Annotated in this window: 61 protein-coding genes and 2 tRNA genes (1 of these 63 running past the window's edge); 22 read left to right on the top strand and 41 right to left on the bottom strand. The window is 36.4% G+C overall.

Annotation, left to right across the window (positions count from 1 at the left end; translation table 11 throughout):
• The 4 genes from VJ786_RS09550 to VJ786_RS09535 all read left to right on the top strand — a co-directional run.
• A protein-coding gene (locus VJ786_RS09550) for an AraC family transcriptional regulator (RefSeq protein WP_134776500.1) crosses the window boundary here: on the top strand, positions 1-491 show its 3' portion. Its footprint begins 406 nt before the window's first position; only the last 491 of its 897 coding nucleotides appear in the window; the start codon falls outside the window, past its left edge; it ends in the stop codon at positions 489-491.
• A gap of 75 nt (positions 492-566) precedes the next feature.
• Entirely contained in the window at positions 567-1,247 is a 681-nt protein-coding gene (locus VJ786_RS09545) for a hypothetical protein (RefSeq protein ID WP_180268504.1), read from the top strand.
• Between the two features lie 199 nt (positions 1,248-1,446).
• Entirely contained in the window at positions 1,447-2,106 is a 660-nt protein-coding gene (locus VJ786_RS09540; RefSeq protein WP_134776501.1) for a YceH family protein, read from the top strand.
• A gap of 24 nt (positions 2,107-2,130) precedes the next feature.
• On the top strand, positions 2,131-3,141 hold the full coding sequence (locus tag VJ786_RS09535; RefSeq protein WP_134776502.1) for a WD40/YVTN/BNR-like repeat-containing protein: 1,011 nt from the start codon (positions 2,131-2,133) through the stop codon (positions 3,139-3,141).
• On the opposite strand, the gene VJ786_RS09530 is transcribed toward VJ786_RS09535, so the two are convergent.
• The 5 genes from VJ786_RS09530 to VJ786_RS09510 all read right to left on the bottom strand — a co-directional run bounded on the left by VJ786_RS09530 (position 3,131) and on the right by VJ786_RS09510 (position 5,903).
• On the bottom strand, positions 3,131-3,523 hold the full coding sequence (locus tag VJ786_RS09530) for a barstar family protein (RefSeq protein WP_134776503.1): 393 nt from the start codon (positions 3,521-3,523) through the stop codon (positions 3,131-3,133). The two genes, VJ786_RS09535 and VJ786_RS09530, sit on opposite strands and share 11 nt — an antisense overlap.
• Positions 3,524-3,556: 33 nt before the next feature.
• Positions 3,557-4,030, bottom strand: a complete 474-nt coding sequence (locus VJ786_RS09525) for a DinB family protein (protein ID WP_134776504.1) — start codon at positions 4,028-4,030, stop codon at positions 3,557-3,559.
• A gap of 37 nt (positions 4,031-4,067) precedes the next feature.
• Positions 4,068-4,610, bottom strand: coding sequence for a dihydrofolate reductase family protein (locus VJ786_RS09520; protein WP_134776505.1), 543 nt, complete (start codon positions 4,608-4,610; stop codon positions 4,068-4,070).
• Positions 4,611-4,717: 107 nt separating this feature from the next.
• Entirely contained in the window at positions 4,718-5,071 is a 354-nt protein-coding gene (locus VJ786_RS09515) for a bleomycin resistance protein (RefSeq protein ID WP_134776506.1), read from the bottom strand.
• 16 nt (positions 5,072-5,087) lie between these two features.
• On the bottom strand, positions 5,088-5,903 hold the full coding sequence (locus VJ786_RS09510; protein ID WP_167554225.1) for an alpha/beta hydrolase: 816 nt from the start codon (positions 5,901-5,903) through the stop codon (positions 5,088-5,090).
• Positions 5,904-6,378: 475 nt separating this feature from the next.
• Here VJ786_RS09510 and VJ786_RS09505 point away from each other — a divergent pair, with 475 nt between their 5' ends.
• From VJ786_RS09505 to VJ786_RS09495, 3 genes are all read left to right on the top strand, one after another.
• Positions 6,379-7,044 (top strand): helix-turn-helix domain-containing protein, encoded by a 666-nt coding sequence (locus VJ786_RS09505; protein WP_167554226.1) that lies wholly within the window; start codon positions 6,379-6,381, stop codon positions 7,042-7,044.
• Between the two features lie 76 nt (positions 7,045-7,120).
• Positions 7,121-8,161 carry a S41 family peptidase gene (locus tag VJ786_RS09500; protein WP_134776508.1) on the top strand — a complete coding sequence of 347 codons (1,041 nt, stop codon included), beginning with the start codon at positions 7,121-7,123 and terminating at the stop codon, positions 8,159-8,161.
• Positions 8,162-8,229: 68 nt separating this feature from the next.
• Positions 8,230-9,432 (top strand): hypothetical protein, encoded by a 1,203-nt coding sequence (locus VJ786_RS09495; RefSeq protein ID WP_134776509.1) that lies wholly within the window; start codon positions 8,230-8,232, stop codon positions 9,430-9,432.
• A 2-nt stretch (positions 9,433-9,434) separates the two neighbouring features.
• Here the strand turns inward: VJ786_RS09495 and VJ786_RS09490 are convergent, their stop codons facing one another.
• The 16 genes from VJ786_RS09490 to VJ786_RS09415 form a co-directional block, all read right to left on the bottom strand.
• Positions 9,435-9,875, bottom strand: a complete 441-nt coding sequence (locus tag VJ786_RS09490) for a DinB family protein (protein ID WP_336557652.1) — start codon at positions 9,873-9,875, stop codon at positions 9,435-9,437.
• Positions 9,876-9,927: 52 nt separating this feature from the next.
• Positions 9,928-10,611 carry a type 1 glutamine amidotransferase domain-containing protein gene (locus tag VJ786_RS09485; RefSeq protein ID WP_134776511.1) on the bottom strand — a complete coding sequence of 228 codons (684 nt, stop codon included), beginning with the start codon at positions 10,609-10,611 and terminating at the stop codon, positions 9,928-9,930.
• 65 nt (positions 10,612-10,676) lie between these two features.
• Entirely contained in the window at positions 10,677-11,258 is a 582-nt protein-coding gene (locus VJ786_RS09480; protein ID WP_134776512.1) for an ASCH domain-containing protein, read from the bottom strand.
• Between the two features lie 18 nt (positions 11,259-11,276).
• Positions 11,277-11,639 carry a VOC family protein gene (locus VJ786_RS09475; RefSeq protein ID WP_134776513.1) on the bottom strand — a complete coding sequence of 121 codons (363 nt, stop codon included), beginning with the start codon at positions 11,637-11,639 and terminating at the stop codon, positions 11,277-11,279.
• Between the two features lie 72 nt (positions 11,640-11,711).
• The gene (locus VJ786_RS09470; protein WP_134776514.1) at positions 11,712-12,494 is read right to left on the bottom strand and encodes a helix-turn-helix domain-containing protein; all 783 of its coding nucleotides are present in this window, start codon (positions 12,492-12,494) and stop codon (positions 11,712-11,714) included.
• A 108-nt stretch (positions 12,495-12,602) separates the two neighbouring features.
• Entirely contained in the window at positions 12,603-13,055 is a 453-nt protein-coding gene (locus VJ786_RS09465; RefSeq protein WP_209023101.1) for a GNAT family N-acetyltransferase, read from the bottom strand.
• A gap of 480 nt (positions 13,056-13,535) precedes the next feature.
• Positions 13,536-13,754 (bottom strand): hypothetical protein, encoded by a 219-nt coding sequence (locus tag VJ786_RS09460; RefSeq protein ID WP_245153280.1) that lies wholly within the window; start codon positions 13,752-13,754, stop codon positions 13,536-13,538.
• A gap of 32 nt (positions 13,755-13,786) precedes the next feature.
• Entirely contained in the window at positions 13,787-13,930 is a 144-nt protein-coding gene (locus VJ786_RS09455) for a nucleotidyl transferase AbiEii/AbiGii toxin family protein (protein WP_245153281.1), read from the bottom strand.
• Between the two features lie 2 nt (positions 13,931-13,932).
• Positions 13,933-14,436, bottom strand: a complete 504-nt coding sequence (locus tag VJ786_RS09450; protein WP_134776515.1) for a helix-turn-helix transcriptional regulator — start codon at positions 14,434-14,436, stop codon at positions 13,933-13,935.
• A 192-nt stretch (positions 14,437-14,628) separates the two neighbouring features.
• A complete protein-coding gene (locus VJ786_RS09445) occupies positions 14,629-15,546 on the bottom strand; it encodes a hypothetical protein (RefSeq protein ID WP_134776516.1) in 918 nt (305 codons plus the stop codon).
• Positions 15,533-18,703 (bottom strand): coiled-coil domain-containing protein, encoded by a 3,171-nt coding sequence (locus VJ786_RS09440; protein ID WP_134776517.1) that lies wholly within the window; start codon positions 18,701-18,703, stop codon positions 15,533-15,535. Before VJ786_RS09440 ends, VJ786_RS09445 begins: the two co-directional genes overlap by 14 nt.
• The gene (locus VJ786_RS09435) at positions 18,700-19,374 is read right to left on the bottom strand and encodes a condensin complex protein MksE (RefSeq protein ID WP_134776518.1); all 675 of its coding nucleotides are present in this window, start codon (positions 19,372-19,374) and stop codon (positions 18,700-18,702) included. The genes VJ786_RS09440 and VJ786_RS09435 overlap by 4 nt, the downstream gene beginning before the upstream one ends.
• Positions 19,350-20,708: a hypothetical protein gene (locus VJ786_RS09430; RefSeq protein ID WP_134776519.1), complete on the bottom strand. Its 1,359-nt coding sequence runs from the start codon at positions 20,706-20,708 to the stop codon at positions 19,350-19,352. Before VJ786_RS09430 ends, VJ786_RS09435 begins: the two co-directional genes overlap by 25 nt.
• A 21-nt stretch (positions 20,709-20,729) precedes the next feature.
• Positions 20,730-21,953: a carbon-nitrogen hydrolase family protein gene (locus tag VJ786_RS09425; protein ID WP_134776520.1), complete on the bottom strand. Its 1,224-nt coding sequence runs from the start codon at positions 21,951-21,953 to the stop codon at positions 20,730-20,732.
• Positions 21,953-24,061, bottom strand: coding sequence for an RNA-dependent RNA polymerase family protein (locus tag VJ786_RS09420; protein WP_134776521.1), 2,109 nt, complete (start codon positions 24,059-24,061; stop codon positions 21,953-21,955). Before VJ786_RS09420 ends, VJ786_RS09425 begins: the two co-directional genes overlap by 1 nt.
• Positions 24,062-24,067: 6 nt before the next feature.
• Complete coding sequence (locus VJ786_RS09415; protein ID WP_134776522.1) at positions 24,068-27,325, bottom strand: DEAD/DEAH box helicase; 3,258 nt, start codon at positions 27,323-27,325, stop codon at positions 24,068-24,070.
• Between the two features lie 154 nt (positions 27,326-27,479).
• On the opposite strand from VJ786_RS09415, the gene VJ786_RS09410 reads away from it, so the two are divergent.
• The gene (locus VJ786_RS09410; protein ID WP_167554202.1) at positions 27,480-27,641 is read left to right on the top strand and encodes a hypothetical protein; all 162 of its coding nucleotides are present in this window, start codon (positions 27,480-27,482) and stop codon (positions 27,639-27,641) included.
• A 191-nt stretch (positions 27,642-27,832) separates the two neighbouring features.
• Here the strand turns inward: VJ786_RS09410 and VJ786_RS09405 are convergent, their stop codons facing one another.
• From VJ786_RS09405 to VJ786_RS09395, 3 genes are all read right to left on the bottom strand, one after another.
• Positions 27,833-28,285: a nucleotidyl transferase AbiEii/AbiGii toxin family protein gene (locus tag VJ786_RS09405; RefSeq protein WP_245153282.1), complete on the bottom strand. Its 453-nt coding sequence runs from the start codon at positions 28,283-28,285 to the stop codon at positions 27,833-27,835.
• 2 nt (positions 28,286-28,287) lie between these two features.
• Positions 28,288-28,791, bottom strand: coding sequence for a helix-turn-helix transcriptional regulator (locus tag VJ786_RS09400; RefSeq protein WP_134776524.1), 504 nt, complete (start codon positions 28,789-28,791; stop codon positions 28,288-28,290).
• A 122-nt stretch (positions 28,792-28,913) separates the two neighbouring features.
• Positions 28,914-29,001: transfer RNA gene (locus VJ786_RS09395), tRNA-Ser, on the bottom strand.
• A 104-nt stretch (positions 29,002-29,105) separates the two neighbouring features.
• Between VJ786_RS09395 and VJ786_RS09390 the strand changes: the two genes are divergently transcribed.
• The 4 genes from VJ786_RS09390 (at position 29,106) to coaA (ending at position 32,146) form a co-directional block, all read left to right on the top strand.
• Positions 29,106-30,170 carry a patatin-like phospholipase family protein gene (locus VJ786_RS09390; RefSeq protein WP_134776525.1) on the top strand — a complete coding sequence of 355 codons (1,065 nt, stop codon included), beginning with the start codon at positions 29,106-29,108 and terminating at the stop codon, positions 30,168-30,170.
• A 43-nt stretch (positions 30,171-30,213) separates the two neighbouring features.
• The gene (locus VJ786_RS09385) at positions 30,214-30,582 is read left to right on the top strand and encodes a methylglyoxal synthase (RefSeq protein ID WP_099367531.1); all 369 of its coding nucleotides are present in this window, start codon (positions 30,214-30,216) and stop codon (positions 30,580-30,582) included.
• 76 nt (positions 30,583-30,658) lie between these two features.
• Positions 30,659-31,153: an OsmC family protein gene (locus tag VJ786_RS09380; RefSeq protein WP_099367530.1), complete on the top strand. Its 495-nt coding sequence runs from the start codon at positions 30,659-30,661 to the stop codon at positions 31,151-31,153.
• A 57-nt stretch (positions 31,154-31,210) separates the two neighbouring features.
• Positions 31,211-32,146, top strand: a complete 936-nt coding sequence (gene coaA / locus VJ786_RS09375) for a type I pantothenate kinase (RefSeq protein ID WP_134776526.1) — start codon at positions 31,211-31,213, stop codon at positions 32,144-32,146.
• Positions 32,147-32,195: 49 nt separating this feature from the next.
• Here coaA and VJ786_RS09370 read toward each other — a convergent pair whose 3' ends face one another.
• Positions 32,196-33,071, bottom strand: a complete 876-nt coding sequence (locus VJ786_RS09370) for a mechanosensitive ion channel family protein (protein WP_209023102.1) — start codon at positions 33,069-33,071, stop codon at positions 32,196-32,198.
• Between the two features lie 191 nt (positions 33,072-33,262).
• Here VJ786_RS09370 and VJ786_RS09365 point away from each other — a divergent pair, with 191 nt between their 5' ends.
• On the top strand, positions 33,263-34,216 hold the full coding sequence (locus tag VJ786_RS09365; RefSeq protein WP_134776527.1) for an acetyl-CoA carboxylase carboxyltransferase subunit alpha: 954 nt from the start codon (positions 33,263-33,265) through the stop codon (positions 34,214-34,216).
• A gap of 278 nt (positions 34,217-34,494) precedes the next feature.
• On the opposite strand, the gene VJ786_RS09360 is transcribed toward VJ786_RS09365, so the two are convergent.
• Positions 34,495-35,838 carry a PDZ domain-containing protein gene (locus VJ786_RS09360; protein ID WP_134776528.1) on the bottom strand — a complete coding sequence of 448 codons (1,344 nt, stop codon included), beginning with the start codon at positions 35,836-35,838 and terminating at the stop codon, positions 34,495-34,497.
• Between the two features lie 140 nt (positions 35,839-35,978).
• Between VJ786_RS09360 and VJ786_RS09355 the strand changes: the two genes are divergently transcribed.
• Entirely contained in the window at positions 35,979-36,506 is a 528-nt protein-coding gene (locus VJ786_RS09355) for a hypothetical protein (protein WP_134776529.1), read from the top strand.
• Positions 36,507-36,625: 119 nt separating this feature from the next.
• Here VJ786_RS09355 and VJ786_RS09350 read toward each other — a convergent pair whose 3' ends face one another.
• The 6 genes from VJ786_RS09350 to VJ786_RS09325 form a co-directional block, all read right to left on the bottom strand.
• Positions 36,626-38,839 carry an NADP-dependent isocitrate dehydrogenase gene (locus VJ786_RS09350; RefSeq protein ID WP_134776530.1) on the bottom strand — a complete coding sequence of 738 codons (2,214 nt, stop codon included), beginning with the start codon at positions 38,837-38,839 and terminating at the stop codon, positions 36,626-36,628.
• A 197-nt stretch (positions 38,840-39,036) separates the two neighbouring features.
• Positions 39,037-39,675 (bottom strand): NAD(P)H-binding protein, encoded by a 639-nt coding sequence (locus tag VJ786_RS09345; protein WP_134776531.1) that lies wholly within the window; start codon positions 39,673-39,675, stop codon positions 39,037-39,039.
• Positions 39,676-39,704: 29 nt separating this feature from the next.
• Complete coding sequence (locus tag VJ786_RS09340) at positions 39,705-39,986, bottom strand: GNAT family N-acetyltransferase (protein WP_099367524.1); 282 nt, start codon at positions 39,984-39,986, stop codon at positions 39,705-39,707.
• Between the two features lies 1 nt (position 39,987).
• Positions 39,988-40,494, bottom strand: coding sequence for a nuclear transport factor 2 family protein (locus VJ786_RS09335; RefSeq protein ID WP_134776532.1), 507 nt, complete (start codon positions 40,492-40,494; stop codon positions 39,988-39,990).
• A gap of 30 nt (positions 40,495-40,524) precedes the next feature.
• Positions 40,525-41,499 (bottom strand): cation diffusion facilitator family transporter, encoded by a 975-nt coding sequence (locus VJ786_RS09330; RefSeq protein ID WP_099367522.1) that lies wholly within the window; start codon positions 41,497-41,499, stop codon positions 40,525-40,527.
• Between the two features lie 45 nt (positions 41,500-41,544).
• A complete protein-coding gene (locus VJ786_RS09325; RefSeq protein ID WP_134776533.1) occupies positions 41,545-42,534 on the bottom strand; it encodes a bile acid:sodium symporter family protein in 990 nt (329 codons plus the stop codon).
• A gap of 133 nt (positions 42,535-42,667) precedes the next feature.
• Between VJ786_RS09325 and VJ786_RS09320 the strand changes: the two genes are divergently transcribed.
• The 4 genes from VJ786_RS09320 (at position 42,668) to rplI (ending at position 45,551) form a co-directional block, all read left to right on the top strand.
• Positions 42,668-43,873: a pyridoxal phosphate-dependent aminotransferase gene (locus tag VJ786_RS09320; protein WP_245153283.1), complete on the top strand. Its 1,206-nt coding sequence runs from the start codon at positions 42,668-42,670 to the stop codon at positions 43,871-43,873.
• Positions 43,874-44,462: 589 nt separating this feature from the next.
• Positions 44,463-44,831: a 30S ribosomal protein S6 gene (gene rpsF, locus VJ786_RS09315; protein WP_099367520.1), complete on the top strand. Its 369-nt coding sequence runs from the start codon at positions 44,463-44,465 to the stop codon at positions 44,829-44,831.
• Positions 44,831-45,094 (top strand): 30S ribosomal protein S18, encoded by a 264-nt coding sequence (rpsR, locus tag VJ786_RS09310; protein ID WP_099367519.1) that lies wholly within the window; start codon positions 44,831-44,833, stop codon positions 45,092-45,094. The genes rpsF and rpsR overlap by 1 nt, the downstream gene beginning before the upstream one ends.
• Before the next feature lie 13 nt (positions 45,095-45,107).
• Positions 45,108-45,551, top strand: coding sequence for a 50S ribosomal protein L9 (gene rplI, locus VJ786_RS09305; RefSeq protein ID WP_099367518.1), 444 nt, complete (start codon positions 45,108-45,110; stop codon positions 45,549-45,551).
• A gap of 67 nt (positions 45,552-45,618) precedes the next feature.
• Here rplI and VJ786_RS09300 read toward each other — a convergent pair whose 3' ends face one another.
• From VJ786_RS09300 to VJ786_RS09270, 7 genes are all read right to left on the bottom strand, one after another.
• On the bottom strand, positions 45,619-45,846 hold the full coding sequence (locus tag VJ786_RS09300; RefSeq protein WP_099367517.1) for a hypothetical protein: 228 nt from the start codon (positions 45,844-45,846) through the stop codon (positions 45,619-45,621).
• Positions 45,847-45,908: 62 nt separating this feature from the next.
• Positions 45,909-47,234 carry a hypothetical protein gene (locus VJ786_RS09295; protein WP_134776534.1) on the bottom strand — a complete coding sequence of 442 codons (1,326 nt, stop codon included), beginning with the start codon at positions 47,232-47,234 and terminating at the stop codon, positions 45,909-45,911.
• Between the two features lie 4 nt (positions 47,235-47,238).
• Positions 47,239-49,227 carry a hypothetical protein gene (locus VJ786_RS09290; RefSeq protein WP_336557651.1) on the bottom strand — a complete coding sequence of 663 codons (1,989 nt, stop codon included), beginning with the start codon at positions 49,225-49,227 and terminating at the stop codon, positions 47,239-47,241.
• 31 nt (positions 49,228-49,258) lie between these two features.
• Entirely contained in the window at positions 49,259-49,930 is a 672-nt protein-coding gene (locus VJ786_RS09285) for a hypothetical protein (RefSeq protein ID WP_134776536.1), read from the bottom strand.
• 237 nt (positions 49,931-50,167) lie between these two features.
• Entirely contained in the window at positions 50,168-50,536 is a 369-nt protein-coding gene (gene panD, locus VJ786_RS09280) for an aspartate 1-decarboxylase (protein WP_099367513.1), read from the bottom strand.
• A gap of 14 nt (positions 50,537-50,550) precedes the next feature.
• The gene (locus tag VJ786_RS09275; protein ID WP_099367512.1) at positions 50,551-51,597 is read right to left on the bottom strand and encodes a DUF6695 family protein; all 1,047 of its coding nucleotides are present in this window, start codon (positions 51,595-51,597) and stop codon (positions 50,551-50,553) included.
• The gene (locus VJ786_RS09270) at positions 51,581-52,573 is read right to left on the bottom strand and encodes a PLP-dependent cysteine synthase family protein (RefSeq protein WP_167554227.1); all 993 of its coding nucleotides are present in this window, start codon (positions 52,571-52,573) and stop codon (positions 51,581-51,583) included. Before VJ786_RS09270 ends, VJ786_RS09275 begins: the two co-directional genes overlap by 17 nt.
• Positions 52,574-52,776: 203 nt before the next feature.
• Here VJ786_RS09270 and VJ786_RS09265 point away from each other — a divergent pair, with 203 nt between their 5' ends.
• From VJ786_RS09265 to VJ786_RS09250, 4 genes are all read left to right on the top strand, one after another.
• A complete protein-coding gene (locus VJ786_RS09265; RefSeq protein ID WP_099367510.1) occupies positions 52,777-53,088 on the top strand; it encodes a hypothetical protein in 312 nt (103 codons plus the stop codon).
• Positions 53,089-53,551: 463 nt separating this feature from the next.
• Positions 53,552-53,624 (top strand) — tRNA-Lys (locus tag VJ786_RS09260).
• Positions 53,625-54,167: 543 nt separating this feature from the next.
• Positions 54,168-55,337: an RCC1 domain-containing protein gene (locus tag VJ786_RS09255; protein WP_134776538.1), complete on the top strand. Its 1,170-nt coding sequence runs from the start codon at positions 54,168-54,170 to the stop codon at positions 55,335-55,337.
• A 29-nt stretch (positions 55,338-55,366) separates the two neighbouring features.
• Positions 55,367-56,005: a DNA alkylation repair protein gene (locus VJ786_RS09250; protein WP_134776539.1), complete on the top strand. Its 639-nt coding sequence runs from the start codon at positions 55,367-55,369 to the stop codon at positions 56,003-56,005.
• A 17-nt stretch (positions 56,006-56,022) separates the two neighbouring features.
• On the opposite strand, the gene VJ786_RS09245 is transcribed toward VJ786_RS09250, so the two are convergent.
• Together VJ786_RS09245 and VJ786_RS09240 are read right to left on the bottom strand one after the other, a co-directional pair.
• Positions 56,023-56,646, bottom strand: coding sequence for a response regulator (locus tag VJ786_RS09245; RefSeq protein WP_134776540.1), 624 nt, complete (start codon positions 56,644-56,646; stop codon positions 56,023-56,025).
• A gap of 3 nt (positions 56,647-56,649) precedes the next feature.
• Positions 56,650-57,671 (bottom strand): sensor histidine kinase (locus VJ786_RS09240; RefSeq protein WP_336557650.1); only part of this gene is annotated, 1,022 nt, incomplete at its 5' end.

Here is a 57,671-nt window from a genome sequence, read left to right as displayed (position 1 = left end):
CCAATTTCCAAAGAGTAAATAAGCTCTTACAATCACTATGGGAGGTCAGTAGAGAAAAGAAAAATCAAACAGAGCAATCCAGATTACAAGCCTTTTATTTAGCGTGTATATTGGCTGAGATCAGCCTGCTGATCAAGGAAGAAAACCAGCAAAAGCCAAGTAAAGGAAACAAATTATACAAGGACTTTTTGAGTTTAGCGAAGACCAAAATCATGCACGGTTGGACCTTAAAACAATATGCTGATGCATTAAATATAACACCGAACCACCTCAACAAAACCATTAAAATGCTGAGTAACCGCTCAGCCAACGACTTATTGAATGAGCTAAAAATTCAAGAGGCAAAAGTCCTGTTGTTACAAACCCCTTCTACCCTTGCAGAAATAGCCTACTTACTCGGTTTTACGGACCAAGCACATTTCGGAAAATTCTTTAAAAAACACAACAACCATACTCCTAGCCAATACCGTAAAATGATTGATATGTACTAAATAATGCGTCTTAAATAATATATTCTACATCAAATCCAGCATAATTTTGCCGATGTAAAATATTTATTAATAAGCATGAAATCAGTTCATATCCATTTATTGTTATTCGTTGTTCTTTTAGGGATCAACAAAAGTTTTGCTCAAGGACCTCCAGCAGCTCAAGGCGGAGCACCTGTTATGAATCCACCTGTATCGGTAGAAATGATGGCAGGAAGCCGTGGTCTATCCTACCAAATGATCGTCAACAAAAAGTTCCAGAGTGTACCTCGTTTGGGATTCTTTTCCGTAAGTAATTTTCAGACCGATTGGAAATCATCAGCCATGCGTGATTACATGATGCAAGGTAATCTTACCTTAAGTTTGGTTAAAGGACTGGATATTTCATCTGGATTTATCTGGACTCCTTATACCGGAATCCGTCCTTCAGCAGGTATCATGTACACTTTTGCGAATAGAGATTGGTTGATCGTTGCCAATCCTCGGACCGATTTGACCAAAAACGCCAACATGGAAGTTTTGGCCTTGGCCGAATTCAAACCGATGATCAATGAGAAATTAAAATTCTACAGCAGATTGCAGGGCCTATACACGCAGGATACCGGGATTGGCGAGCACGGTAGAAGTTACATCATGGCTAGAGCAGGGATTACGATCAAAGATGTAACCTTTGGTGCTGGTGCTAATTTTGATTTCTATGGTCCACAAAAAATCAAAGACCATAACATTGGTGGATTTGTAAACATCAATTTGTTCTAATCCAGCTCAAATGACAACTATTTATTAAAGGTAAAATAAACATTTATTCTAAGTAAAAACACCCATCTACCTATTCATGTAGGTGTAAAAGGCAATCCTTTCTGGGTTGCCTTTTTCTTTCTAATCTGTAAAAACATACCTTTAAACACTTATAATATCATTATATTTAGCGAAACGAAGAACCATTTTAACATTATCCATGGAAGAAATAAAAGCATTACCCAACCTATCATCCGAAGAAGTACGCGTATTGGGATCCCTGTTAGAGAAATCCAAGACCACTCCAGAATATTATCCAATGACCTTGAATGCCTTGCAGACGGCCTGTAACCAAAAAACTTCCCGCAAACCTGTGGTCAATTATGATGAAAGCACCATCATCAACACCTTGGATAGTTTGCGAAAAAAAGGATTGATTTCAACGGTTGTTGGTGGAGGTAGTCGCGTGACGAAGTATAAACATAACTTGGCTATACAATTCCCCTTATTACCCCAAGAGTTAGCCGCCTTATGCTTACTATTCCTAAGAGGGCCTTTAACAGGAGGTGAAATCAACAGCAATTCGGGGAGATTGTACGAGTTTGAATCCTTAGAGGAAGTACAGGAACTGCTCCAAAAATTAAGCACAGATGAACCTACCTATGTACAGCAGCTATCAAAGAAGCCAGGACAGAAAGAGGCCCGGTTTGTTCATTTGTTTTCGCCATTTGATGAGGAAGCATATGAAGAAAGCTCCGCGTCGGAAACCGAAGCTAATACAGGAAAATATGCCCAATTAGAAGAACGGGTCCAACAATTGGAACAACAATTGGCTACCCTTCAAGCTTCCTTTGATAAGCTTATGGAAGAATTAAGCTAATAAAAACAAATCCATCATTTGCACATGAAAAAAATCAGTCTTTACCTTTTCTTCTGCCTGCTACCCTACCTAAGCTGGTCACAAGAATTTACCGATCTGGCAACAAACATCCAATCAAGTTTTAGAGGTTTGGACAGCTATAAAAACCAAGCTATCTGGGTAAGTGGCAGCAACGGACAAGTTGGAAGATACTTAATTGCCAGTAAAACCTGGCAATGGACTCAGATAAAAGGCTATGAAAAATTCGATTTTCGTGATATTGTGGCTTTCAGTGCCAAAGAAGCGGTCATGGTTAGCGCTGGAAGTCCTGCTGTCATCCTAAGGACAACGGATGCTGGTAAAAATTGGAAGGAAGTTTACCGTAATGATGACCCTGCCATCTTCTTGGATGACATGGAATTCACGGGTAAGCATGGATATATATTGGGAGATCCTATTGGAGGGCAATTCCAATTATTGGAAAGCAAGAATAAAGGCAAGACCTGGAAGGATGTAACGGATGAAATACCATTGATTGCCGAAGAAGGCGAAGCAGCATTCGCGGCAAGTGGTTCATCGATGCAGATGTTGAACGATTGGTTATATATCGGCACAGGCGGGAAAGTTGCCAGTTTGATGAAACGAAACCTCAAACAGAATCGGTTGGATGTACAGGATGCACCGATCTGGTCTGGGGAAAGTGGAACCGGAATATTTTCCATTGCCTTTCTCAACCAACGGGTTGGTGTGGTAGTCGGCGGAAATTATATGGATGATAAGAACAACAGCAATAACATCCTTTTGACCAAAAACGGAGGATTATCCTGGGAAAAACCCATTACACCTGTTTTCGGTTATCGATCTTGCGTGAAATATATTGATGAAAACACGTTAATAGCAACCGGTACTTCCGGGACGGACCTATCCCTTGATGGCGGAATGAACTGGAAGAAGATTTCTGATGCCAGTTTCAATGTCATTGAAGTAAGTAAGGATGGTCAGATTTATTTGGCAGGAAGTAATGGAAACGTCGTGAAAGTAGATCTTATTCCTTGATCAGCTCGATATTGGGATGTTCGGAAATGATTTCTTCAATGATTTCAAAATAGGTTTGGCCATTACCATTTTTTAGATCATCAATTTTCTGTTGGATGGCAGCGGAATCAAAAGATTCGGGATCCTCCAATTTCTTTTTATAGAAATCAAGGGTAAAATCATAGCCAAGGTCTTTTTTGTTCGATTCGAAGTTCTTCCAGATCAAAAGCACTTCTTCCTTTTCCTTGATTGCTCCAAACCCACCATACAGCAGGTCATCAAAAGCATCCAAGCTTTCTGCCAATAGCCAGCTCTCATTCTCCATGAATTTTCTATTGATTTCTGCGTAAAAACTGGTTTTATCGTGGATCAAGGCTCCTTCTATGACAATTTCCTTCTTCATTCCTATCATTTTCCCCAAAAATAAGGATAATATTTAATGATCAGCAGCAATCAGTTTACGGATCAACACGATCTGTCCCAAATGGTAATAGCCATGTTCTATAACGCCTTCTATGTTACGCCAATAGTTTCCAAACCTTTCTTCAAAGAATGTTTCTTCTAATTTACTTTCGTCAAAGCGCTCAATGGTTTGGGCAAATTTCTCCGCATTATCCAAAAATACATGGACTAATATCTGCCATTCTCGGTCCTCAACGATCTCCGGAACATCGAAACTAAACTTATCTTGAATCGTAAATTGCCCATCTTCCAATCCTTCCAAAATTCCCTGCAGGTAATAATTGATGTGATATACGATGGCAGCAATGGTGTTTAAATCAGCAATCTGGGTACTTGCTATTTGCCAATTGATCTGCTGTAATTGATCCTGATAATTTGTATTTGCAATCCAAGTTCCTGAAAGATATACTTCCCGAAACCTGGAAGCCATAAATTCGCATTTTTCCATGATTTCTTTTTTTTATAGGGTCCCTTGCGCTCAATGCCTAACTCCTATCCCTGCTATATTTTGCCTGAGCGATGTATCCGATTTCGACCTTCGCTTCTACACATTTGAATTTAAGGAGCTTATCCAGGCTTCCAAATAAGGAAGTCCCGCCACCAAGCAGGTAAGGAATGGTGGTGATGATCATATCATCAATCAGATCTTCTTTAAGAAATTGTTGGATCACGACCCCTCCATCTATATATAAACGAAGGTATCCTTGATCATGTACAGTTTTCAAAACATCCTGAATCTCCCCTTTAAGCAAATTCACTTTTCCTTGATATGCAGGAGGAATACTTTCCATGCTATTGCTCAAGACAAATACAGGCTTAGGATAAGGCCAATCCCCACCGAATCCACAAACTACCTCAAAGGTGTTTCTACCCATGAGTATGGCGTCGATTTCGGCTATGAAATCCTGGTAGCCCATATCGTGTTGTTCCGGATTTGGGATGGACAATAACCAATCAATCTTATCGTGGCGATCTGCAATATACCCATCCAAGCTGGTCGCAATAAATACCGAATTCCTTTTATCCATAAATGTTGTTATTCTTCTCCGTTAATTGTTGTTCTCCGTGATTGTAGTTCTCCGTTGATTGTAGTTCTTGTCATCCATTGAATGTAATGATTGAACCTCTGAACTGCTTATTTGTTCTCTCCAAAGGTCAACAAATTCATATCAGGGTCTAGGATAGAAAATTCTTTCATCCCCCAGGGTTTTAATGATAAAGGTCCATTTGGATGAATGGGAACACCATTAGCCTTAAATTCTTCGTATAGCTTTTCTATTTCGTTGGTCCGAATATAGATCATCCCATAATTATCTGTTATGGAAAGATCTTGGAATTCAAAAAAATGGACCTCAATATTATCCCTATAAAGCATTAGGTAATCTGGATACTCATCTCCAAACTGTTGGAATTTAAGTTTATCTAGATAGAAAACTTTGGTAATTTTCAGATTTCTTGATGGAAGCTTGGGGTGAACGGTTGATAACATAACTAAATGAATTGAATTACTGGTTTAGAGACCAAATTAATGCTTTCTCCTTGGTGGCACGGAATATGGTTTGATGTTGTTGTTGAGGTTCGTCTGAATATTTCCAATTCAACGTAGCGGGCGAATTGTTCTTCAGGCTATCTGCAAGTTGTTTCGTGTATTGGTTAATATCTTCGGCATCAGAACCTGCAAACCAAAGGACTTTTTTATTTGCTGGTATTTTTTGAAGGTGTTCTCCAGCTGTCCTCACTAAATAGTGGTCGTTCCACCATATGGAAGGATCAAAAGCGATATAATAATCAAATAATTCCGGTTCTAAGAAGAAGGATTCCATCACGAAATAACCGGATAAGGACTCCCCTAATATTCCTTTTATCGGATTGGTTCTATAATGTTTATTGATCTCAGGGATCAGTTCATCCTTGATAAAGGCACGGAACTTTTCAGATCCACCTATTACCGGAGCAACTTTTTTGTCTTCCTCTACATTTGTGATACCGGTAAGATCCCGCCTTCTCTGGGTGTTTTCTATCCCTACCAAAATAAATGCAGGAATCTGTTTGGTTTTGATCAAGGTATCAAACGTATGGGTGATATGCGGAAAATCCTCCATCAATCCCCCATCAGCCATATACATTACTGGAAGTGAATCCGTTATTTCATCATAATTCTCAGGTTTCCAGATATTGATTCTTCTCGATTCGTTCAATATTTTTGATTCGATCCGAAGGGAGTCATGGGAAGGAATCGGATCAGCATTTTGCTTATTAGATTTACAACTCGAAGTCCAAAGTAAGAGGAATAATAAGAGGTAATTCAATGATTTTATCATGTAATTTTCAATTATTTTTAGATTATAAATATAGCTGAAAATTAATTCCCATTACTTAATTGAGAAGTTTTACTTTCGTTTATTTCTTTGGTGGTATTATTTAACCGGATCTCTACACTATTATTTGGAGCTTGTAGCAGTTTGGTTGGTTCTAAAAATTAATGTGATTTCTTTTTTTTAATAGTTTTTAGTGATGATTAAAATGAAAACAGGTTTTTAGAACTATTGTTGTGTTAAATAATTATGAAATTAAACGAGATTATGAGAGTATTATCCATTTTGATTATCTTGTTTGTAACCGAGTTTATAATTGCTTAAAGAATTTGATTAAAGGTGCAGTATGCGGATAAAATTTTATGAGCCGATCAATGAAAGGATAAAACCTTATATAGAGGGTTATTACGTTCGGCAAAAAGATGATATAGAACCAGATCATTATTTGACGTTTCCAAACAATTACAACATCCTAACTTTAATGAAAAATTCAGGATTTTCTAAAAGTGATCAAGAAATCTCTATTTTTAAAAAATCAGATCAGCATAGTTTAAGTGTTACCTATGATTATGTTCAACCGATGCGGATTCGGTATTTAGATCCAGTTGAAGAAATAACCATATACTTTAAACCATTTGGATTGAACCAATTTTTACCAGAGATATCTTCAATATATAATAATAGTGGAATATGTGTCTTTGAAAACGATCATTATTTATATAAAGACCTGTTGAAATTAATGGATGAAATTGAGGACCAGTATTTTATTCCTGAAATAGAAAGCTACCTGGTATCTAAATTAGTCCCTCAAAGTGATTTATTGATTGAACAATTATTGGATTTATTATCTCAAGATTTATCAATTTCTCAGATTGCAGAAGAGGTAGGATTTAGCCGTCAATATATCAGTAGATACTTCAAAAACATGATCGGCAAGACACCTAATTCATTTCGCAAAATTCAACGATTTAGGAATGCCATACAGCCAATAAAAACTACATCAAGTTTAACTGATTTAGGAAATCAGGTTGGTTTCTTTGATCAATCACATTTTATCAAAGATTTCAAAAGCATTACCTCCATAACACCCAAGGATTTCTTCAAAAAAGTATTTTTAGATGAAAAAAATATCTGGTTGCATATTTAGGTTTCCATTTTTACAATTTCCATAATTTCCCATTCATTAGTTTTGTTTCCATATTTAAGAACAAATAAGTAAAAGAATGAGATCGGGTATTTTCAATTTATTAATTATTGTTTCCCTTTTTACAAGTATTAACTGTCAAGCTCAAACTTCGACATTAGACACATTTATTTCTGTTTTAGAAGAAAATTCGATTTATGGAAAGGAAGTGAATTGGAGTAAATTAAAAAAAGAATTAATGCATGCAGAGCAATTTGCTTCCTTGGATTCCACCACGCGGATTATATCATCGATCCAATTTATATATCAAAAATTAAACGATCGCCATGGATCATTCTTTTATAACGGTAAAACGTACAAAGGGCAATTCAACGATCATTTTTCAAAAGCTGATTCTACAATTCTATCCTATGCGCTTGATGAAAAATATGCTATTCGAACCACTATTTTAGCAGATCGGTATGCTTATATCTGTATCCCATCACCAAGCATTCCTACATCGGTTTTTGACAACGAATTGGAAGCTGTAAAAATATTATCCGCCATGGGGAAACAACTTCAGAATATATACCTTGAAGTATTGAACGAAAATATTGAAGGTGTAATCATTGATTTTCGATTAAGCCTCGGGGGGGCTTACCCTATCCTAATTTCGAGTTTGGCTCCAGTCTTGGGTGATGGAATTATTTTTCAGATGCAGGGTTTAGATGCGCTAAATACCTCTACAGTTAAATTGACCAAAGGCAATCTGTATGAGGACGATAGATTGATAGCTCAAACAGATTATAATGGATCGAAGATAGGTTCAAAAGTCGCTATTCTTCTTGGACCTTTGACCAGTAGTGCAGCTGAGCAATCGGCAATAGCTTTTAAAGGGCGCAAAAATGTTAAATATATTGGCGAAAATTCTGCAGGATATCTTTCTATGACAAGTTTATTTAACTTTTCAAATGGTAATTATTTTACCTATTCCAGTAAGTTGTTAAGAGCAAATGATCAAAAAGTTTATAAAACCTTTTTAAAGCCTGACATTGAAGTTATTGGCGGAGATAATTTTGAAGATTTATACGCGGATAAAAAAGTTATCCGAGCTTTAGAATGGTTTAAAAATTCAAAATAAGCGTTATTTATCGATTCCTATTAATTTATTATTTTAATCTATTTTAATTTTCAACTGAATTTTATCTTATGAAATCCATTTTATTGTCTATTTTTTTCATCGCGATTTCTACATTTTCATATGCACAACATCGTGTTTTGGATAGTTTAGCTAAAACACATTATCAAAAATTCATTTACGAAAATGGCAATTTTAAAGGTGATTATTTAGACTCTCTTATCAACAAAATATCGAAACATCAATATGTTTTAATAGGGGAACAACACCACAGTAATGAAATACCTGCGTTTGTTCAATATTTAATAAAAAAGGTTGATTATGATAATTATATAATGGAAGGTAACCAATCAACTACCGACCTATTGAGGGCAACATATAATCATTCTGTCAAAGAATATAAAAACCTATTAAATAGATTCCAAGATCGTTTCGGATTTTATACTTTTTCGCAAGATCGATCAATATTGGAGTATTTTTTCTCCAAGCAAAAAGAGGTTATTGAACTAGACCAAGTATTTGCAAGTAGCGATGCTCCATTACTGGATTTTCTTTATAAGTCCACAAGGAATGAAAAGGCAAAATTAATTTATCGTCAATTATTTGAAAAGGCTGAACAACAATGGAAGGTTTATTCCAAAAATCCTAATGTTCAACCTCCATTTAAAGATGAACATCTTCCATTACTTTGTGCTGCCTCATTTAAGGATGATATTCAATTATTGCAATCTCTTGATTTGTCAGAACAAGAACAACTGATTATTGAGGATCTTGCAAAAAGTAATGACATTTACCGAACTGCTTTTTCTGGAGAAGGGTATAAATCTCATGAAATGAGAATAGGATTAATGAAGAATAACTTATTGGATAATCTCAACAAAATTAAAGGTCATAAAAACTTATTTAAATTTGGAGCAAACCATGTCACTAAACATAAGAGTTTACTTCAGGACACACCAGATGTGGGAAATTTGGTCCTTAATATTGCAGACTCCGATAATGAAAAATCATTACATATTGCTTTAATGGAAAAAAAAGGATCTGTTGCTGGTTTATTTGGAGAAGCAATTGAAACAAATGGGCTCCCCTACCTAAAGGCTTTCACAGATATTGAAACAGCTAAAAATGAGTGGTTGATATTTGATCTTAATGATTTAAATAAGAAGCTTTCCACCAAAGATTTTCAAGCAGATCATTCTTTAAAGAATTTTATGGAGGGTTATGATTATCTTATTATTATTCCTGAGGTAACCCCTCAAATAAAAGGGAATTAATTCTAATTAAGATAAATATAACCCGTAATCTGATTTAAATGATGTGCCAAATGGGAATTATAATCAGCTGCTAAAAAAGCTAAAGTTTGGTCGTTTGCTCTCCTTTGAAAATCTTCATCAGTGAGATTCGTCCAAAGATGTACTAATTGTTTATTTAATGCACTCCATAAATCGATCAGCTGTTGTGTTGGAGCTACTTGGTAATGGTTGTATTTACACCACTTATCTTGATCATAAAATATAATCGGATTAACCTCAAATTGTGCCAAAAGAAAACGTCTATGATTGTTTGATGCACTATCGATAAGATGGCCTAAAATTTCTTTTTTACTCCATTTTTCTGGTGATTCCTTATGGGTGTAGGTTTGCTCATCGATCAATTTCAAATGAGAGGTTGATAAATCAATAATTTGGGATAATTCTTGGATAGTAGTTGGAATCATATAAAATTGTTTTATTAAAAGTAATTTATTATTGTATACTTAACTAGAGAAATTATTTCTCTAATTCATTTACGATCACCTTTGCAATTTCCTTGGAACTGAAAGGGTTTTGACCAGTGATCAGATTACCATCTACCACTACATTGGAAGTCATGGGTATAAAAGCCTTTTCAAACTTCACTCCTCTTTCTTTAATAGCAGCTTCAAGATTAAAAGGAACTTCTTTTTTCCTCCCAGCGATACTTTCTTCAAACCAATCAAATCCTGTTAGGCTCTTTCCAGAAATTAAATATGTACCATTTGATAATTTAACGTTTAATAATCCACCAACGCCGTGGCATATCGCTGCTACCATTTCACCTTTCTCATATTGTTTTCTGATGATAGATTGCAAAACATCATTATCTGGAAAATCATACATGGTTGCATGCCCTCCGGCTAAATAAACACAGTCGAAAAAATCATTTTCTACTTCAGTAAGGCTTTTGGATTGATGGAGTTCTTCCAAAAAACCGGGTGAAGAATAATATTCTTTCGTGATTTTATCCATTACAAAAGGTTTCAGACTTTCCGGATCAATGGGTACTTTTCCACCTTTAGGACTTGCAATGGTAACCTCCCACCCTTTTTGTTTTGCAGCATGATAGATGTGTGTCAGTTCGCTTAACCATAAACCTGTTGCTAATCCGCTTTCATAATGAGTTACATTTGTAACCACCAATAATAAATTCTTCATATTAAGAGTTATATTTAATAAGAAAACTTAATATTTAGAAATATGTTTTGGTTCTTATTCGTCCATTATAGACCATGCCGGTTTAAATATTCATTTCCCAATGGGGAAATCTCATAACCTACAGGTTGACTAATGGTCAATCCTAAATTTTTCAGTTTCCGGATATTAAGCTTGAGCCATTCCTTTTCAAAACCAGTCAATTTTGCTATACCTATGGCGTGTAAATTGGGGTTTTCTTTTATGGCTAAAAGAATCTTGTTAGTCCAAAATCCTTGTTTACTAAGACGATCTAATTTATCCACTTTATTCTTCAGCTCATTGAATTGATCTTCGGATAGTTCTGTTTGTTCCCTTAATTTAATTCTGGGATCTGCTGAATGATAACTGACGGTTATTTTATAAATATTTCCTCTGTTGTTAGGACCAAATGATTTTAATAACTGGAGCGTCTCATGATAACCCGCCATTACAGCATCTTGATCGGTTATATCAATTTCGTTGACAACTTGAATATCGTCGATTTTGATTAAACCTACTGTCGTATGCACAAGGCTTCCAATTTTAACGGAAGCCTTATGCCACTTACGAAATGCCAATGTGATTTCTCCTGATTTAATACTTTTCAGGTGTATCTCCTTAAATAGCATATTAATTTTTTTATAAGATTAAGCTTCTAATGCAAACAAAGCAATCTTATTCCCTTCATTATCCAATACATGTGCAATGAAACCTGATTTTATCTGCTTGGAATCCATCACTATTTTACCATGGTTTTCTTTTACTCTTTCAAGTGTCGGACTTAATTTTTCACCCGCATTAAAATACAAAATAACTGTTTGATTAGGCTCAGCATTTTGATTTTCTACCAATGCGCCAGAAACATTATCTCCATCGAAAGGAAAAGTTAGCGATTTAAATCCATCAAATTCCATGGGGGTTAATGAAATTTCTAATACATTTTCATAAATTTTTTTGGTTCTGTTAAGGTCATTCACAGGCAATTCAAACCAATTAATTACGTTGTTCATCTTTTTTATTTTTAGTGATACAACAAAAATATGGGGATTGATGACCTTAAAATTGGATAAAACCGACAGGCACTAAACTATCCATTCTGGATAATTTTCTACCTGTTCTATGGTCTGATGAAGGTATTGTTTTGGATTCATTCCTGTAAAAGCCTTAAACTCCCTTATAAAATGAGATTGATCAAAATAATCATTTTGATAGGCAACATCTGTTAATGTTTTGAAATTGTTTTTACGGAAAGCTTCTAGACCCGACTGAAAACGAACAATTCTTGAATAGGCCTTAGGAGATAGTCCTACATATTGCTTTATCAATCTTTCTAAAGATCTTTCGGAAATTTTCATTTCAGATTGAATGTCTTTTAACGCTTTGCCTTGCTGCAAAAGAATAGTAGCAAAATCTGCCCTTTTAAGACTTTGTTCTTCCTGTTGGATTCGTTTTAGAAAAAAAAGGGAAATAATTTCAATTTTCTCTGTAATTGAGGAAGCATGTATAATTTGTTCAAGTATGGGTTCTTTCGTAAGACAGTCTAGTGCAATATGCTGATTAGTCAGTTCCAAAGCATCTATTTTAAAAATGGCATTAAGTGCAGTTGGTTGTAGATATGCGCCAAAAATTCTAAAATTTCCTACTGCTTGTTGTTCACCTGGACAGGTTGTTTGCCCATATAGAAACATCTGCGGCAAAAGTTTGTATTCTTTGTTCAGAAATAGATCAGGCTCTTCTTGAACTATTAATCCTGAGAGGCCATCAGGGATTATTTTAAATGTTTTATCGGCAGTACCTTCTAAAACCCAAAAATATCGGATATAGTTCTGCAATGGCTTAATAGGAAGGATTTTTTGATAAAACATTATAATTTTTAGAACTCGTCTTTATTAATTATAAATATAATCCAAATCTCTGAGATGCCAAGTAAATAAATAGGTGGCCAACTCCAACTACCATTTTTTCTCCAGTCACTACATACTTAATTTCAACCTTAACAATGGGTAGTTTCTTCCTTGATCATCCTGATCTGTTCTTTCAAATATTTCAAATCCAAATTTTTGATAAAATTTCAGTGCTTTTACGTTCTGTTCATTTACATCTACTTTATCGGCATTTAATTCATTAACTGCGAAATTCAATAATTTCTGGCCATGCCCTTTTCCAAAATATTCTGGTGCTATAAAGAGCATTTCCACTTTTTTATCTGCTACGCCGATAAAACCAGCTACTTCATTTCCATCTACTAAACAAAAAACCTGTAAATCATTGAAATTAATTGTACGGACGAGCTCCTTAATTTCTTCAAAATCACTTGGAGTTAGGAAATCGTGTGTTGCAAGAACGGATTTCTCCCAAACTGCCAAAACTTGTGGTCGATAGGTATCAGAATATTTAGTTATTTTAAAGCTTTGGGTCTTCATCATGATAATAAATTCTTCGAATGTTGTTTAAAATTAAATAAAATAAACACGATGTCTTAACCCTTCAATAGAGAATTTGAAAAATTAATTTTCGCCAATAATTGGGTCGATGTAAAGTCCTGAAGATGATGCAAGTTATCTTAACGGAAATTATCCATATTCTGGACCTGCATTCTATGCTATGCCTTCAAAATATGTTTGAAATGGGGTTAGAATCGTGCTTAAAGTAGGTTTAAAGCAGGCTTAAAGTATTTAGAAAGTATGCAAAGCATAGATTTTAGTTACTTTTAATATACTTTCAGTATGCTTTTACAGCGAAGCGAACCAAAACAATAGGAGTCTTTAATGCAATCTGTATTTGGAAAGAAAAAGCTCCTTCATCAATATTTGAATTAACAGTTTAATATATTGTTCTAGATTCCATATGTCTCTCAACAACTTTCCATCTAGATTAAAATTTTATTTGGATTCATGCGCCAAGTATTAAGCATAATATTTACACCTTAAACCGATTGGATCAAAATCATCATCGGCAAATTCAAAATTGGAGAGGTTGTTCAATATGAGTTCTTCATCGTGTGTATAGGGATAACGCTGTTGATGGAGAGAAAGCATGATAGAAAGGTTGTATTTCTGTAGTAATTCATGCAAATCCCAGAAATCTATCTTGCGACCTATTCGCTGTACTACATCAATTTTCATGGCAATGATTTCTTAGGTAGTAGCCATTCTGATTATATCTCTACAGACAAACGATGTCCTAATTGAAGACTTAATGCTGTACCGCCAACCAAACGAAAGGATTCAAACACAGAGGACTCCATTAGCGTAATCAATGTATATTTTAAAAGATCATTGATGGTATTATAGTACATCATGATTAGTCAGTTGTTTTATTGAAACTGTATATAGTATATGGATTTCTGATATTGGATTCCTGTAAAGCTTGATTTACTTTTTCAGTACCATAAAAGCGAATAATCTCGTTTTTGTCATTTTCGTTTCCACGCTCAAAAACGCGTTGAATAACAGCTTTGTATTGTCGTTTCCAATCAATCTGTTGAATATCTGTATCCCAAAACAATCCTTTACTCAGGATATGTAGATTAGGAGTCCTTTTGATTTCTTTTTCTTTGATTTTTTTGATATCATAATAGGCTTGCAATATCACTAAAGTACCTTCTTCCAATCCAAGTTCTCTTTCAATCTTCAATGCTAATGCAGTGCTAATTCCTCTTTTACCTTTAGTAATAGCGTTAAATGTTTGGGGATGTTCTTCTAAAGACAAAGCAAAAGGACGTTGTTTGATAGAACGTTTTTTTAATTCTCTATCAAGTACAATCCCTGGATGGATCCCTTGGTACTTCTCAAATTGCCTATTCATAATAGAAATATAAACATTTTTGCTTACATAAAATTGGCATAAGAAAACATTGGAAGATTATTGCTTTGATGGAAAGGCTATAAATAAACAAAGCCCAACTATCGTCGGGCTTTGTTGCTTCAGCGGGCTAACCTAGATTACAATCGAACACTTAATACCCTTTTTGACGTTTTTGGATACTATAGAAAGGAGCTAATTTTCTATTTTCATCATGTTCAATAAATCATTAGACTCTTCAATTATCCATTGATTGAACTCTATTAACTTTTTCATAATATCCGATTGGTTAGCAGTCAATAGATACTCTATATTTCTATCCTTGATGTTCTCCCATTTACTATTATGTTCTGTTTCCACTATATCTTTTGGAGTACCATTTGGTGTAAGAAGTTGAATATTTGGTATTTTTTCTTTTACCAAAGGATAAATGATGAACAAACCATCATAGTCCCAGTCACAGGAATAATAAATAGGTAGTCCTCTTGTGTCAGAAAAATCCAATTTATTTACATTCTTACCTCCAGCATACCATAATTCTATGTTATTAGCCCGAGCCAATGTAGGACGCTTTAAAAAATCAATATTTTCACAAAGTACGATGCAAGTGGTATCTTTACATTCGAGTACATATTTATATTGTAGATCCTTATCATCAGCTAATTCATCAATATCCAAAAGTAATTTAACAGCATTGATCAAAGCCTCTTTGCCTAATAGATACTTCTCATTCTTGAAAAACATAAGAGATACAATTCTGACGGTTGCTTCATTTTTTATAATCTGTTCCCGCAATGGCTCTAAGTTTCCATTGTCCATATCCTCTTTTATCCCTATTAGGATCTGAATATCAGATTCTTCAAATCGAAGCTGAGGTTTTAATAATACATTACTTAATAAAAAAGCTTCATAGCGATTAAATTTCTCCAAATATTCTTTTTCATACAGCTCTGCAAAACCCTCTAAAACGAAAAGTTTATCGTGCGTTCTGTCAAGTATTCGGAGAGAATTAATAAGGTAATTGATTTCACCACTTTTCGCTAGAGTATCATTTAGCTTTACCTCGCCATTTATATATAGATTATTTAATGCTCTTAACTCAATCCAGTTCATTTTCTATTCTGTTTATATAGATATTCAAATCTTCGTTGTTGTCTTTTGTTTTAAAATAGGAAACTGAAGGGCAATAGTTGATATTATCATCCTCTTTTCCTTTAATCAAATGATGGGCATACCATTCATCAGACAATCCGATATTGAATGTATGAGGAGCCATTGTTATTATCTGATATTGGAATTCTTCTGCTATAGCAGGAAAGGTATTAAAATTGGTATTATCCAAACTTCCTAATTCTTCCAAAATAATAAACCTTAAACCATTACGTTTTTCTTTTTGTACGGCAGACAGCCTTGCGATCCCTAATAATGCGATTGCTGAATAAGTTTCTCCTGTACTTCCGGGAACTTCTGTTCCAAACTGATCCGTGAGCTTAGCTGAAAGTTCAAAGTAAGTTTTGGGGTTTAGTAATTTATCAATCGGAACATTGTTTTTGATTTTTGCTTGTTTCCTAAAAAAATCTTCTATGAAATCTACTATAGATTGTCCAAACTGTAATTCTCCTTTTGTCGCTGTATTCCTAACCTCGTAAGCTATCTGCTTGATATAATCAATCTTTATTTCTTTATTCCCATCAAATTCAAGTTTGAAATTAAACTTATTACTAATCTTTCGATCAACAAAGAATGCGTTTATTCTTTTTACCTGGTCATCATATTTTTCATATCGTTCAGTAGTTTTACTAAATATCTTAATCATATTATCCCTGATACCATTGGCTATGGTTGTTCGGGTTTGATTAGCTTCGTCTAAAGCAGTAGTGATATCATCAGTAGATTTGATTTTGTTGCCCAATAATGCATCTTCCAAAACCCTGAATGAAAAATCCTGGTCTTTAATCGTTAATTGTACGGCCGGATTCTTCTCATCACTCGTTTCTTCAAATGAATTCGAAATACCAATAAATGCTGTTTTATATTCTTCCCATAGCCCATTATAGGTTTGCTCCAATTCCTCAGTATTTCTAGGTGTTAAAGGAAAGTCTGTTATGTTCTCTTGGAAATGTTGGTAATAAGTATTTTTGAGCGTAGTGAATGCTGTTTGCTTCTTAGTCAGATTACTAATAATCATCAGCAAGTCTTGCCTATCATCTTTTATTTTACTTTCCAGCGATTTGAACTTGGTTTGTATAGCTCCTTTTTCTTCATAAAACTTATCTTTCTTATCGCTCCATTCTTTACGAAACTTCAACAACTCCTTTTTTACGATTTCCGGCTCATCATATTCAACCTTAAACTTATTTTTAATTTGCAATAGTTCTTCTTCTTCTCTTTTCTTTTGTGATTGCAATTGAGAGGTCTTTTCATCAATCTGAAAAATGCAGGCTACAGCATTTTTTAATTTTTCAATATTGCTAAAAACAGCAATAGAGACATCAAAGAAATAGTCAAATAGACTTACATCGTAAGGCTTTCCATCTACAATGTTCTCCAATGCTTCCAGTTTGGTATTTATGGAGCTGTTTTCGGTGTTCAATTTTTGAATTAACTGTTGTACAGATTGTTCCAGGTTTGTTCTGTTTCCCAATAGCGTTGCATCTGGATTAAATTGTATAAATTGGTTTAATGCCCCCAGTTTTAACCAAAAACCTTCTTTAGATGGGATTGTATTAAAATTATTAATCAACTCATCAGGATTGATATATTGAAATGAATTGTTCGGATTAGAAATCTCAGAAATAGGTTTGGTCGCGTAATACAAAACCGTTTGTAACTGTTCATTATCTAACGAGGGTAGATTCTTAATATACCAGTGTAAAAGTCCATTTTCATCATTGTCCTGCAATAATGCTAATAGATTTTCTTTGGTTGACTTATCATTTTTTAAGGATAATTTTAATTCATCCAAAATCTCCGATTGTTCTTTTCGGGTTTGGATGACTTTTTGAAGTGTTTTGTACTTTTCCAGATAAGGTTTTGCAAAAGTGATTTCTTTTTTAATACCCTCATTGTTTCTACTTAAAATATCAATTCTTTGTATCTCATTCTTCCAGCTATCATCTACTTCAGGAAGAATAAACATTTTAAGTTCATCGACTTCTTTACCCAACTTTTCTATGCTGTTAGATAAGTCTTGATAACGGTTGAACATATTAAAATTTTCATCCGATTCCTCGTAACTCTTTTTTATTATTGCTTCTTCTACTGGAAGATTTTCGATAGCCGTTTTTAGTTCAGTAAATTCAGTTTCTTGGGTCGTTATCTGTGTTTTTCCTTCCAATTCTCTATCCTGCAATTGTTTTAATTCTATATGGACGTTTTGTAATTCCGCTTCTTTAAGTGATTTGAATTTTGCTTTATGGGATTGCTCCAACTCCCGTAAGTTTGTTAATCTTTTTTGCTTGTTAGATAGATTTTGAATGTCTTTATTCAGACTTTCATATTCTCTCAATATCTTTTCCAGCTCGGATTGCTCTTTTTGAAAGTTGGCAAGAATATCTTCATCGGATTCTTCAAAGAGAAATTCTTTTAAGTTTTTGGAAGCCTGATTGCCACTTAAATTTAGTGTCTTGGCTTTTGAAAATGACTGTATGACCTTAGCAAAGGCTTTTAGATTTTTATCCTGGCTGAGATTTAGAGGGAGTATGTTTTTATCGAAAAGGAATTTATAGTAGGTATTGACACTTTCATTATTACTAAAGAAGTTAAGCCGAAGTCCTTGCTTTTCGTAAAGAAATGTTGCCAAATCCTGTATGTCCACTATTTCTTTCTCTCCAGCTTCCTTTTCCTTTAATAAATCTTTGGCGAAAATAAGCTCTTCTTTTTCAAGAGCCAGTTCATTTATTTTCAGGCTTATATCTGCTTGTTTTGTAATTACAAAAGGAATGATACGTTTTCCCTTCTGGTTATTTATCTGTATTCCGATGGTAATAAATTTACCAGTATTTACCTCAATATTCAAGAAACAGTAGGCACATTTTGTTTTATAGGGAAGGGTATTGATTTGTCGTTCTTCTTTCTTTACCCCATCAGTACCGAATTTGATATGGTCTTTATCATAGACAAAAATCATTTGGAGTAAATCAGCAATAATGGATTTTCCGACACCGTTTGCACCAACAAAATCTGTTCTTGTTGGATGAAAGAGGTAGTCGTGTATATAGTGTTTCAGAATACCGACGGTAGATAGGGAGAAAATTCTTGGATAACTCATAGCACTTCATCATTTTTAAGTTGTTGGCTAAATGACTCAAAATTCTGAAGCTCCTCCTGATACAATTTGGTTAAACGGTGAATAGCAGGTCTTATTTCAAAGACTAATTCTTCATTCCTCCCTGATTGCTTTTCTACCCAGCCTAATTTATCAAAGCTGTCTATCGTTTTGCCAAATTTGTTTTCTACTGTATTCCATTCTTTTTCATCATAAGAATCCCTTATGTCATTGAATAAAATCCTTTTGTATGCTTCTTGATGGTCACTCTCCAGTATTTGTGTTTTTATGTCGTTCCAGCGAATAATCTTTTCCTCGTCAAAATACTTTTGGTAATACATATCCAAAAGTGTCAAACCAATAAGTGTTTGTAATTCAGAAAGCTCTTTATTACGGTTTGTACCGCTTAATTTTCCTTTTCCGTTTTCTGTGAAATCAAGATAATAATATCTACTGCTATCAGAGATGTCAGTAACAAGATTAAGCCTGTATAAGTTACTGTAAAAATTTCTCCACTGTGATTCATAGCTTTCCAGTACAGTATACTCTGCGTAAAACTTGTGGTCAATATGCTTGCCAGACAACAACAGAATATTGATGTCAGCAAAATGCTTTTCAACACTCTCCTCTGTGAGAAAAGAATAATCGCTTATTTCATAATTTTCGTTTTCCATAGGGATATTTTTTGTTGTGACAAGGAAATGATTTTTTGTTCTACATCAATAAATACATCGTTATTCTCTGAAGAATAAGCTGTTAAACGAGATGCTACCTGATAAGCAATAGACAAATCTTTTTCTTCATCAACGATACTATTCATAAGTTCATCTATATGCAATTGCCTTTTGCTTTCCAGAATATCTTTGGCTTTATCAACCCATTGATTGATAATTTGCTGACGGTTAATTTCTTTTGCTATTTTATGCTTTTCATTACGTTCATAGGTTTCATCAACCTCCACATTTACAATGATGTTAGGTTTTGGAAGTTCAAACTCGTAATATCTTGGGTACAAGATTCGGACAGGTTCATATACCACTTGCTTTAGCGGAAAATTGTTACTAAACTTGATACCATCAGCAGTGTATTGAGAACTTTCTAAAACTGTTCGATGTAGCTTTTTTATTAGTAATCTAAAAAATGCTCGTGTTGAAAATTGCTCCTGCAACTCCGTCAATTTTTCACTTGCGTGATTAATTTGTCTACGGATAATGTAAACTTTACGGTCTACCGAATTGAAAAACTCTCTGATATCTGTATATATTTCCTGTGCTTTTTCCCAATCACTTTTACTTTTTTGTACATTGTCTCTATCAAATTTCCCATCGTCTTCCATTTTTCTGTAAAAATGATCCACAACATTTAGTAAATTACCAAGAAATTGGTCTTTGGAAATAATAGCTTCCGTAATATCTTCTGCTCTTTCTCCGAACTTTCTAAAAACAACAGTAAACTCTCGTACTAAAGAAGTTGCACTTTGTTCATCTTCTTTTCGGAGAATATCATTTAATTCTTTATATGCCTCACGCAATTCATCTTCCAACGCCTCTAAATGATCCGTGATGATTTTCTTTGAGCCTTGTATAAATATTCTCCCAAATTTTCGCTCAAACTTTTCAATGATCTTGATCTCACCATGTCGTATGGTAAATGAATCCTGAACACTTTTTTTGAGTGGATGATTTTTGTATGGATTTTCTAGTTTGCTTACCATTAAATCTACTACATTTTTAGCGTAGTCTGTCAGATAATATTTCCACGGCTCATCGGGATGACTTCGCAGGAAGTAATGGAAAAGATTGTCTTTAATGTTATTCCAAGGACGAACGGAATCAAGATTAAACTCCGTTTTTATATCCGTTAGGATTTCATTGATCTCTTTTTGTGTGAAGTATTCTTCAATTTCACGGTTTTTGATTTTTTCATAAAGAGCAATAACCAAATAACCTCCGTCGAAAGCCGAAGGAAGTAGGAGATTGTATTTGGTGTATAGTTGTTTCTCTTTCAAAATATTAATCACTATTCTTTTTTACAAAACAGAATTATTATTTATTCTTTTAAGTACATCTTGTAGTTTAAAATCGGGAGGAAGAGGCTTAAAAGATTTGTCATCTTTAGTACTGATATATAATTGGCGTTGGAATTCCCTTAGTTTTCCCAAATCAATTTTCCCGACCAAGATGGTATCATTTTCTCCTCCCTTTAGTTTCAAAATATCTTTGATTTCAGTTCTAGAAGGCTGTGTAATCCTAGAATCGCCAAATTGGCTGGTATTTACTTGAGCAAAATAGACATGAAGATCTCTTGAGATAGATTCTACAATGTTGGAGAAATAATTGGTATCTCGATTGTATTCAGAAGCAATCAGCAAATCAACTTTTCCCTTAAAAAGACTCCTATGCTTTACATCCGCCAGTTCAAAACAATAATATGGACTAAAGTAAATACCTTTCCAGATAAAAAGATCATATATGTATTGAGTCGGTTTAGGAACTTTAAAATGATTGGTATGAATCATTAACTTTTCACCATGAGTATAATGATTTTTCAATCGGTATACAACCACTGCATCTTTAATGCCATCCTTTACAAATGGAAGAATAGTTACAATGAAATTAAAAGAAACATTGTCTATCGTTACATGCTCCAAACCTGTTATCACCAGTTTCTGTTCATTGGCAGCATACCAAGTAATACGATCCAGTAATTCTATGGGAACAAAACACTCAGGGAATAAAAGAATATCTGCCTTTTCTTCTTTAGTTTGCTCGAAAATTTTATACAAAGTATCAAATCTTTTTCCCTCAAGATTTGGAATATTTCTTAACCCTTGAACCATATTAGATTCAGAAACTTTAGTATTTGCAATAGCTATTGTGGGCGAACTAATACACTCACTATCATTAACACTAATTTGTTGTTTTAGGACAAACGATGATTTGTTTTTCCCTTTGAATGGTCGTACTTTTCTTTGAAACAGTTTCTTTTTGTATTCTTCTTTATCTTCTACTTCATAACTTGACCAATGATATTTATTGGCTCGTAGATAATAATCATAAGCTTTATCTAAATAAATGGACGAGTGGTCTTTATCTTCAATTAACTCATTTATGTTTACAACTGTTTCTTGTTCCGTTGTTGTCTGTCCATTTTTAAAGGAACTTAAATTCTCGTAGAATACGGCAAGACAGCATTCCCAAAACTTTAATGCTCTCGGAGAGTGTTTTATTTTATTATCATTTATTCTGTACATCAGAAAGGGATTTTTAGGTTAGTATAATTTTGATAGTCTCTTTTTCTGACAGTTGTATAGGACAAAAGCGGCTGTGATACGTAGTGATGTCTTATTAGATTGGATTGTCTGTATCTTGTAATGAAATAAGACTCTTCATCTATCGGACTATATTTGGCTTGGTAAAAAGACAAATCATTCTTTAAGGCATTGAAAGAGAACTGATATGTCCTTTTCACTCTTTGAACTTCTGATAAAAATTGGGGGTGAAGTGATAATGCCAATTCATTAGCATTGTCCAGATGTTCTAATACATTGGCTTGATAGTTGTCATTTGAGATAGTCAATAGACTACCTTTGCAGTGTATTCTCTTAATTGCTTCACAACAATTTAAATAAAATTGAACATAAGCTTCAGGTCTCTTATTTACTAGCAGAAACACAAAAACCCGTTCCCATAATGTATAAAGATTAAGCGTATTTTCACCTTGAAAGAATTTGACTATTTTGCTTGCTTCATCTTCTGAAATTTTGTCGGCTCTGCGAAGTGAATTAAATATTCTTTTTGAGAGAAAAACAGATAAGCCAAATTTATCTTCTTTATAGTCTTTAAGCGTTCGGACTTTACCTTCAGTACCATCATATAGTAAGTGATATGCACTTTCTTCAAAATCTTCCATATTCTCTTCATCATTATAGTTTCTAAATTCGCTTGACTTTTCTTCAAGATCTCGTTTCAGCTTGTCTATTACCAAAGACGATTCATCCTTATCAAAATAGTAAAGTAATGTTTTGTCACTTTGACAATATAACCTGGGGAAACTATTTAGCTTGAACACCTTTTCCGTTTCTTTTTTAGAGTTATCTATGCCCAATATTGCGGGCTTATCAATCACCGAAATAATAGGGTGGAAATTCAATAAAACAAATTGCTCTATATCGGATAGATTGTTTTTAAAATCAGTTGTTGTAAGAACTTCGTCTTCTCCAAACAATAGTTGCTCTTTATTATCGTATCTCGGCTTTTCATTATTTACCCAATCTCGATATTGCTCAAAGTTGAAATTTAGTTTTGGGATTGAATCGTCTTCATATTTTTCTGGTAAAATCGGATTTGCTATTACCATTAGTATATCATCTACATATCTGCCATAATACAGAGGTCTTGCATGTTTCAATACTCTGCTATCAAAATCTTTCAGGTAATGATTAGCAAGGATGAAAGAAGATAGAAGCCCTATCGGTAATATATAGTGGGTTAATTCTTTTCGTTCGTTGGATACTTCATGAACAAAATCATAAGGTGTATTATGCTTCGATAGTTTTTGAGTGAAAATTTTATGTGTTTCCTCAAACACAAGATAGAGATTGCTTATTGATTGAAACATATTCTTTCTTCTACCATTAGCATATGGTGATTGTATAGTCTTTGGTTCTAATCTTACAGAATAGAAAAAATCCTTTATGTCCAAGTTGAGAATCAACACATCTTTATTACTATCTAAATGTTCACGTGCAACCTTTACTGATTCATCTCTCCATTTTTGATATTGTTTTGGATAGGGTTTAAATAATCCGGATCCCTGAACTACCTTGTCCTCTTCTTTATTAAGAATTAATCTGTTACCAAAACAATTATCAAATAATGTCCTATCAAGCGTTACTCCTTTCTTTAATATCCACAAAACAGAGATTAGGTGAATTTCTATTGGCGCATCTATGAATACTGTTGACCTTTCAATATTATACTCACTGTTAGTGCGTTTATTTGTAATAATTTGAGATGCTGATCTAGTGCCGATAATTTTTTTTGGAAGAAACTTTGTTTTTATTCGACCTAAAAAACGTTCAAAGAATTTGGGATTCTCATGAAAGGTATTCAGTGCCACTGTAAATATTCTTAGCTTCTTTTCATACAAAGCCATATCTTCATTATCCTCAATTTCAACATCGTATTCTTTTGCAAAGCCATTATACTCTCCTATGACTACAAACAAGTCTTCACTATCGGCAAGATTGGTTTCAAAAATTGCCAATTGCTTCCGCATAAATAAATTAGTTGAATCATAGTAGATGTATGTTTTTAACTTGATGTATGCTTCTAACACCTCTTCGTAAGTGTATTCCATGTTCTCTTATTTACTCGTTATTATTTTAAGATTAATATCTGCAAACTCCTTTATGTAGGTAGCAGTAACACCTAATAATGTTAAAATATCATCAGACGCCTTTGCCTTTGAGAGCCCTGGCTGGACAATCAGAATTTCATATTCTACAGGAATTTCGTTTTTTAATATTCCCAATAATTTTACTAAATCATTTCTATTGCCTTTTTCAAGTCGGGAACAGGATAGACCTTTCTTTGATTTAGTTTCCCGTCTAAGGAGGTGGTTGATAAATTCCTTACCAGATTTATGTTTCCAATGTACGGATTTTTGAGCTTGTCCGCAGACCTCATAAAAATTCTTGATCTGATTACTGACTATACCATCCAAAGCAAACTTTAAGTGATACAACTTAATTTCAATTTTCTCACTATGTGCTTTAATGACAATAACATCGGCAATTTCACCGGAATAATCATCATCGTAGATGATATCAAAATCTTCTTGCTTTAATTGTTCAATAACTTTGTACTGAATAGAATCAATCTTTTTAGGCTGTACACCTTGCGCTTCGTTTCTTAGATTCACACCATCCCAATTCCAAGTTATAAGTTGATCTTTAGGATAGATGCCTATCTGTTGTTTGAGTTCATAGTATTCATTTCCTGTAAGTGCAGAACCGTCCGCATACCAAACAGTGGGGATGAATTTTTCAAAGAATTCTGTACCACTGACTTTAATACGACCAAACTGAACTTCTACAGGTTCTTTTGATTGTTGAGTTATTTTAAAATCCGCAAACGACTCATCACCGTCTTTCTTCTCAAATAGTTCCAGCTTGAAAACAGCTTCTTGTGTTTCTGATTTAAGTGAAAATAACAATTCACCTCCTATAGATGGGTTTACCAAACATAATTCTATATTGGAGAGGTCGTATTTTATTCCGTCTATAATGAAGTTATATTTAGTTTCGACATCGAGGTAAATATCCGTATCCCAATCTATCCATACAGGAAATACTTTTGGAAGGTCTGTTCTGAGGGTTGGAATAAGTGTTTCCCTAAGAATTTGATTAGGGTCAATATTTTCATCCACTAATTTATCTCCTAATGCTATACACCAATTTTTAAACTGTTTTAAATCTCCCTGAAGTTTTGTCCATACTCTTCCTTTGTATGAAGCTCCTATATTAACTGGCTTACCAACTTCAAAACCTGTACCCATAACAAAGGCTTTTTCTCCTCTTTGTTTTTCGGCTAGGCTCAACGCTTCTCCAACATCACTTCCCACCATCATCCTAAAACGGATATTTTTGCCTAAAAACTGTCTTAATCCAACGTTTTGCAGCTTTACTCTTTTGATATTATAGAAAGTCTTAAAAACATCTATTCCTTTAACAAGCTCAGCATTATCGCCTATTATTGCTTGAGCCAATTCGGTGTAAAGGCTTCCATTGTCGGAGCTGTTTATGAACAGAAGATTATTTTTGGTTTCCCAATAAACTATAATTATGTCCCATTGTATATCATAAATTTCCCGTTTATCATGTACCCATTCTACATCAAGCCTTTTACCTATGACTATCACAAGCATATTATGCTCACGATTGACATCATGAAATTTAAATTCAAGATTATCATATCCGGAAATTCCTTTCTGAAAATCACCCGGATTCCAGGCATTAGTCTTATTCTTATAAACAACTGTGCTTAGCTTAGGTCTGATATTTTGAAAAGGAATGTTGGCATTATCTAGTTTCTTAAAACCACTCATGAAATCCTTAAATTCTACCTGTTCGTTCACTTGTCCCGAACTTGCATCTGAAAGAATTTCATTCCAATCTGCATCCGTAGCATACAAATCTGCTAATTCTGCTCTCACATCGAGATCAGCTATATTGGCAACGAAAGAGGCATCACCAAGTTCTTCATCATATTTAGTTCTTGTAAAACGACCTGCTAACTGTAATGTAATGGGAAGACTTTTTCTAATATCATGAAATGCTGCTATTTTCAATTCCGGCAAATCGAAACCTTCACCAAGCATATCAACACAAACAATTATTCTCGTTTGCTTTTGAAGTATCTTATCATAAGTTTCCTTAAAATTAGGCACTCCCGAATAAATTACAACCGGATTGAGATCTTTATGAACTTTGTATAATTTAAAAATTTCCTTTGCCCGCTCTTTAGTAGCACAACGAGCCATAAGAATGTGATTGTGAGGGTTTGGATTAGCTAAATCTGAACGTAAACGTTCAACAGCCACCTTTGCAATTTCTTGATCCGCTTTTTCTTTCTCATATTCACGGATAGAAATAAACTCTATCTTTTTATAATAACCTTGTTCCTGTGCTTTCTTTAAAGGGAAGTTGGAAATAATTTTTCCATCGAGTCTCTTTCCATCATTTCTAAATGGTGTCGCTGTAAATTGAATAACCTTTTCTTTATCGAATTTATTCCGGAACTCATTCCACGAAGACGCTTTCACATGATGAGCTTCATCAATAAATATATGGCTGAATGTTTTGGAGAAAAGTTCTTGAGTCTCATTATTTTGATTGGTAAGCCAACTCATTGTACTTACTACTACATTGCATCTCTCTAAAAATTCAGTAACCTCTTCAGTACTTTCAAATTTATTCTTAATAACTCCAACAATTGGATATAGAGACTTTTCGCCTACAACACCGAATTGTTTTAATAAACCTAAATTGAAAAACTTTCCGGCTATCTGGTTTCGTAAAGAATCAGAAGGCACCGTAACCAAAAGCTTTTCACACCTGTTAGCTACCAGCGTAGCCAACATAGTTTCTGTCTTACCGGTACCTGTAGGCATTACTACTGTTGCTGCATCTAACGGAAGTTTCAGATGTCCCATTATCATATGCAATGCAGCGATCTGAGGTTGTCTTAACCCTGGCTCGTTTTTATCTTCTTCCTTATATAGAAAATCATTTTTCCACGACTGTGCAATCTCATTAGATGAGTACTCTTTTAGAAGAGGGTGTTTCGCCCATCCCTTAATAACTATTTTACTTTCTTCAAACCGTTGTTTTCTAGGAAGCACATTAGTAAAAAGAGCATATTCAATTTCTTCGGGAATATATTCTTCTTTGGTAGTGAGACAGATTTTATTTCCATTGTTTTCTACCACTAAGTAAAAGCGATTTTCCTGCAATATATTAAGAGGTATTGATCGCTTTGAGGCTAATAGTTGTCTTATAATATTTTTGCTTCCAGTTTTTTGATAAAGAGTTGACTCAAGAGAGGGTAAAGTTATTTTCATATGTTACATCAAATTCGTTCTCAAGGTTATTATTAATGGTGATTGAATCACAATTTACTAAGTAACAAATTGCAATTCACACAAATATAACCAAATAAAAGCTCTCTCAATTACGGAGAACCGTAATTTGATACAAATTCAAAATCTAATTATTATGGAAAAGGAAATAGAGAAAATTCCTCTTGATGAAGCAATGGAAATGCTAAAAGAAGTAGGGGTAAATGTCAATCCAGAAGATGCTGAACTGATTATGGAGTTTTTATATAATCTTGTTGAAATAATCATTAGGGAATGTTTTTCGGAATATATGGATTAGGGTTTATATGCTTTTACCTTATCAACAATATCCTCCTTTATAAATTCCCAATATTTCCCTCTTAAACATATTGGGTCGAAATCATCATCCGAAAGCTTAAAATTGATGAGGTTATTCAGTATTAGTTCTTGATCGTGTGTGTAAGGACAACGTTCTAGATGCAGAGAAAGCATAGTAAAAAGGTTGCATTTCTATAGTAATTCATGCAAATCCCAGAAATCTTTCTTGCGACATATACGTTGTACTACATCTATTTTCATAGCAATGATTTCTTCGGTAGTAGCCATTCTGATTTCATCCGCAATCAAAGGAGGTTGTATAAAAGTATCCGTATAAAACACATCTAATTTTACCACATTGTCCTTATCTGTACCCACACTATAAGATTTACCCATAGCTGGATCAAGATTTGAAAAATGATGGTGGTTGGGAAATGTTTTCTCTATAAATTCATCAATATTTTTAAAATTAATAGAACCATATGGGCAGTCACTAAACAAATCTATATCTACAGACAAACGATGTCCTAATTGAAGACTTAATGCTGTACCGCCTACCAAACGAAAGGTTTCAAACACAGAGGATTCCATTAGAGTAATCAATGTATTTTTTAAAAGATCATTGACAATGGTATAGTACATCATGATTATTCTGTAGTTTTATTGAATCTGTATATAGTATACGGATCTCTGATATTGGACTCCTGTAAAGCTTGGTTTACTTTTTCAGTACCATAAAAGCGAATAATCTCCCTTTTGCCATTTTCGTTTCCACGCTCAAAAACGCGTTGAATAACAGCTCTGTACTGTCGTTCCCAATCAATCTGTTGAATATCTGTATCCCAAAACAATCCTTTACTAAGAATATGTAGATTAGGAGTACATTTGATTTCTTTTTCTTTGATTTTTTGGATATCATAATAGGCCTGCAATATCACTAAAGTACCTTCATCCAATCCAAGTTCTCTTTCAATCTTCATTGCTAATGCAGTGCTAATTCCTCTTTTACCTTTAGTAATAGCGTTAAATGTTTGGGGATGTTCCTCGAAAGACAAAGCAAAAGGACGTTGTTTGAAAGAACGTTTTTTTAATTCTCTATCAAGTACAATCCCTGGATGAATCCCTTTGTACTTCTCAAATTGCCTATTCATAATAGAAATATAAACATTTTTGCTTACATAAAATTGACAAAAAAAACATTGGAAGATTATTGCTTTGATGGAAAGGCTATAAATAAACAAAGCCCAACTATCGTCGGGCTTTGTTTCTTCAGCGGAGAGGGAGGGATTCGAACCCTCGATACAGTCATCCCGTATACAGACTTTCCAGGTCTGCTCATTCGACCACTCTGACACCTCTCCGTGTCAATCGTGGCGCAAATATATAAATTTATCCCATTAAAAACATATTAATCCAAAATAATTCGTTTTTCGTTTTGCTTTCCCTAAATTAGGGCTGAGCGAATATGAAGCGAATCCTATCAATCGACGGCGGTGGAATTCGGGGAATCATCCCCGGCATGGTATTGGTTTCCCTAGAGCAAAAGCTTAAGAAACAAAGCAATAACCCAGATGCCCACCTTTCTGAATATTTTGATTTCTTTGCAGGCACCAGCACCGGTGGAATCTTGGTCAGTATTCTCCTCTGCCCCCATCCCAATGATCCTACAAAACCACGGTTCTCTGCTCAAGAGGCACTGGACATTTACCTGGAACATGGCACAGAAATATTTACCACCAGCAGTTGGCGCAGATTCTTGAACCAATTTGGACTGCTAACGGAACTATACGATGAGCATGTGCTCGAAAAAGTATTGGAAAGCTATTTCGGAGATATGAAGCTCAGTCAGCTCATAAAACCCTGTATCATCACCGCCTACAACATCGAATTGCGGAAAAACCATATCTTCCGGCAACAGAAGGCGATTTCTCATGGCGAATCTCGTAATTTCTTATTGAAGGATGTTTGTCGTGCTACTTCCGCAGCACCAACCTATTTTTCGGTGGCAGAAATTTATTCATTGGCAGGCACGCGATATCCCTTGGTGGATGGTGGCGTATTTGCACATAGCCCAGCCATTTCAGCTCTTCTGGAAGTGCTCAAAACCTTTAAGACCTTCAAGATAGACGATGTACATATCCTCTCCCTCGGAACAGGGATTGCCAAGAATGCCTATAACTACGAGGATTTCAAAAAGAAAAAGGCCATATCCATCGGGCCGGCTTTGGTGGATATCATGACTTCCAGTTCTTCGGAAAGCAACGATTATTTCCTACATCAACTGTTCCGATCTGTACAGCAGAGTTCCAACTATATCCGCTTGGAGCCATCCAACCTCTCCTCTATCGAACCTTCCTTGGATGCGGCATCAAAAGGAAATATCCAGAAGATCGTTTCATTGGCCGATAAGATGATCAGTGACAACGAATACTTATTGGATGCCTTAGTGATCGACCTTATCCGCGAAAAAGAAAAAGGGAAAGAGAAAAAAGAATTAACCGTTTGGCAATACCTTAAGGATAAATTTTAATAATTTTACTATCTTAATAAAATTCCAAAAAGAACATTATTCCATGGCAAAAACAATTGCATTAATAGCCCATGACGGCAAAAAAGCAGAAATGGTCGGTTTTGTAAAAGACCATCAGGAAGAACTTTCAAAAGCCCACCTGGTAGCCACCGGAACTACCGGCTCCTACATCCAACAAACGGGTTTGGAGGTAGAACTTAAATTAAGCGGTCCGAAAGGTGGCGATGCCCAAATTGCAGCAATGGCCGCAGAAGGAAAAATCGATGGCATCATTTTTTTTAGGGATCCCCTGGGAAAACATGCACACGAACCCGATATTCAGATGTTGATGCGCATTTGTGACCTTTGGAATGTGCCTTTAGCAACCAATCTGGCAACAGGAACCCTGATCATTAAAGGATTACTGGAATAAATCCAGATGCATTTTCATGCATTAATGGTTATCAATTTCAACAACAGATTAAACATAGAAAGATTACATATTATAAATGGAAAACGATAAAGTGAATAAGGACGAAACTACTCTTGATAAGAATAAAGCAGAAGCGAACAAAACAGAAGATACCATTGGTTTAAACGAGGTTTTGGTGAGTATTGGCGAAGAAAATTACACCACCAACATCCAATATGGTGACCTTTCTTTGATTGCAGATGAGCCTTTGGAGCTCGGCGGACAGAACAAAGGGATGGCCCCATCCCAATTGTTGCTATCGTCCGTAGGAGCTTGTAAAGCCATCACCATGCGTATGTATGCCAACAGAAAGAAATGGAAAGTAAACCGTATCGATATCAAGATCAGCAGTGAGGTTCAGAAGAGTGAACAACAGCAAACCACCTTTATTCGCTGCAATATCTTTATAGATGGCGATCTGGATGAGGAACAAAAACGCAGGATCTACATGATCGGCGAAAAATGTCCGGTTCAGAAAATGCTGCAGAATCCAATTGTTGTAGAAAGTAATCTAATTGATACAAATAGTTAAGAAAATAAAAGAGGATTGTATATTTGCGGCCTAGATTAATTATTAATCATGCATACCATGAGTGAGCACACCTTTACGAGTCCCTTCCGTAATTTTACACGTGAGGAATGGAAAAGATTGAACGGTCAATTAAGTCATGCGATCCGCGAGGAAGACCTCAGCCAATTGCATGCCTTGAACGAACCCTTGACCATGCAGGAGATCGAAGAGGTGTATATTCCCTTGGCCCACTTATTGGAATTGCATATCAATAAATTCCAGGAGCTCCATGCGATAAGCAATGACTTCTTTAAAAGGAACCATCAAAAATTGCCTTTCATCATTGGGATTGCAGGATCTGTTGCGGTGGGTAAATCCACCACAGCAAGGGTGTTGAAAAAGGTTTTGGCCCTATTGCCGCATCGGCCAAAGGTGGAACTTGTGACAACAGATGGTTTCCTCTACCCGAACAAGGAACTTATCAAACGGGATATCCTAAACAGAAAAGGATTTCCGGAAAGCTATGATAGTAAGAAGATCATTCAGTTCCTGGCGGATATCAAGTCAGGAAAATCTTCGGTTTCTGTACCCTTATACTCCCATTTGGCGTATGATGTTCTGCCTAATGAAAAACTGGTGATTTCCCAACCAGATGTGTTGATCGTGGAAGGGATCAATGTTCTTCAGGTCAACTCTCGTAGAAATGGTGTCTTCGTATCGGATTTCTTTGATTATTCCATCTATGTGGATGCGGATGAGAAGAACATTGTGGATTGGTATATCGACCGTTTTGAATCCCTGAGAGCAACAGCATTCCAGAATGAAGCCTCTTATTTCCATAAATATGCAAACCTGAGTACGGAGGAAAGCATTGCCATGGCGAATAACATCTGGAATGAGATCAATCGCCCGAATCTACATCAGAATATACTTCCAACGCGTTATCGTGCTGATCTGATCCTTAAAAAAGGATCACACCATTTTGTGAAGAGGATCAAGGTCAGAAAGATCTAATTAGCTTTTTACTTATCAGCTTTGATTCTTTGTCCTTTTCGGCTTTTTATCAGGAAATGTAAATAGACTCAAATTTGAGGACCTCTTTCAGGATTTCATTTTCCAACTGTCGATGCATGCGGTTGCTATTGCTGATGGCATACAGATCAATCTTATACTTCACATAATCCTTACCGATTTCCGTAACTTTTAGTTCAATCGTGCCATTCTTAATCTTTAGGTTTGGGTGGGTGATCAAGCTCATTTTCAATGCTTCTTCCAATTCTTTGATATGGATGGATACGGATAAGGGCAGCTCAAACCTAACGGAAAACAGACTGGATTGGTGTGCGGAAAGGTTCATGAATGTCGAGGTGAACACCATATTGTTCGGAACCATCACAATATCATCCTCTTCGTCCTGTAATACCAGGTTGGCAAAGGTAATATCAATAATACGGCCCTTATGCTCTCCCACTCTAATTCTATCCCCTACGGAGAGCTGTTCTGAAAACATCACGATCAAACCTGAAATCATATTGGTGATGTAATCCCTGAAGATCACAGCTATCGCCATCGCCACAATGGTCATGCTGGTGATGAATTTCCCAGGATCGATTCCAAAGGCCAACATCAAACAGATGATTCCAAATACCACATTCAATATGGCGGTTAAGCGGTTAATTCCCAACACGAAGTTCCCACGAACAGGCCGATGGGAATGCCGGGTATTATATAGGAATATGATCAGAAACCTTAAGATGGATAAAATAACGCTGACGATTAAGAATGCTGATAGCCCATCGATAAATTGGACCAATCGTTTATCCAATTTCAGTTCCGACTGGAAATAGAAATAATATATGGTCACCAGACCCAATAAAAAGACTTTTAACAGAAAAGACCAGGGTATCCTTTGTTTATTTTCTTCCAAGCTTGCGTTCATGGTTTTGAAGATATTGTTTTTTTGGTTTCGGAGCAAAACAAGTTCATGGAATATACCGTTATATCCTTAATAATCAACCATTAAATTAAAAAACAATTCATTTAGGTTATGGATTCACTTAAATAACGTTTTATAATTCTTAAAAAACAAGTAACTTAGCAGTCGCTTTTTATAGCAGCAAACACGAAAATATGGAAACAACATTTGATTTTGAGAAGCCAATTGCAGATTTGCAAACCCAGATCGAAAAAGTAAAGCAGGTTGAAGAAAAGACCAAGGTGGATATGGGTGCAACTGTTCGTGAGTTGGAAGAAAAATTAGAACAAACAAAGGTTGACGTATATAGCAATATGACTGGATGGCAGAAAGTGCAGATGTCCAGACACGCAGACAGACCACAAACCTTCGATTATATTGACCTGATCTGTAATGATTTCGTAGAACTTCATGGAGACCGCACGGTAAAAGATGATAAAGCCATTGTTGGTGGTTTTGCGTCTATTGGTGATGAGTCGGTGATGATCATTGGCCATCAGAAAGGTAAAAATACCAAAGAACGTCAGTTCCGTAATTTCGGGATGGCAAATCCGGAAGGATACCGTAAAGCACTTCGCTTGATGAAGATGGCGGAGAAATTCAATAAGCCTGTTATTACCTTGATCGATACGATGGGTGCTTATCCTGGTTTGGAAGCGGAAGAACGCGGACAGGGTGAGGCGATTGCAAGAAATTTATTGGAGATGTCGGTATTGAAAGTGCCTATTATCTGTATCGTGATCGGTGAAGGTGCTTCAGGTGGTGCTTTGGGAATTGGTATTGGTGATAAGGTGTATATGTTGCAGAATACCTGGTATTCGGTGATTTCTCCAGAATCATGTTCTTCTATCCTTTGGAGAAGTTGGGACCATAAAGAAAGAGCAGCTGAAGCTTTAAAACTTACTGCAGAAGATATGTTGGGCAATGGATTGATCGATGGGATTATTCCAGAGCCATTGGGCGGAGCTCATCAGGATCCTGAGACTACAGCGTTGAATGTGAAGGACAGGATCTTGAAAGATTTAGCGATTTTAAAAGCAAAAGATACAGATACCCTAGTGCAGGAAAGAATTGATAAATTCAGCAATATGGGTGTGGTGAATGAATAAATAATCGTCATTGCGAGGCTTTATACCGTCATTGAGTGGAACTCTGTCGTCATTGCGAGGAATTCTTTCGTCATTGCGAGGAAACGAAGCAATCTTTGGACTATGTCATCCTGAGCAGCGTCGAAGGATCTGTTCGTGTACCAAATGTAGATGCTTCGACTTCGCTCAGCATGACAAGCGGGAAGATTGCTTCGTCGTACCTCCTCGCAATGACGGTAAAGACTCCTCGCAATGACGTAAAAACGCTGTTATCCCCCCTGCAGTCATTTCCCATACTGTTATCCCCCCTTCCTAAACGGAATGGGATCCTTCAAAACAAATCGAAAACTCATTTCCTTATCCAATCTCCTTACCAACAAATGAATAGGTTTTCCATCTTTTTCCTGAAACCTCCCCATCACCTCCTTCAACTTCATATCCCCTACCTTTTTACCATCAATCTTCAACAGCACATCATCCTTTAACAATCCAGCCAAATCCGCAGGCGAATCTTTTCTAATATTCGAAATCACATATATCGGCAATAGCCTAAACTCATATTTAAAACTCTGGGAAATATTAACCTTAAATCCAGGTTCGTTATTATCCGTACTACTGCTATTAATATTCGCCGGAACCCTTCGTTGCGTCCAAACCATGCCATCATGCTTAACCTCAATCCCACTCATATTAATAGGAAATGGCTTTCCAAATTTCCTGTTCGGCTTTAAATAAACATGAAGGTTCGAATAATCAAACACAACATGGAAATGCTGCAATACCTGATTCCCTACCGATCCCACCCTATTCTCCGCTAATTTTGCCGCATGCACCGCATTGGAATCTGGATAGGAAACAATGGGTTGATCAATATGGAATCCAGCGAAATCAAACCCTTCGATCCGATTCCTCATTCCGAATATTTCGCCATTGAAACCCCGACCTATATAATCATAAATATGCGGTTCTTTGATCTTTAAATCAGGTATAAGAAAAGGAAAGATCAGCATTCCATCCGAATTCCCCATATCGATCAGCATCTTGGCATCATTTAATTGCCTATCCCCTAAGTTTACATCTGCCATGGCGTAAGGCCTACTTCTTTCCAAGCTAATGTCAATTTTTTTATACCCTTTGGTCTCTTTACTGATATCGGAAAAGAAATCAAAAAGGTAAATTTTCGATTTTTGATAATCTAATTTCACCTGGAAGCTCTCAAAGAATTTACTTCCTAAAATTCCATGCACAGGAAGTCCAACATGACTCGACACATCCAATTCACTGGAATTGATGACATAGATGTCATGTCCAAAGTCTGCCGCTACATCTCCAATGATCAATTCATTGTTCAGTGCCATTATCCCTTCTACGCCATCTTCAATCCCAATTCCACTGAATTTCATTTTATGCACATTTTCCAAGGGAATACTATCCTTTTCAGAAACGAAAAGCATGGTTTCCTTTACTCCGGTGTCCAAAAGAAAGGAAAGGCTAACCCCGTTTAGGGTTACTGGAATGATAACCAGGTTACTGGAAAGATCAAATTTGAAGGAATTCTTTTTCGGAGAAATTAAATGAAAAGATTCTTGCGCCTGCGCAAATACACTCATCATCCCGAACAACATCATGACCAATATTCTCATCAAAAAAGGTTTATATCCCTAATGTAATTAAAAAATTAATCGAATTATAGCGATAATAGTAATAATTAAAAAACATTCGTTAAATTTGTTGTAGCAGAGTTGAACTTTCCAACGTTCAATTAACTTAACCAACCAAAAAAATGAGAAGGATATACACATATCTCAGTCTGTTAATCGGAATTACCTTACTTTTTACTGCTTGTGAGAAGTCTGAGCTTCATTCTGAGTTGGAAAACAGCGAAATCCTTTGGTCTCAATTCAAAATCAACAATAAGAATAGCTATCAATACACCCATACCACCCTCTCTTGGACAGGATGGCGAACTTCCACAACCATCGAGGTTAATGATGGTAAGATCACCAAAAGGGAATTTAATGGCTACATGATAAGTTATTACAATAACGTTCCGGATACCACCAAAAAGATAGAAATCATTGAGCTGAATGAAGATGTAAATAAACATCCCGAACTGATGAAGGACAAGACCCTGGATGAAATTTACCAGTTGGCAAGATCGCATGCAGATAACCAACAGTTAAACGGTAGATTCGTTTTCGAATCCAAGAACAACGGCCTGATTTCAAGATCTGGAATTTTTGATGACGATTGTGTAGATGATTGTTTTGATGGGATTAACATTACAGAAATCAAACCCTTAAATCCATAAGCCTAAGATCACCTCTTCAAAATATACGAATTAAAAAACCCGACCTAATGATTTTAGGTCGGGTTTCTTTTTACAGGTCCCTACATTAACGTATAGGTCCTTTTATTTTTTTCCTGCTATTATAATGCAGCCAACGCAGCATTTAATGTTTCGGAAGGACGCATTGCTTTTCCAGCTAGATCATCATTCGGGAAATAATAACCCTCGATATTTTCTGCTTTTCCTTGAGCTGCGATCAATTCTTCATTGATCTTATTTTCTTGCTCTGTCAAAGATTTAGCAAGTCCTTCAAATTTAGCGGCCAATTCTGCATCTTCTTTTTGAGCAGCTAGCGCTTCAGCCCAATAAGTAGCCAAATAGTAATGAGAACCACGGTTATCGATTTCACCAACCTTACGTGCTGGAGATTTATCATTTGCCAAGAACTTCGCATTCGCTTCGTCCAATGCATCCGCTAAAACCTGCGCTTTAGGGTTGTTCTGGGTTTGAGCTAAATGCTCCAAAGAAGCTTGTAGTGCTAGGAACTCACCTAGAGAATCCCAACGTAAATAGCCTTCTTCCAAAAACTGCTCCACGTGTTTAGGGGCAGAACCTCCAGCTCCAGTTTCAAATAGACCACCGCCATTCATCAATGGAACGATAGATAACATTTTTGCTGAAGTACCTAATTCTAAAATCGGGAATAAGTCAGTTAGGTAATCGCGTAAAACATTACCTGTTACTGAAATAGTATCCTCTCCTTTACGGATTCTATCAATAGAGAATTTAGTAGCTTCAATTGGAGATAGAATACGGATATCTAATCCTTCTGTATCGTAGTTTGGCAAATATGCTTTTACTTTTTTGATGATCTCTCTATCATGCGCACGGTTTTCATCTAACCAGAACACTGCAGGCGTATTGGATAGACGAGCACGGTTTACCGCCAATTTTACCCAATCCTGGATTGGCGCATCCTTCGTTTGACACATACGGAAGATATCTCCCTCTTCTACGGATTGCTCCATCAATACATTTCCTGAACCATCAACTACACGAATAACACCGCTACCTGTTGCTTGGAACGTTTTATCATGGGATCCATATTCTTCTGCTTTTTGAGCCATTAATCCAACGTTAGGAACAGATCCCATTGTTTTTGGATCGTAGGCACCATTTACTTTACAGTCCTCAATAACCGCTTCGTAAATACCCGCATAAGAACGATCTGGAATAATCGCTAAAGTATCACGTTCAGCACCGGCCTTATCCCACATCTTACCTCCAATACGAATCATAGCTGGCATAGATGCATCAACGATTACGTCTGAAGGGACATGTAGGTTGGTAATGCCTTTATCTGAATTTACCATAGCCAGGTCTGGTCCATTGGCAATAGCAGCATCAATAGCAGCTTTTACCTCAGCTTCTTTTTCGTGACCAGCAATCTTAGCATAAACCTCGCCTAGACCGTTGTTTTTGTTGATGCCTAATTCTTTGAATAATTCGCCGTATTTAGCGAAAACATCTTTAAAATATACTTCTACAATAGCTCCAAAAATGATAGGATCAGAAACCTTCATCATGGTTGCTTTTAGGTGTGCAGATAACAAAACGCCAGAAGCTTTTGCTTCTTCGATCGCTTGCGCAACAAAATCTTTCAGTTTTGCAATATGCAATACAGAAGAATCAATTACTTCGCCTGCTTTCAGGTTTCCTAAACCTTTTAATTCTTGAACTGCCCCATCAGCTGCAACAAATTCGATTTTAAATTGAGAATCCTTTTCAACGGTTACTGATTTTTCAGAACTGTAGAAATCACCATCCTGCATAGATGCTACCTTGGTTTTACTATCTGATGCCCAAGCGCCCATACGATGTGGGTTTGCTTTTGCATAATTCTTAACCGCTTTAGGTGCTCTACGATCAGAGTTACCTTCTCTTAATACCGGATTTACGGCAGACCCTAAAACCTTAGCATATGAAGCTTTGATTTTCTCTTCTTCTGCATTTGCAGGAGCGTCTGGATAATTAGGAATGGCATAACCCGCTTTTTGCAATTCAGCAATAGCAGCTTTCAACTGAGGGATAGATGCAGAGATGTTAGGCAATTTGATGATGTTTGCATCAGGCGTAGTGGCCAATTGACCAAGTTCAGCCAATGCATCAGCAGTTTTCTGTTCTGCTGTTAAATATTCATTAAAATTAGCTAGGATACGTCCTGCTAAAGAAATATCTCTTAATTCAACTTCAATATTTGCGGTTTTCGCAAATGCTTGTACAATAGGTAGAAATGAATAAGTTGCCAATAAAGGCGCTTCATCTGTTTTTGTGTAAATGATTTTAGATGACATAATTTTCTATTGAAATGATATTGTTTTGCAATTTAATTTGAGAAACCATGCAATTAAATGCCTGTTTTTTTAAAATTCGCCTAAAGATAAGAAAATGAAACTTAAATAGCCATAAAAGGATAAATAATGACAGCAATTCAAAAATCATTGTCAATATTGAATATATTTTAATTTTTTAAATGGTTTTTAAGGTAAATTTAAGATAGGATTTCCTTGGGTTCCAGGATAGTGATATCATCCTCTGAATTATCAAAAGATCTATCTACAATTACTTTAGCTAGGTCGACGGTAGATATTGGTTTATAATTCTTTAGAATTCCTAAGGCATTGAAAACCTTAATGACTTTTAAAGCTATTTTTTCGCCTCTCCGATCAGTTTTAGGCCGATCAATCAATCCTGAACGTAGAATGATCAATTTGGGGAAATCCAATTGTTTGATCTTTTCTTCGAGCATACCTTTCATCCGGCTATAGAAGAATTTTGATTTTGGACTTGCTTGGGCAGAAGACAGCAACACAAACGTGAAAACATGGTTCATTCTTGCCAGTTGGGCAAATTTTAATTGGTATTCATAATCCACTCGCCACTGTTTTTTCTTACTCCCTGCCTGCTTGAGTGTTGTTCCTAATGTAGAAAAGGCTACATCAGCATCTATGAAAGCAGCATATTGCTCTAGATGGTCAAAATCGACTATCACTTCTTTGAGCTTGGGATCGGGCATAAAGAATGGTTTTCTAACCAAGGCAACGACCGATTCTACTCGATAATCTGCCAAGAGCTGAAGTACCAATTCCCTACCGGTTGCACCGGATCCCCCAATTACCACTGCTTTCATAGATAGATGTTGCTGGATGATACTAAAGACTAAAACAGTACGTCACGGATATTTACATCCCGATCAAAAGAAGCCTTTGCAAAAGGACATAAAGGCATGATTTTCACATTGTTTTCCCTTGCGTATTCAACTGCTTTGTTAAGCAATAAATGGCCAATGCCTTTGCCTTTCTCTTCTTCATCCACTTCTGTATGATCGATAATGATCTTTCCAGGACCAGCCTGGGAATAGGTCATCTCTCCGATTTGCTTTCCGTCTTCTTCCGCAATAAAACCTCCTTTATTGCCATTCTCAACATGTTTAATTAGCATACTATTTGTTTTTTGATGTTAAACTATCAATTATTTTATTCTCTGCCGGAGTTTTTAATGGGACCAAGGTATCGACTAAATCATTTGGAACAGTCATGGACAAAACATAATGTTTGATCAACCATTTTCCATTCTTCTTTTCCAAGACGCCTGATCCCCGACAGATCTTCATCTGTGTATTTAACAATTCATCTAGCCATGCTGTTTTACCATCGGCAGAAAAAGTGATATGTCTTTCCAAAGAAGTGAAGGACCAAGCTTTCCCTTTATCAAAATAAGGTTTGGCCCAGATCATGAAATCCTGCTTGTTCCAGCGTTCTGTAGCATCCGTGCCTATAAAGATGGACTCTTTGTCCATCAGGTCAAAATACGCTTTTAAATCGGCCTTGGAGGCCGCCAGATGCCATGCATCCATCACTTTGTTAATGGCTGCCTTTTGTGTTTGGTTTTGTGCGAAGGCCAGATTTATCCCCATAAATAGGACAATAAATAATCTTATCTTTTTCATATGTTGGTATTGGTTTATAAAAATTAAAATTTATCCAAAATGCTTCACATTTTTGGTGACATTATCGACATTCCACTCAATTTCCTTGCGGAAATCCTCCGAACGTATTGGGCAATTCTCTACATGGCAATAATGGCAACATTCCGGCATACAAGGATCTGCATGTATAAAGAATTCCGTTTTTGATTCCAGGTTAGCATTTAAAACTTGATCAAATTCGGATATAACATCATGAACCTTTGTCAAGGTATAATATTTTGGCAATGTTAAATGGCAATCAATATGCATTTCTTGACCATAACGCTGCACCCGGAGATTATGGACATCGATCCAATTTTCCTGTCTATTCTTGTTCAATACATCAACCACTTCCTGAACAATTTCGGTATCTGATTCATCCATCAGGCCTGATATAGATTTTCTAAGTAGCTTATACCCATTGAATAAAATAAAACTACCTAAACACATGGATAAGGCAATATCGATCCAAGCCTGGTTGGTAAATTTCATGATCAATAAGCCGGCTATCAATCCAAATGAGCTGATCGCATCCACCTGCAGGTGCTTACCATCGGCTTCAATCGTCAGCGAGCGTAGTGCCTTCCCTCTTTTCATGAGGTAGAATCCAACTCCTAAGTTGATAAAGGAAGTGGCCAAGATCAGGTAGATCCCTTCCTCCACATTGCTGACAGACTCTGGAAAGAAAATATTATAGATAGATTTGATGAGGATAACACTACCGGCAATAAAAATCATCCCTCCTTCCACGAAAACAGAGAAGAACTCCACTTTTCCGTGTCCGTAAGGATGGTTCTGGTCTTTAGGCTGAGATGCTAAATAGATACTATAATATGCAAAACCAGATGCTACCACGTTGACAATACTTTCCGCAGCATCTGAAAAGATCGCATTAGACCCTGTGATAAAATAAGCTACAAATTTTATCAGCATCAACAGGATGCCTGTTGCCAAAGAAAGCGACACTAACCTCATTTGTCTTGACATAGCTCTTATTTTTTAGAGGGGCAAATGTAATTATTAAATATACGTTTAATATCCTTTTTCTTCATGTTGTTTTCCTAATCGTTGGGCAATGATGGATACAACGAATATCTGGAAAGCATGATAGACCATCAACGGCAAAAAATACAATCCCAATTTGGGATTATTTGCGAAGATAAATTTGGCAAAAACACTACCATGGGTCAAGGACTTTTTAGATCCGCAGAACAATCCGGTAATCCGATCTTCACGATTAAATTTTAGCACAAACTTAAGGATCAAAAATATGAGCCCATAGGAAATGAAAAACAGTAGGATTACTCCAGCAAATAAACTTAACAAGTAGGAAGTCCCTATCGCATGAAATACATCGGAGATAAAGGATTCAGAAAAACTATTATAAACGATCAACAACACAACGGCCTTATCAAACTTGGTTAAGGATTTTCCATATTTATGCGCCCAATTTCCCCAATATTTTTGCAAAAATAAGCCCAAAATAACTGGAAGTATCACTTCAAGTAATAAACCTAAGTACAATTCAGCAAACATATTGACTTCGGTTACTTCTAGAAAGAAGTGCATAAGTAATGGTGTCATCAATACCCCAATCAATCCGGAAATGCTCGCATTAAAAATAGCCGCTGGAATATTACCTTTAGCAATAGCAACCATTACTACGGAAGAAGTAACCGTAGAGGGCAAAGCAGCTAAAAAATAAAAGGATAACCAAAATTGTTCTTGCGTTTCTGTCTGGACAAAAGGGCGAAACAAAAGCACCAAGACCGGAAATAAGATAAAAGTAAACAGCTGTACCGAAATATGGAGTTTCCAATTCTTCATACCAGCCTTTATTTCCGAAAAGCTAAGTTTCAATCCGTAAAAGAAAAAGACCAATGCGATACCTACGCTGCTTAGCACGGAAATGAATCGCCCATTCCCTATTTCCACTAGATCTGGGTATATATACGCAAGGATGATCATGGCTATTAAAGCAACAATAAACCCATCCAATTTCCATTTCAGTCGATTTCGCATATCAGATACAAAGCTATCATAAATTTCAGCAAAGGCTTATTTCCGCTGATTTTTTAAAATGTTACAGCAGAGAACTGAAATTCTTACATTTTTCGTATCATTAATAAATTGTATATAATATATTTGCAATATCATGAGTACAACATCCTATTTATCGGAAAGAATAAACAACCTTTCTGAATCAGCAACTTTAAAAATGACGAAATTAGGTCGTGAATTAGCGGCCAAAGGTATCAACGTTATCAGTCTTAGTGTCGGTGAACCGGATTTCAACACGCCAGAGCATGTAAAAGATGCTGCTAAGAAGGCGTTGGACGAAAACTATACCCGCTATTCACCTGTACCAGGTTATCCTGATTTACGTCAGGCTATCGTCAATAAGCTAAAGACCGAAAATGGTTTAGATTATGACATTTCCCAGATTGTGGTTTCAACTGGTGCTAAGCAGTCTCTTTCCAATGTATTGTTGACCTTGGTAAATCCCGGAGACGAAGTGATCATCCCTACACCTTATTGGGTTTCCTACTCTGAAATGGTGACTTTGGCAGAGGGTAAATCCGTTTTCATCGATACTGAAATCGATGCAGATTTTAAGATCACTCCGGAACAATTAGAAGCTGCCATTACTCCAAAAAGTAAGGTGTTCATGTTCTCCTCTCCTTGTAATCCTACTGGATCCGTTTATTCAAAGGATGAATTGGCGGCATTGGTAAAAGTATTTGAAAAACATCCACAGATCTTCATCATCTCTGATGAGATCTATGAGCATATCAATTTTGTGGACCAGCATGAGTCCATCGCGCAATTTCCTTCTGTAAAAGACAGGGTGATCATTGTAAATGGTTTTTCGAAAGCATTTGCGATGACCGGCTGGCGCTTGGGCTATATCGCTGCAAACAAAGAAATCGCAGCAGCCAATGATAAGATGCAAGGACAGACTACTTCAGGAACTTGCTCTATCTCACAACGCGCAGGAATCGCAGCTTACGAACAAGGATTGGATTCGGTAAATCAGATGAAAGAGGCTTTTGCACGTCGTCGTCAATTGGTTTATGATTTGTTGAATGATATCCCAGGTGTGAAAACGAACCTTCCTGATGGCGCGTTCTATTTCTTCCCGGAAATCAGTTCTTTTTTCGGAAAGCATGATCCTGATGGAAATGTGATTAAGGATTCTGCGGATCTTGCCTTGTATCTTTTGAACTATGGTCATGTGGCTACTGTAGGTGGAGATTCTTTTGGGAATAATAATTATATCCGTCTTTCTTATGCGGCATCCGATGAGAATTTAATTGAAGCGTTAAAGAGGATTAAGGAAGCTTTAGGGAAGTTGGTGTAAAGGAAGATTGCTTCGTCGTACCTCCTCGCAATGACGTGGAAAGTTCCTCGCAATGACGAGATAGTCGTAATGACGAGATAGTCACATTGACGAGGATACTTTGAAAATATAAAAGCTCGACTGCAAAGTCGAGCTTTATACTAACCAACTAAAATAAATATAAGATAATAAAAAACTATAATTAATAAACATGTTGACCATGTTTAGATTATGCTATTATAGTAAGGATTGGTAAATAACTTCTCCGATCAAACATCCTAATACAATCCCCGCTCCTACAGAAAATGAAATCTTTGCCCACCAAGGCAACTTTTTTATCAAACTCAATTCAACCACTATTTTAATGTCCGAAATATTATTACTAATTATCTATGGCAAAAGTGCGAAAGTATTGGTCTTGTGCCAAGGAATTGAAATTGGTTTAATTAGAATTGTAACCGAACAACTACATAGCTGTTTACAACATCTATTTTTAACATAAATATCATAAAAAAGAAATCTTTACTTGCCTATTTACAAACATTTACCTATTTTTGCACGTCCGTTAAAATAACTACGGCAAGAATTCATTAACATAATTATTTAAACAATGCAACAGTACGAATCTGTAATCATTCTTACCCCGTTGCTTTCAGAAGATGCTGCGAAAGAAGTAATCACTAAATTCAAAGACATCTTAGTAGAAGGCGGAGCCGAAATTATCGCTGAAGATAATTGGGGTTTGAGAAAATTAGCGTATCCGATCCAGAAAAAAACAACTGGGTTCTATCACTTAACTGAATTCAAGGCTCCAGGTGAATTAATCAAAAAATTAGAGGTTGACTACAAACGTGATGAGCGTGTGATGCGTTTCTTAACTATCTCTCTTGACAAGCATGCAGTTGCTTACAACGAGAAAAAACGTAGCGGAGCATTCAACAAGAAAGTAGAAACTAAAACTGAGGAGGCAGCAAACTAATGGCAAACGAAAATATCCAGTACGTAACAGCCCCTAAAGTAGAGGACAACCGTAAAAAATACTGTCGTTTCAGAAAGAACGGTATTAAATACATCGATTACAAAGACGCTAACTTCTTATTGAAGTTCGTTAATGATCAAGGTAAAATCTTACCTCGTCGATTAACAGGTACATCATTGAAATTTCAACGTAAAGTAGCTCAAGCGGTGAAACGTGCGCGTATCATCGGACTATTACCTTACGTAACTGATTCATTAAAATAAGGAGGATACGATAATGGAAGTTATATTAAGACAAGATGTTAAACACCTTGGAGAGAAAGACGATATCGTAGTAGTAAAACCAGGTTTCGGCCGTAACTACTTAATTCCTCAAGGATTTGCAGTATTGGCAACATCATCTGCAAAAAAAGTATTAGCTGAGAACATTAAACAAGCTCAGTTCAAACAAGATAAAATCAAGAAAGATGCTACGGAATTAGCTGGTAAATTAGAATCGGTAAAATTATCTATCGGTGCTAAAGCTGGTGAAACTGGTAAAATCTTTGGTAAAGTGAACAGCATCCAAATCGCTGACGCTCTTAAAGCGCAAGGTTACGATGTTGACCGTCGTCGCATCACTTTCGAAACTGAACCTAAAACTTTAGGCGAATACATCGCTAACTTAAACCTTCACAAAGAGGTTAAAGTTCAAGTTCCTTTCGAAGTAGTAGCAGAATAAGCTTTACGGATAAAAAAATAAAAGTCGCTTCAAATGAAGCGACTTTTTTTATGTTCGAATACCAACCTTAATTCGGCCAGTACACATCATGACGTTTGTAAGGTTTATTATTACCCTTATTGTTTTTGTATTTCTTCTTTTGCTGTCCAGGGGCATAACGTTTAGCAGATTTACCACCATAACGTTTCTTCGCTTGTCCTGGAGGAACATGACCACGGCGATGATCACTCACATAACAAGAGCTTACACTGAAGGCCATCACCGCTATTAGAATTAATCCCATTAATCTCTTCATATCTTATTATTTCTTGTTTCTATAGGTGTTAGACCAAATACTAAGCCAAAAGTCAATTCTATTTAAAAATTAATGAGTTGAAAGAAGCTATTCAGATCTTGATTCTTAAAATGAATTCGCCCAATCAAATTGATTTCAGTGGGTTGTGAGGATTTTCCGTTTATCTCCAGGTAATCCAGTTTTTCATAACTCGGCACGAAAGCAAAGTATTTTCCGATCAATGGACTGTTCTTATAATAAAAATGGAAAACCCGGTCAGATGGCACTAATGTTTCCTCCTGGCCTTGCTGCTGTCCAGCTGTAGTTAAATTTAAAAGACCAGCATGTTCCGATTTATGGAATTTATAGAATATCTTTTCAGGAACTAAGGATAGTAAATGTGGTGATCCCATGATGTTTAAATGGATATCCGGAACCTGAGTTTCATTTAAGGTCTTCTTTTCGATCATTTCAAAATTATCATCATAATCATAGCTGACTATCGAATCTACCTGTGTGATTTCCTTGTTGGATATCCGTAAGCTCAAATAATTCCCTAGATAGTTTGAAATGCTATCCAACGGTGTACTGCTGGTTGAATCGCTCAATAAGTTATTCAAATTAACCATGGCACCTAAATCATTATTGATTTCCAAATGCACCAATAAGGAATCGTGCGAATCAGTCTTCAACTTTTTGGTAGCCTTCGGAAACCGATAGGAATCGGAAGCTAATGTTCCGGTCAAGGTTGCTGTACCAGCAGAGAATTTGAGACTAAGGTAATTCTTCCCCTCTCCTTGCCAGGTCATATCGCCCAGGTTACTGTTTCTCTTTGCATCAAATCGTTCCTTTGCATTTACCCAATCCTGTTGATCATCTTGCAGTAAAGCTTTCATAGGTTCCAGATTTCCTTGATTTTCTTTCCCTAACCCTACGACTAGCTTGGTATCCGACAATAAAATACGCAGATCGCCTTTGGTGAAAAACAATTCATTGGAAGCAGACAATCCTTGCTGTGCCTCCATGCCTAATTTATCTGTTAAAAACTGTTTTGCCTTGGCAAAATTAGAAACCCTTAAAATGGTGTAATACGTTGATTCTCTCTCAGGCAAGGAAAAGAAGTAGAGATGCCCAGGAACATCAATCCCCATACCCCATATTTTCACTTTATCAGCAGAAGTGCTATCTTTTCCTTTCGAACCATAATAAGCATTCCAATTCATCAAAGAGTTACTTCCCATCTTTAGCAAAAGGTTATCCACTTTGATATGGAGCATGGCCTGAGAATCTTTCGGAATCCTGATCTTATCCGCCTGATTGGCCCTAATGGTTCTTAATACAAAAAGACTTATGGCGATAACCACCATAAGTCCTAAAATAACATAAAGTATCTTTTTTAAAATTCGCATGGAATTAGTCTTTAAACTTCAAGGTTAATTTATTGATGGCATCCACCATAAAACTCACCGCATTTGGTTTGGTTTTCGGGAAATCAACCCCAATTTCAAAACCTGCATTATTACCTTTCACTTTTTTAGAAACAAAATAAAGGTTGCCATATTGCGACAATTCATTGATCGTTTCTTCTATATTCCGGTGAATAGGAATGTCCAACTCCTTCACCAATGAAGGAACTTGTTTTGCATTGAACACCAGGGAAACTGGGTTATTCTTCACAAAGGAAACAAAACTTGCATCGCCTTTCCCGCGGAAAGTTTTGGATTTGATATCCTTCAATTTCTGTAAATCATTGGATAAAAATACTATTCCTTTATCAATTAATAAATAGGGTTTTATGCCCGATCTGTCGTTTATTTTTAATTCAAAAATACCACCATGGTCTTCAATGGAATTTTCCGATTTACCTACATTGATAATCTTTTCAAAAATACGGGTATCATCCGAAGAGAACATCCATATAAATTGAGGCAAAGTTTCCATTTTCGTGCGCTCTACCTCGGTATAATTATAATCATCATCGTATTGGTAATCCTTATATTTCACCTCTTGTTTGGTTACACCATTCACAACGAATAGATTATCGCCTTTGATTACTTTACCAAGAGCTTTTTCATCCAAGGTCACATCAGCGATGGTCGCAAACAGATCGATGATATTACCTACCTTATCGCCTGCCATATTACCATATACTTTTTTAACCAGACTTGGCATATGCTTGATGTAAGCCTCCGAGTTCATGTTCAATGAAATAAAACCCAACGCATTTGGATCTAAAAATTCAAAAAACTTAGGATTGAACTTGTTTTTATAGATATCCTTAAAATATTTCGTCATTTCCTTGTCCAGGCCAAGGTCTCCTACGAATTTCAACTGAGGACCATCAACGATCAAACTTCCTGCTAAAGATTCATAGCCATAATCGAAAATTGGCTTAGCACCAAATGTTCCGTAAAATAGATCCATTGGATAATATAGACTATAGAATTCATTAAAGTTCTTCATTTCTAAACGCATCAATTCATTATCCTTCATTCTGGAGAAAGTTTTTGACTTGCTATAACCTATCTTACCGTCCAATATTTGCGTAAATCTTTGGTTGACCCATTGAGCCATCAAGACATTCTTTACGGAATCATTATGCTGAGATACTTCGGCATACACCTTATAATAATCATCCTGATATTCATCACGTTCCAAAACCGAATCTACATAAGCATATTCATCCTCTTCTATTTCAGTTCCTTTAGCTGGAGGAGAAGCCGGCGGAACTATAAATTCTTCTCCTTCTTCGAATTCAACCTCTTTGATTTCACCTTGCTTAACCGGTGGAACTTCGACCGCAGTAATAGTCGTATCTACATAAACCGTATCTGGGTAAGCTTCCACGGTAGTTGCTGCTGCTGCATCATCATAATTATATTTAGGATCTTCCTTTAGGCCGTATCTTGTTCTGATCTCCTCCTTATTAAAATAATTGAACATAGGGACAGCACCCAGAAAATAAAGGGTATTGTCATCCCAGGACATCCTTAATGTACCGTCTGAGGTATACATGGTTTTCAGGCCATCTACCGTCTGTATTTTTTTATCTTTAGGCAGGACCTCTTCTAATTGCGCTACATTGGCTATTGGAAACAATGCCCCGATGTATTGAACACTATCCGTGATCTGGGCATGGATATAGGCCTTGGAATTCAGGTCAAGACCCAATTCTTGGATGTTCTCCTTACTTATCTTATTCTTTTTTCCGAAAACATTATCAAAGAACCCTATATTCTGGAAGATCTTATTCACTTCAGCTGCATCCACGTGCTTAAAAAAAGCCTTTCCATTCATCGCCATGACTACTTGAGCTTCCTCAGGAACCTTTTTCAATAAGTCTTGGGCATGAATCATGTTGCTCCATCCAACCGTCGCAAGAACAGCGACTAGTCTAATCATTTTCATATTATATGTATTAGGGTTAATGTTTCTATTTTAAAACGATGGTATTCGTCAGGTCCACCTTTCCATTGATCAAATCAGGAATATTGACCTTTAACATCACCGCCTTCTTATTTGGTGATACCTTCGCTAGATTATTCTGTTGTTTTGCTACCAAATTCTCAAAACGATAGATACTTGTATAAAAGGCCTGTCCGAAAGATTGCCTATTTTCTGGTCTTAATTTTTCGAATTCCTTCTTTCCTTCCGTACTGTGTTTATAATTTCTTTTCAGCGTTTTAGATCCGGCATCATAACTATAGCTGGAATAACTGTTTATCTTCGCTTTAAAGTGCTTGGATAAAGTGTTGGTATAAGCATTCAAGGCTTGCACATTCTGGAAATCACAGCTGATGCTGGCAATATAATTGTCAAAATCCAAACGCTGCTTAACATTGCTGATTCCAGGGGTGTTTTTTAATAGATTGACGATGACTGCCATTTCCTTCCTTATTTCCGCCTGATTTGGGATCTGGATACCATCAATTTTATCCAATTTCATTAAGGAAGCCACTTTGGTTTTACTTTTACTGAGGTTCAAAGTTCCTTGGATAGTGCCGGAACCATTGGATTTCATGTTGATTTCTTCCACTACATCAAAACAGGATGTTAAGCAAAAAATGCTCAACAGACAGATCATAAAATGAATAATACGCTTCATATTTTCTTTAAAAAAATAGCAATAATAAACTGGAGTAAACCTAAAGAATTTTATTGACTAGACTAATTAATAGTTTGTTCAAATTATATAATAAATACAATATCCTGCTTAATACAAGCAATATGCCACAATTCTGTGAATAATTAGTTATTTATTTACAAATCTTTAAAGGCAATAAATGAAAATAGGCAGTACCCTAATAATCAAGGTACTGCCTATCCATTAAATAATTATTATTTAATAATTATATTTCTCAACTGATTTAATTTGGTTATTACCTTCCGTAAAGACCAATGTAGGTTGATAAGTTTCTGCTTCTTCCGGACTAAGGTTTATGAACGATAAAATATGTACCGTATCTCCTACCTTAGCATGCAACGCCGCCCCACCGTTCATACATACCTCTCCACTACCCCGTTTTCCAGGCAATACGTAAGTCATGATACGACTTCCATTTACTGCGTTATTGATGTAAACCTGCTCGTATTTCACAATACCTGCTGCATCCAATAAATCAGCATCAATGGTAATCGAACCATTATAGGCCACGTTTGCCTCTGTAACTTTAACTGTATGAATTTTCGCTTTTAATAATTTTAATTCCATAGATTGTTTACTTCCTAAATAGATTGTTTGATGGCCTGATCGGCCAAATGAATTGTTAAAAATATAATTTCTTTCTGATTTTGCTTAATGATATGTTTGTGATAATGCACATGGTAAGAAAATTCAAAAGGCTTTTCCATATCCAAGTCTTCATCCGCCTGTGCCATTACCTGATATTCCGTTTCTCCTTTCGCATTGTATTTCCTGATCTCATACCCAAAACTCTTTTCTTGGAGATAAAACCAACTGCCTTCACCTAATCCACCTAACCAAGTAGCCTGTTCAGGGACATGCATGGGCTTGTAAGGCTCATCAATATACCCTAAAATATTATCATCTGGCAAGGATTTCGCATGGGAAGAGAAAAAATTAGGCTTCAATAAACCGATCTGGAATTTTAAGGATTCCCAGCGGTTCAGCTTCCATTTCTCGATTACATTCCTTTCCAAAATAACTATTTCATTATCCTCCACCGCATTAACCACATTACTCGTCGGGCTTGCCTTGATGTTTTCCGGATACAGGATCTTCTGGATTCGCTTATCCTTTGGCTTCATACCTTCTACTAAGATCTGTGCCACATACCTCGAACAGGAATTGTTTTTTGCAGCCAATGCTCCATATAATATAGGCCCTTGATCCACCAGATCTTCCGCAAATTTTACGGCCTTTTCAAATGAAATATGATAGGAAACAGAACATAACAGTTTTCCACCACCATGGGTCGCAGCTTCTTTCGCCCTTAATTCCAATAAGATAGCATTCAGATTTTGCAATTCGCCATTTTCATCAAACTGGGCTTTTGTGTCTATTTTTAATCGCGGATCGAACTCGGCAGATCTTGCTCTACCATAGCCCCTAGGTACAATATACCGACCGAAATCGTAGTATTTGATCAAGCCGGATTTCCGTTCAACCAATACGATAGCTGCATGCCCAACTTTAAAATTCAGGTTCTTTACCACCCCTAATTTCTTAAAGAAAGACATCCATAATTCATCACCCCTGGCCGTTTGATCTGGCCAGGCAAGTGGTATGGCTATATCATTGTATCGTTGCATCTTTCCGCGCTACCTTTGCTTTTGAAATCCAATAAAAATCTTTGTATAGTTTTTCCAGATACCGATCGCCGTAATCCGGAAACAAGAGCACCAGATTATCCGTTGGCTTTAAATCCATGGCTCCTATATGCTTATCCAAGGCAGCCAATACGGCAGCACTCGAATAGCCTAAAAGCTGGTTGAATTCCAGTGCAAATTCATGTGCCATTTCTTTACTGGCCTCCAAAGAGACCTGAAATACACGGTCAACTGTGTTCACATCGAACGACCCAGGAATAAAAGTCCTTCCGATACCTTCAATGGAATCAAATTTAACCTCCATCTCTGGCAGTTTCTGTTGGATCAGGAAATGCTGATACACCGAATTATTAGGCTCTACGCCAAAAACCTTGATGCTTGGGTTCATTTCTTTAAGGTATCTTCCAACCCCGGATATGGTCCCTCCAGTTCCCATCCCGATCAGCACATGGCTAACTTTACCTGCTGTCTGATTCCAGATTTCAGGTCCCGTAGTTTTATAATGTGCTCTGATGTTGGATGAATTATAATACTGGTTTGTAAAATAGGCATCTTCGGTATTTGCAGCATATGCTTGGGCGAGGTATTGGGTTGATTGAAAATCATGCAATCCATTCGAATTCTCACAAACAACCACCTCTGCACCATAGCTCTCCAAAACCTCTATCTTCTCCTGGGAACAGGACTGGGAAACAAAAATCTTACTTTTATAACCCATCTCTTTGGCGATCATCGCCACACTGATCCCTGTATTGCCACTGCTTGCCTCAACGAATGTGCCCCCTTTGGGAAGCCTATTTTGTTTGATCGCTTCTTCCATCATGAATAATGCAACCCGGTCTTTGGCTGATTTCCCTGGATTATGGTATTCCTCTTTTATAAAAATATTGACGCCATAACGCGCTGATAGTTCAGTGTGTTTATGGAGTGCTGTATTTCCAATCTTTTCTCTTAGCAAAGTCTCTCCGAATTGAATGATGTTTCCTGTTATTTTTTGGTTTCTTGTTATTATTTATAACGATAAGATACCCGTTTTTATTTCTAAATAAAACAACTACCAAGCCAAATTGTTGAAGGAAATGGCTGAAATGGTGTTAATAGGCTAATTCTTATCAGAAAAGTTACAATTAAATATTTAAATTTGTTGGAAACCGTAACAATATGAAACCAAAATCAATCATCATAGCTGTACTATTAGCGTTGCTATTGCTTATTTTATTCAATAATAAGGAAGAAGCGACTTTTTGGTTATTTACAGAGATCAGGACTTCTAAATTGATCATTCTTGGGATATTCTTTTTGATGGGGGTAGCCGTTGGCGGGATATTATTCCGCAGGAAGGCAAAACACCCGAAAGAGTATGGAGTTTCGAATCCGAATGTGGGGTATTTGGCGCCTGAGGATGAAGAGTTTTTGAAGGATGAGAGAGATGGGTTATCTGATGATGATAGGGAGTATATCCGTAGGGATTAGGTGGTTTAATTGCACAGCCCCCGTCATTGCGAGGTACGAAGCAATCCTAAGCGTCATTGCGAGGAACTTCCCCCGTCATTGCCATTTAATCGTCATTGCGAGGAACTTTCCCCGTCTTTGCGAGGAACGAAACAATCTTCCCGCATGTCATGCTGAGCGTAGTCGAAGCATCTGTGCGTAGACCAATGTACAGATCCTTGGAATCCGCTCAGCATGACAAAGGTCAAAGATTGCTTCGTCGTACCTCCTCGCAATGACGCGGAAAAATCATTTCCATTCCCATATTTTTTCAGGAGAATCCGTAAATATTCCCCTACTATTCCCTCAAAAATTAATGCTTTCAAAATGAGGAAGTTTAGAAATTATTTAAAAATAACTTTACAATAAGTTTGCAATTTCAGGTGAAAAGTCTACCTTTGCATCACTTCAAACAACGAAGTGGTTCTTTTAAACAAAGAATTCCGATTCCGTAGCTCAGCTGGTAGAGCAATACACTTTTAATGTATGGGTCCTGGGTTCGAGTCCCAGCGGGATCACAGAAAAAAGCAACTCTTTTGGAGTTGCTTTTTTTTGTATTTAGTAGTTAGACCAAAGGCGCCATGCCTAAACTATTTTTAAATATTATTTCGAAGAAGATTCCATTTAATTGGATATTTTAAGCATAAGTATCTATTTCGCATACTGGTAAAGAAAATACCTTCCATAAGAACTCAATTTTCTTATAGTTAGCTTCGAAGTAAAACCATAGTGAAAGTATACTAAAAGTATGTAAAATGTATGCTTTACATACTTCCCGCCCACTTCCACCCTGCTTTAACCCTACTTAAACCACGATTCTAACCCAAATTCAAACATATTTTGAAGACATATCATAGAAGCCACTGGGAGAAAATGGATAATATCCGTCAAGATTTCCTGCTTAATCCACAAGTTTTGCAAAAAACAAAGCTATCATAAAGATTACCAATAGAAAATGTAGATAATTTGTATATACCATTGTAAGTAAATTGCAGGATTTGTTGCCTCATCCATCATATAGATTCGGTTCTTTCTTCATATTCTTGTAAAAACAAGTAATCATGAAAATAGGAAGGAAATCAATTTCAAATTTTGGCGGCATTTTATGGCTCGTTTTAATCTCCTTAAGCACTATCGCATTCCAATCTTGTAAAAAAGATAAAGACGATATTGAAGATGAAGATCTAGACCAAGTTTGGGGAGGATCTGAACGACCGTTTCCTATTTATACCATTGATGATGCCACCTATATTGTTAAAGAAGATGGGACGCTTTGGGCAAGAGGACGAATATTTAGTACTTCCCCTGGTGTAAATGAAGCCGGATATATACAATTAGAAAGCAATGTAAAGAAAATTGCAAATGCTCATAATGCGGAGCGGCTATATGTACTCAGAAAAGACAATTCCGTATGGAGATCACCTGTTTTACCAAGTGATGAAAAACCCGAATTTGTTAATCAAAAAGCTACGGAAAAAGTAGCAGACAACGTAAAAGATGTAGTGGAGGGCCAGTATTTCGCGGCACTATTGAAATATGATGGTACGGTTTGGGCACTTGGGAAAAATTCAAATGGTCAATTCGGATTAGGAACTGCTAGTGATCAAGAATTACCGCTTACCCAAATTGCCAGTGGTGTAAAGCAAATTGCTGTAGGATTTAATACTATTTATCTTTTAAAAAATGATAACTCGCTATGGTCTGCTGGAGATGATAATTATGGCAAACTAGGCTATCCTACCGACGGAGACCAACGCACTTTCGGGAAGGTAATGGAAGATGTGAGAATTGTGCGTGCAAACGGAAATAATGTTATGGTCATTAAAAAAGACCGCTCAGCCTGGTCTTTCGGCACCAATGCCAATGGTACCCAAGGCATTGGCGTTAGTCCGAGTGGCAGTATTGAACCCATCTACCCCCACCGAATTGCTGATCAAGTAAAAGAGGTCTTCCCTATGGGATATACCTGTTTTTTTCTTAAAGAAAATGGAACGCTTTGGGCATCCGGCACTAATAATTATGGGCAAATGGGTATGGCTACACCAGATCGTAGCCTTATTTTTATCCAGATAGCGGAGAATGTAACTTACATGTCGGCACACAATTATAATCGCCATATTGTAATACTGCAAAACGATAAATACATGATGACCGGTCGCAATGCTTTTAAAGAAATTCAACAGTCAGCCATCCAAAAATTCACTACTTTTACAGAATTCGAAATGCCGTAGAACTAATCGATTAATACCAACAAATTGAAATGAATAATTTTACCAAAGCAGAAAATATCTTGAGTCAAATTAGTGACAAAACTAAACTTGGCGACTTAAGAAAAATTGCAAATGACATTAAAAGAGACCATGAATTAGCTTTGGAGCTGTGGTCATCAAAGGTGTTTTTAGCACGTCAATTGGCAATTTTAATCATGGATAAGAAGCAACTATCTCCAGAATTTATTGATAAGTTGGACAAAGATATAATGCAACATAATGAAAATGAAAGGATTCAATTAATTGACTGGTTAATGGCCAACCAATTATCAAAGGACAAAAATACAATTGCATTAATGAATACTTGGGAGAATAGTCCATCTTCACTTCAGAGAAGGGTTTATTGGTATTATCAAGGTCGCTTACGTTGGGTTGGGCAAAAACCGACTAATAGTCAAGAATTATTATCAAAAATTGAATCACGTATAGATAAGGAGGTATTAGAAGTGCAATGGGCCATGAATTTCACGGCAGGTTGGATAGGTGTTTATGAAAAAGAACTCCGAAATCGATGTATTGCACTTGGTGAAAAAACTGGCCTTTTCAAAGAAAAAACAGTATCCAAAGGATGTACTCCGGAATATTTGCCAGAGTTTATAAGAATAGAAAGTAACAAGCGGAATTTATAATTCGCACATGATAAATACTACATCAATCCCAAATCCTTAACCTTTTGCAATAGGTTCACCGTTTTATTCACATTAAATTTCTGAAGAAGATTTCTTCGGTGCGTATCCACCGTAGCTGGGCTCACAAACAACAGTTCTGCCATTTGTACAGAACTTAAACCTTGTGCTAAATAATTAATTACCTCCTTTTCCCTGCGGGTAAGGGCAGGAATTTCCTCCTTCGGATTTACCTTGCTTATCGCCATAACTTTTTGAGCGGCTTCGCCAATATAAATCCCACCAGCGGCTATATGCGTAATAGCCCGCACAATCTCCTCCATGGCTGCACTTTTTAACAGGTAGCCCGATGCACCATGCTGCAACATCTGAAGCATCATATTCCGATCATCCAGATTACTCAAACCTAAAATGAGTAAATCGGGATAGGCTTGTTTTATTTCCGAACAAACCACCAACCCATTACCATCAGGCAATTGAATATCCAAAAGCAATACATCAGCCTCCAAAACCTTAAGCAAATTCCGGAGTTCAGTTAAACTGGCTGCAGCCGCAAGCACTTCAATTTCCTTATGTGGTAACAAATAGCTACTCAAACCCTGTGTAATCAACGGATGATCATCACAAATAATCGTACGAATCATATTTTAAATTTGGCATGTAATCATAAAATTGGAACCTTCTCCTATTTGGGAATCAATATTCAATTTTCCACCCAAGGCAATAACCCGATCTTCTAAATTATGAAGACCCATATTTCTTCTTATTTGGTTTGGATCGAAACCCTTGCCATCATCTTCCACCTCAATTAGCACAAAATTATCCTCCACTCCTACTTGAACAAGGATCTTAGAAGCATCCGCATGTTTCACCGCATTGGTTATCAGTTCCTGTATAATACGCAATAAGGGCAACTCTATATTGCTGTCCTTTAAGGATTCCAATCCTCGAGCATAAAAATTGATCTTAGTTGAAGTGGATTCCATCTGCTGACAAAAATGTCGAATGGCTTCCTCAAAACCATCATTCTTCAAAACGATTGGTTCAAGGTTATGTGCAGTTTGTCGAAGTTCTAAAATCACTGCCCCCAACTGTTCGGTCACTACCGCTAAATCCATTTGATGATGGGTATGTCCATCCTGATGATGTTTACCTTGATGGTCCCGAGCAATACGTTCCACATTCATTTTTAATCCCGTAACCTGTCCGATCAATCCATCGTGCAAATCCCGAGCAAGCCGTTTTCTTTCCTGCTCCTCTCCTTCAATTAATGCTTTTGCCACATCGATTTCCCGCTGTTGTTTTAACAATAGGGTTTCCTGTATCGTTCTTTTCTTTCTAGCGTTCAAGGCATACCAAATCCAAAGTCCAATCAAGCCGGCAAGCACAAGACCCGAAATCATGAAGGTTCGGTTTAATAGATTTCTACTTTCCAATAAGTTGATCGCTTGTTCTTTTTCAGCCGTACGATATTTTGTTTCCAGCACAGCCATCTGTTTTTTGAAGTCTAATGCCCCAAGGCTATCACTCAAGACTTTATATTCACGAGTCCAGCGATATGCCTGTTCAAAATTCCCCAAACTAGCCTCCATTCCCGCAATCTCATTGATCATCACCATCCGGCTTTTGCTCATCGTACCACGGGGATCTGCTAATAGCTCCGAAAGTT

Origin of the sequence: Sphingobacterium tenebrionis, assembly GCF_037126265.1 — a bacterium.
GTDB lineage: Bacteria > Bacteroidota > Bacteroidia > Sphingobacteriales > Sphingobacteriaceae > Sphingobacterium > Sphingobacterium tenebrionis.
Note: the sequence above shows the minus strand (reverse complement) of the source record. Positions and strands in the feature narration are given on the sequence as shown.

What these genes read in the sequence shown, in the direction of transcription:
- VJ786_RS09505 (WP_167554226.1), top strand. Translation starts at nt 6,379, where the DNA reads ATGAAAAATTCAGGATTTTCTAAAAGTGATCAAGAAATCTCTATTTTT.
- VJ786_RS09385 (WP_099367531.1), top strand. Translation starts at nt 30,214, where the DNA reads ATGGCAAAAACAATTGCATTAATAGCCCATGACGGCAAAAAAGCAGAA.
- VJ786_RS09410 (WP_167554202.1), top strand. Translation starts at nt 27,480, where the DNA reads ATGGAAAAGGAAATAGAGAAAATTCCTCTTGATGAAGCAATGGAAATG.
- VJ786_RS09425 (WP_134776520.1), bottom strand. Translation starts at nt 21,953, where the DNA reads ATGTACAGAATAAATGATAATAAAATAAAACACTCTCCGAGAGCATTA.
- VJ786_RS09515 (WP_134776506.1), bottom strand. Translation starts at nt 5,071, where the DNA reads ATGTTATCAACCGTTCACCCCAAGCTTCCATCAAGAAATCTGAAAATT.
- VJ786_RS09440 (WP_134776517.1), bottom strand. Translation starts at nt 18,703, where the DNA reads ATGAGTTATCCAAGAATTTTCTCCCTATCTACCGTCGGTATTCTGAAA.
- VJ786_RS09290 (WP_336557651.1), bottom strand. Translation starts at nt 49,227, where the DNA reads ATGATTAGACTAGTCGCTGTTCTTGCGACGGTTGGATGGAGCAACATG.
- VJ786_RS09545 (WP_180268504.1), top strand. Translation starts at nt 567, where the DNA reads ATGAAATCAGTTCATATCCATTTATTGTTATTCGTTGTTCTTTTAGGG.
- VJ786_RS09465 (WP_209023101.1), bottom strand. Translation starts at nt 13,055, where the DNA reads ATGATGAAGACCCAAAGCTTTAAAATAACTAAATATTCTGATACCTAT.
- VJ786_RS09325 (WP_134776533.1), bottom strand. Translation starts at nt 42,534, where the DNA reads ATGCGAAATCGACTGAAATGGAAATTGGATGGGTTTATTGTTGCTTTA.
- VJ786_RS09535 (WP_134776502.1), top strand. Translation starts at nt 2,131, where the DNA reads ATGAAAAAAATCAGTCTTTACCTTTTCTTCTGCCTGCTACCCTACCTA.
- VJ786_RS09390 (WP_134776525.1), top strand. Translation starts at nt 29,106, where the DNA reads ATGAAGCGAATCCTATCAATCGACGGCGGTGGAATTCGGGGAATCATC.
- VJ786_RS09285 (WP_134776536.1), bottom strand. Translation starts at nt 49,930, where the DNA reads ATGAAGCGTATTATTCATTTTATGATCTGTCTGTTGAGCATTTTTTGC.
- VJ786_RS09275 (WP_099367512.1), bottom strand. Translation starts at nt 51,597, where the DNA reads ATGCAACGATACAATGATATAGCCATACCACTTGCCTGGCCAGATCAA.
- rpsR (WP_099367519.1), top strand. Translation starts at nt 44,831, where the DNA reads ATGGCAAACGAAAATATCCAGTACGTAACAGCCCCTAAAGTAGAGGAC.
- VJ786_RS09480 (WP_134776512.1), bottom strand. Translation starts at nt 11,258, where the DNA reads ATGCTATTTAAGGAGATACACCTGAAAAGTATTAAATCAGGAGAAATC.
- VJ786_RS09415 (WP_134776522.1), bottom strand. Translation starts at nt 27,325, where the DNA reads ATGAAAATAACTTTACCCTCTCTTGAGTCAACTCTTTATCAAAAAACT.
- VJ786_RS09400 (WP_134776524.1), bottom strand. Translation starts at nt 28,791, where the DNA reads ATGAATAGGCAATTTGAGAAGTACAAAGGGATTCATCCAGGGATTGTA.
- VJ786_RS09495 (WP_134776509.1), top strand. Translation starts at nt 8,230, where the DNA reads ATGAAATCCATTTTATTGTCTATTTTTTTCATCGCGATTTCTACATTT.
- VJ786_RS09245 (WP_134776540.1), bottom strand. Translation starts at nt 56,646, where the DNA reads ATGATTCGTACGATTATTTGTGATGATCATCCGTTGATTACACAGGGT.
- VJ786_RS09330 (WP_099367522.1), bottom strand. Translation starts at nt 41,499, where the DNA reads ATGTCAAGACAAATGAGGTTAGTGTCGCTTTCTTTGGCAACAGGCATC.
- VJ786_RS09485 (WP_134776511.1), bottom strand. Translation starts at nt 10,611, where the DNA reads ATGAAGAATTTATTATTGGTGGTTACAAATGTAACTCATTATGAAAGC.
- VJ786_RS09370 (WP_209023102.1), bottom strand. Translation starts at nt 33,071, where the DNA reads ATGAACGCAAGCTTGGAAGAAAATAAACAAAGGATACCCTGGTCTTTT.
- VJ786_RS09530 (WP_134776503.1), bottom strand. Translation starts at nt 3,523, where the DNA reads ATGAAGAAGGAAATTGTCATAGAAGGAGCCTTGATCCACGATAAAACC.
- VJ786_RS09520 (WP_134776505.1), bottom strand. Translation starts at nt 4,610, where the DNA reads ATGGATAAAAGGAATTCGGTATTTATTGCGACCAGCTTGGATGGGTAT.
- VJ786_RS09320 (WP_245153283.1), top strand. Translation starts at nt 42,668, where the DNA reads ATGAGTACAACATCCTATTTATCGGAAAGAATAAACAACCTTTCTGAA.
- VJ786_RS09295 (WP_134776534.1), bottom strand. Translation starts at nt 47,234, where the DNA reads ATGCGAATTTTAAAAAAGATACTTTATGTTATTTTAGGACTTATGGTG.
- rpsF (WP_099367520.1), top strand. Translation starts at nt 44,463, where the DNA reads ATGCAACAGTACGAATCTGTAATCATTCTTACCCCGTTGCTTTCAGAA.
- VJ786_RS09435 (WP_134776518.1), bottom strand. Translation starts at nt 19,374, where the DNA reads ATGGAAAACGAAAATTATGAAATAAGCGATTATTCTTTTCTCACAGAG.
- VJ786_RS09420 (WP_134776521.1), bottom strand. Translation starts at nt 24,061, where the DNA reads ATGGAATACACTTACGAAGAGGTGTTAGAAGCATACATCAAGTTAAAA.
- rplI (WP_099367518.1), top strand. Translation starts at nt 45,108, where the DNA reads ATGGAAGTTATATTAAGACAAGATGTTAAACACCTTGGAGAGAAAGAC.
- VJ786_RS09335 (WP_134776532.1), bottom strand. Translation starts at nt 40,494, where the DNA reads ATGAAAAAGATAAGATTATTTATTGTCCTATTTATGGGGATAAATCTG.
- VJ786_RS09345 (WP_134776531.1), bottom strand. Translation starts at nt 39,675, where the DNA reads ATGAAAGCAGTGGTAATTGGGGGATCCGGTGCAACCGGTAGGGAATTG.
- VJ786_RS09355 (WP_134776529.1), top strand. Translation starts at nt 35,979, where the DNA reads ATGAGAAGGATATACACATATCTCAGTCTGTTAATCGGAATTACCTTA.
- VJ786_RS09365 (WP_134776527.1), top strand. Translation starts at nt 33,263, where the DNA reads ATGGAAACAACATTTGATTTTGAGAAGCCAATTGCAGATTTGCAAACC.
- VJ786_RS09525 (WP_134776504.1), bottom strand. Translation starts at nt 4,030, where the DNA reads ATGGAAAAATGCGAATTTATGGCTTCCAGGTTTCGGGAAGTATATCTT.
- VJ786_RS09255 (WP_134776538.1), top strand. Translation starts at nt 54,168, where the DNA reads ATGAAAATAGGAAGGAAATCAATTTCAAATTTTGGCGGCATTTTATGG.
- VJ786_RS09265 (WP_099367510.1), top strand. Translation starts at nt 52,777, where the DNA reads ATGAAACCAAAATCAATCATCATAGCTGTACTATTAGCGTTGCTATTG.
- VJ786_RS09405 (WP_245153282.1), bottom strand. Translation starts at nt 28,285, where the DNA reads ATGATGTACTATACCATTGTCAATGATCTTTTAAAAAATACATTGATT.
- VJ786_RS09360 (WP_134776528.1), bottom strand. Translation starts at nt 35,838, where the DNA reads ATGAGAATATTGGTCATGATGTTGTTCGGGATGATGAGTGTATTTGCG.
- VJ786_RS09460 (WP_245153280.1), bottom strand. Translation starts at nt 13,754, where the DNA reads ATGAAAATTGATGTAGTACAGCGAATAGGTCGCAAGATAGATTTCTGG.
- VJ786_RS09445 (WP_134776516.1), bottom strand. Translation starts at nt 15,546, where the DNA reads ATGAACTGGATTGAGTTAAGAGCATTAAATAATCTATATATAAATGGC.
- VJ786_RS09450 (WP_134776515.1), bottom strand. Translation starts at nt 14,436, where the DNA reads ATGAATAGGCAATTTGAGAAGTACCAAGGGATCCATCCAGGGATTGTA.
- VJ786_RS09510 (WP_167554225.1), bottom strand. Translation starts at nt 5,903, where the DNA reads ATGATAAAATCATTGAATTACCTCTTATTATTCCTCTTACTTTGGACT.
- VJ786_RS09250 (WP_134776539.1), top strand. Translation starts at nt 55,367, where the DNA reads ATGAATAATTTTACCAAAGCAGAAAATATCTTGAGTCAAATTAGTGAC.
- VJ786_RS09350 (WP_134776530.1), bottom strand. Translation starts at nt 38,839, where the DNA reads ATGTCATCTAAAATCATTTACACAAAAACAGATGAAGCGCCTTTATTG.
- VJ786_RS09540 (WP_134776501.1), top strand. Translation starts at nt 1,447, where the DNA reads ATGGAAGAAATAAAAGCATTACCCAACCTATCATCCGAAGAAGTACGC.
- VJ786_RS09300 (WP_099367517.1), bottom strand. Translation starts at nt 45,846, where the DNA reads ATGAAGAGATTAATGGGATTAATTCTAATAGCGGTGATGGCCTTCAGT.
- VJ786_RS09380 (WP_099367530.1), top strand. Translation starts at nt 30,659, where the DNA reads ATGGAAAACGATAAAGTGAATAAGGACGAAACTACTCTTGATAAGAAT.
- panD (WP_099367513.1), bottom strand. Translation starts at nt 50,536, where the DNA reads ATGGAATTAAAATTATTAAAAGCGAAAATTCATACAGTTAAAGTTACA.
- coaA (WP_134776526.1), top strand. Translation starts at nt 31,211, where the DNA reads ATGAGTGAGCACACCTTTACGAGTCCCTTCCGTAATTTTACACGTGAG.
- VJ786_RS09500 (WP_134776508.1), top strand. Translation starts at nt 7,121, where the DNA reads ATGAGATCGGGTATTTTCAATTTATTAATTATTGTTTCCCTTTTTACA.
- VJ786_RS09455 (WP_245153281.1), bottom strand. Translation starts at nt 13,930, where the DNA reads ATGATGTACTATAATACCATCAATGATCTTTTAAAATATACATTGATT.
- VJ786_RS09475 (WP_134776513.1), bottom strand. Translation starts at nt 11,639, where the DNA reads ATGAACAACGTAATTAATTGGTTTGAATTGCCTGTGAATGACCTTAAC.
- VJ786_RS09490 (WP_336557652.1), bottom strand. Translation starts at nt 9,875, where the DNA reads ATGATTCCAACTACTATCCAAGAATTATCCCAAATTATTGATTTATCA.
- VJ786_RS09340 (WP_099367524.1), bottom strand. Translation starts at nt 39,986, where the DNA reads ATGCTAATTAAACATGTTGAGAATGGCAATAAAGGAGGTTTTATTGCG.
- VJ786_RS09470 (WP_134776514.1), bottom strand. Translation starts at nt 12,494, where the DNA reads ATGTTTTATCAAAAAATCCTTCCTATTAAGCCATTGCAGAACTATATC.